Below are 57,671 nucleotides of genomic sequence, written 5' to 3'. Positions count from 1 at the left end.
TTTCATCCTCTCCCAATCTTTGAGCAATTTTAGACAGTAAGGCCTTAGTTCGTTCTGCTTTCAATGGAGAATCCCATAATAAATCTGCATTCAAAGTGTTCCTTAAATTCTTAGAAACTGATTTTTGATTTTCATTTATTTCCATAAATAATTTTATTTGGTCATTCTTCTTCAAATTTACAAAAGCTACAACAGGAATAGAATTTATTTTAGAATATTCAGTATCCGAGTATCCGTACAATCTATGTTGTCCATCTATTATATATATTGATTGATATAGCGGTGGCAAATGAAGAATTCCTATCTTACTAATAGAGTTTTCATCCTGGAGGCTCGACGTATCAAATCGTAAATCCTTCTTTCCTTTGTCAATGTTTACAACAATTGAATTTGGAAAAAAACCTCCATCTTTAACAAATTCTTGTATTTTATTCAGTCTACTTTTCTTTATGATCCTTTGATAAGATGGCAACTGATCTTTGTTAAAATTACTTTTATGCAATACATAGCTCATTTTCAATAACTTATCAGGTTCAATAGAAAAAGCATAATAATCTAGTCCACCCATCTGCCCCTGAATTGCTGGTATTTTATTTTCCATCCCTGTTATTCGTTGCTTTTCAAATAATTGCCCCAATAACTGAAATCTTGACGCTTTTCCAAGGTGTTTAGATAACTCTTCATAATATTGCAAAGCATCTTCATCAAAATAAGCTATATCACTTCCCTCAAGTCTTTCTTTATCAGTTGTTGATAAGTTGTAATTTTGAGTAGCCAAAATAAATTTTACTTTTTTAGGAGTATCAGAACGTTTATTAATTTCACTTATTAATCCCCCTTTAACACCATTTATAGCTTCAATATCTTTTTTAAAATTCGTTTTCTTATTAATCTCATTAGTATGCTTACATTCAATAAATAGAACTGTCTCATCATCTGCACAAAAAACATCAATCTGCTTAGTCAGTTTTCCGTTTTTATCATAGGGCATATGAAAATTTCGATCTTTGTTCATTATAGTAAACCCTAATTTGTAAAACATCATCCATACTTTATCTTCAAATTGTTCATCCAAAGGCTTATCTTTCTTAACCCAGATGTCATTTTTTAGCTCTCGTTCTATTTCCCATCCCTCGGCTTTATAAGACGCAAAATCTCGTTTACTAATTTTTTTTCGGTAAAACGGAACTTTCTTAATGTTCTTTACTGCATTTAGCTCTTTTCCTTGAACCATCTTATCTTTAATCATAAGAAACTCCTTATATGTATTATTAAATTAATTATAGCACAATGTTAACTATCATAATAATTCTTTATTGATATTTTAGTCATTAACTTATATAATTTAATTAAAACTTGAAAGTAGATACTATATTATGACATCCGTTATTTCTTCTCCTATTAGATGGACAGGCTCTAAACGAAAAATGTTAAATGAAATGTTAACATCATTTGATTCTGATAAAAAAATATACATTGAACCGTTTCTAGGTTCTGCAACTGTATTAATCAACTCATTAAATTTAAATTTATATGATGATTACTATGTAAATGATATTAATAATCACCTTATTGACTTCTTCGTAAATTTACGTGACTCTACTGATACACTGCTTTTTTCAATAAACGAGATTATTATCTACTACAATTCTTTAAATACATTGGATGACAAAAGTCTTTTTTTTTATAAGATGAGAAAAGCCTTTAACTCTAATACAACATTAGAAAATAAATCTTCTATTTTCTGGTTTTTAATGAAAACCTGTTTCAATGGTGTATATCGTATAAATAAGTCAGGTCAGTTCAATGTTCCTTTTGGAAAAAAAATTAGTATCTCATTTAATGTCGAACAAGCTCTAAATATATCAAAATTGATAAATAATGTTCGTTTTTTTAGTCATACATATAATGATTTTTTAACTAATATAAACTTACAAGACAATTTGAAAAATTCTTTTATATATTGTGATCCGCCATATATCCCACAAACCGTTAGCTCAAAAAATCAGAAAATGTACACTAGTAATCATTTCGATCATTTTAAATTTATACAATTTATTAATCAATTAAGTATAGAACGCAAACCATCGATAATGATTTCAATGTCTGAATCAAGAGCTTCTAATGAAATTTATAACTTAAACAACTTTGAAAAAATACCATTAACCGAAATAATTCGAGTTGTTAACCCAAAGAGATTATTAAAGGCCTCTGAGGTTGCTTATTTGAACTACTCTCCAAATAATTTTTCTGAGTCAATTATGGGTAAAACAGATTAGCATTTTTTTTAGTTTTATCTAATTACTAAACTGTGTAGTTAGACTTTTCTTTATTGTTACTTTCAAAATTATATTTGCTTGCTATCTGTAATTTTGGAAGTAAGGGTCTTATAAAGACTAAATTTATGAGCATTGAATTTGTCACCTAAAACTACATATATTCAGTTAATAAATTATTTTTAACAAAATCTGAATCTTGTAATCTTAATAAGTAAAAACTGACCGTAACATATCATTTAGAGATAAGTTACGGTCAGCTTTTATTTTAATAACAAGCTAATTACAAAGTGCAAATACTTTTAATCATAAATACCTGTTACTTAAGTTTAACTTTTTCTTTCTCACCCAACTTCTCAACTTTCTTTTCTAAAGTATCTATACTCATAACAAAGTTTGCATAGAATATATTAAATGCTCTGGCTTGTGCATGAAATTCCCTCATAATTTTTTTCTTATTTAAGGAATAGCCTGGTTATCAAAAAAGTCCTTCATCAAACACAATGATTCCTTCCACGAAGCCAATTGTTCCAAATAGTCCTTCACATCGTAAATATCATGATAAGTAACCTCCTTAATTGGTTGAGAATTTTTCAACAAAACATTATCACTAATTTTTATCTTTTAATTTTCAATTAAATATACCTCCCTTTTTTTAAAGATTATGTCTATGCGTTTTTTGCATGAAATGATATATGCGAAAAATGCATAATATAAAATTACCATGAGGTGATTTTATGTATTACAGAATTCGTGACCTACGCGAAGATTCAGATTTAACTCAAAAGCAGTCAGCCAAACTTTTAAATGTTAGTCAAACTACTTACTCCCGATATGAATCTGGTTTTTTAGATATCCCTAGTCAATCTCTTATCACACTTGCTAAATATTATTCGACCAGCGTTGACTACCTATTGAACTTAACAAATCATAAAGAACCCTATCCAAAAATTTCATCACATAAAAATAAATAATAACAGTAAAATAAAATACATTATACTTAATCAATTCTTAAAAAAATCAGGCTAAAAAACCGACTTTAGCCCGATGTTTTTTTCTCTATCTAGCAGTAAACTTAACTTCAATCTGGTTTTCAATAGGATAGGAGTGAGTGCTATTTGAAAAATTTCTTTGAAGAATCTGACTTTTTAAAGACAACGCTCCAAAAGAATGTAAGGATTCAAAGAAAACCGCAAGTCAATACGATTTGGCATTGGGTTTTACTCATTCTCTTTGGTTTGTTGGCTTACGGAACTATGACTCAGCAATTTCTTCTGATTGCTCTTTTTGTAGCTATTGCGGCAATTGTAAAAGGCCCGATGATGCTTTTATGGGGAGCTATTTATTCGGCGCTAATCGCCTTTTTCCCACCCATTGGGATTGTATTGTCTATTGCATTTTTCTTGATCAACCTTGGAACAGTGGTAAAGAGTTGGCGTATTTCATTAACCAGTGCCTATTTTTATTTGGTTCCTTTACTTGGTGGTATCTTTCGAGCTGTTATTAAAAATGAACCTAATTATGCTGTTTTAATTTTTGTCGCATTTAGTATATTAGGATTGCATTTTTTACTTAATTGGTTATATAAAAACAACAGTTTGAGTCGAACATTGGCTTGGTCGATCGTTAGCGTGCCTTATGCTATACTGATCATGCTTTTACCCACTCGTTTCCGTAGATTTAAATCAAATAAAAAATTAAAGTTTTAGTATTTTGATAAAAAAAGACAGCAACCTTTATTGTAGGTTGCTGTCTTTTTTAGGTTTAAACTGTTCCAGCTTTTAAAGCTTTATCTATTGCTTCGTTTAATTTATTCATTTGTTCTTCATTAAAGATATTTTTTACTTTTTCGCGAATTACATTTGCAGAATCATCTGTCACCATTTCAGGATTTTCTTCGATTTTTTTGATTAGTTCATTTACTTGCTCATCCATCATTTTTTGAAGTTCTGGATCGTCTTTTAAAGCACTATAATCAATTGAGTCATCTTCTAACTCTTTTTCCTCTGAGTTAGTTCCAGCAATGTTAGCAAAAATTTCATTTAATTCAGCTTCACTGATTACTTCTTTTTTACTTGGTATTTTAATTTTTTTATCGTTCTTTTGTGGTTTAATTGAAATAGTCATGACCATTCCCAGATTTGCTTTCTTATTATCCACAGCTTCTATAGAGATTTCAAAATCTGTTGCTTTCGTTTTTTTGTTGACGCTCACTTTGATGTCCATTTTTTTTATATCTTTTTTGACTGTTTTGATTACATCGTTCAGTTCTTTTTCATTCCCTGATTTCTTGTAATCTTTATCTTCTTTAGACACTTCATCGATTTTTTCCATCATTTTAATAATTTCAGCTTTTGTAAAGGTGTGGGTAACGATATCTTTTTCATTTTTAAATGACTTTTTGTCGAAGCTTTCGATTAGTTTTTTCATTTCTTTAGCCATTTTGGCATCTTCAGGATTTACAAATAGTTTATTCTTCAAGGGATTTTTCTTCTTGTCTAATTTGGCGGATGGCAAGGTATCCACAACATCAATATATTTTCCTTCTAACTTGTTTAAATCATCTTTACTTAATTCGCCTGGATAACCAAAAGATTTCACTAAATCAAGCACTCCTGAAACAAAACTAGTAGACGTATAGTACTTGTCTTTCTTACCGACAAATTGGAAGGGTAATTTTTTACCAAATACATTGGCTGTGATTTCCATTTCCATACTCTCTTCTTTTTTATCAACAGTATAGCTTCCATTGATGCCCATATCTTTTAATTGGTTGGCAAACATTTTTACATAAGCCCCACGCTCATCACCATCATATGTGAAATCATTGATTTTCATTTCAAAACTTGCGGCATTGTACTGCTCACTTTTTGAATTCAAGACTTCTTTTGTGAAGTCTTTTCGTGGATCAGCTCCACAAGCTGCTAAAAGAAGTACAGCAACTCCTACAACCATTCCCAACAGATACTTTTTCATTTTCATTCTACTATTCTCCTTATTCATTAGTTAAGTTTTTTAGAACTCTAAATAATCATACCGTAAAATTTAGTTTATGCCTACTCTTGTTTGAACTATTTTTTATTTATTCCATTTATACAGAATTAGTACTTAAAAATTGTTAAAAAAAAAACGATCACAACATCCAATTATCTTTCATAGATAATTGGACTTCTTGTGAATCGTTTTTTATACTATTAAATCAATTACGCAATGCTTGCTCCATTTGGCATTTCTTTTGGTGCCTCGATAAGTTGCAACTTACCTTCTGGAGATTCAGCTGAAAGGATCATTCCTTGACTAATCTCTCCACGCATTTTTCTTGGTGTTAAGTTTGCTACGATCACAACTTTTTTCCCAATCAAAGCGCTTGGATCTGGATAAAATTCAGCAATCCCTGAAAGAATTTGACGATCTTGTTCGTCTCCTGCATCCAGACGGAATTGTAATAGTTTATCGGCACCTTTGACTTTTTTACAATCCACGACCTCAGCTACTTTTAATTCTACTTTATCAAAATCATCGTATTTGATTTGTTTATCTTTCGTTGAAACAAGTTCTGTTTCTTCTGGGTTCCATTTGATTTCTTCCGTTGTTGTTTGTTCTTTTTGGGACATTTTCTTTTGAATATAAATCACTTCTGTTTCGATTTCTAATCGTGGGAAAATAGGTGTTCCTTTTGCAACAACTTTGATTCCAGTTGGAAACTCACCAAAATGGATTTTTTCCATATTCATTGTTTCAGGATCTAAGCCTAATTGTTCAAAGATTTTTTTCGGCGTCTCAGTCATTACTGGTTGCATAAGAATTGCTACAATACGCAGACTTTCTGCTAAATGAACCATTACGCTATCTAATTCATTTTTCTTTTCTTCATCTTTAGCTAAGACCCATGGTTGTGTTTCATCAATATATTTATTTGCACGAGAAATCAAGGTCCAAACCTCGGCGATGGCCGTGTTGAATTCCATTTTTTCCATTGCTTCATGGTATTTTCCAATTACATTTGCAGCAGTTGTTGATAGTTCACTGTCAAATGGTGTTACTTTTGACGCATATGTTGGTACAAATCCATCACAATATTTGTTGATCATGGCGATCGTACGATTTAGAAGGTTGCCTAAGTCATTAGCTAAATCATAATTTAACCGCGAAACAAAGTCTTCTGGTGTAAAGACGCCGTCACTGCCAAATGGAATTGCACGTAATAAGTAATAACGTAAGGCATCTAATCCATAACGTTCTACCAACATTTCTGGATAAACCACATTGCCTTTAGATTTTGACATTTTTCCATCTTTCATCAATAACCAGCCATGACCGAAAATCTTCTTAGGTAACGGTAAATCTAATGCCATCAACATAATTGGCCAATAAATCGTATGGAAACGTACGATTTCTTTTCCGACCATATGAACATCTGCCGGCCAATATTTTTTAAATAAGCTGTCATCTTCTGAACCGTAGCCTAAAGCTGTGATATAGTTTGATAACGCATCGATCCATACATAAACCACATGTTTTGGATCATTAGACAGCGGAACTCCCCATGAAAATGTTGTACGTGACACAGCTAAATCTTCTAGACCAGGTTTAATGAAGTTGTTGATCATTTCATTTTTGCGTGATTCAGGTTGAATAAATTCTGGATGTTCATTGTAATACTCCAACAAACGATCTGCATATTTACTCATACGGAAGAAATAAGATTCTTCTTTCACCAATTCAACTTCGTGGCCGCTTGGTGCTTTCCCGCCAATTACTTTGCCTTCATCATCACGATAAACTTCAGCTAATTGAGTTTCAGTAAAGTATTCTTCATCTGAAACAGAGTACCAACCTTCGTATTCACCAAGGTAAATGTCTCCTTGTTCCAATAATTGATCAAAGATTTGTTGTACTGCTTTTTTATGATAATCATCTGTTGTACGGATGAATTTATCATAGCTAATATCAAGTGTTTTCCATAGTTTTTGAACATCTGCCGCCATTTTATCGACATATTCTTTAGGAGTTACGCCTAATTCTGATGCTTTATTTTCGATTTTTTGTCCATGTTCATCCACACCCGTTAAGTAAAATACGTCAAAGCCCATCAAACGTTTATAACGGGCCATCGCATCACAGGCAATTGTTGTATAGGAATTGCCGATATGTAGTTGTCCGCTTGGATAATAAATAGGGGTGGTGATATAAAATGTTTCTTTTTCTGACATACAGAAACATCCTCCTTTAGCATTCTCTTGAATTTACTCCTAAATAGTATACCATACTTGGCTTTATTGAACTAGAAATCCTTGTATTTTCTCTATATAAAAAAGCTTCTGTTAGTTTGATTTTTGCTAAAACTAACAGAAGCTCTGATTAAATTTTTTATTTAGTCCCTAATAACGCCATCTTGAACAGCCGTTTCTGCAACTTCCCGAATAATAAGCTCAACTAACTCTTGATTAAAAGCAGAGGGAATAATATATTCACTTGTCAACTCAGATTCTGGAATGATTTCCGCAATGGCTTTGGCCGCTGCAAGTTTCATGTTTTCTGTGATTTTCGTTGCTCCAGCTACAAAAGCTCCTTTAAACAATCCGGGGAAAGCCAACACGTTATTGATTTGGTTTGGATGATCAGACCGCCCTGTTCCAACTACAGCTGCCCCTGCATCAATTGCATCTTGATAATCGATTTCTGATTCAGGATTAGCCATTGGAAACACAATAGCTCCTGAATTCATAGAGGCCACCATTTCCTTTGAAACTAATTTTGGGGCAGAAACGCCAATAAAAACATCCGCACCGACCATTGCTTCGCCTAACGTTCCTTGAAAATCATTTGCATTTGTAATCTCAGCAATCTCTTTTTCTAAAAAGTTCATAGGTCTTTCCATCTTTTTACTTAAGGCTCCATCAATGTTGAAGGCAATGATATTCTTCACGCCAAAATGATTCAGCATTTTGATAATCGCACTGCCAGCAGCTCCAGTTCCAGAAACCACGACTTTGATTTCATCGACTTTTTTATCTACAATTTTCAAAGCATTGATTAGAGCTGCAATCGTAACAATCGCTGTTCCGTGCTGATCATCATGGAAAACAGGAATATCTAATTCTTCAATCAATGCACGTTCAATTTCTACACAGCGAGGTGCAGAAATATCTTCTAAATTGATTCCGCCAAATGTCGGTGCCATTGCTTTGATAATACTGATGATTTCTTTTGGATCTTTTGTATCTAGACAAATCGGGATCGCATCAATATCAGCAAATTCTTTAAATAATAATGCTTTACCTTCCATTACAGGCAATGCCGCTTTAGGTCCAATATCACCTAAACCAAGGACAGCCGTTCCATCGGTCACTACTGCTACCGTATTTCCTTTCCATGTATAATCATATATTTTGTTTGGATCTTCATGAATTTTTCTACACGGTTCAGCTACACCTGGTGTATATGCTAAAGATAAATCCTCTTTTGTGTTCACTTCGACTTTTGAGTGAATATCAATTTTCCCACGCCACTTGGCATGTGCTTTTAAGGCTTCTTCATAAATATCTGTCATGGTCTCTTCCTTTCAAAAATGGTTTCGTTTATTTTCCCAACATCTGCTCTGGTTTGACCCATCTGTCATAGTCTACTTCTGTAACCAAGCCAGTAGCTAATGCCGCTTGTTTTAACGTAAGATTTTCTTCAAATGCTTTTTTTGCGATTTTTGCGCCATTATCATATCCGATGTGAGGATTCAATGCTGTAACAAGCATCAAAGATTGCTCCACATATTGACTCATTTTTTCTTGATCTGCCTTGATTCCAGTCAAACAATTCTGATCAAAAGAACGTAACCCATCTGCCAATAATTCAATACTTTGGATCAAGTTATATGCCAAAACCGGCATATAAACATTTAATTCAAAGTTTCCTTGTGAGGCGCCAATTCCGATTGTTGTATCATTTCCCATCACTTGAATAGCAATCATCGTTAATGCTTCGCATTGTGTTGGATTGATTTTCCCTGGCATGATTGAGCTGCCTGGTTCATTGGCAGGAATCGTAATTTCACCTAAACCGCTACGTGGACCACTAGCCATCCAACGAATATCATTGGCCATTTTCATTACATTAGCCGCAAGTGCTTTTAAAGCACCAGAAGTAAAAACAATCCCATCTTTACTTGCCAGTCCATGAAATTTATTTGGATCTTCTGAAAATTGAATAGTTGTCTCTTCATTCAAGCTTTTAAGGAATGCCTCAATATATTCTTTTGATGCGTTCAAACCCGTCCCTACTGCCGTTCCACCGATCGCTAGTTGTTTCAACTCAGTCAGCGATAATTCAAGCATACGATACGTATGTTCTATTCCAGAACGCCATCCGCTGATTTCCTGAGCAAAGGTAACTGGTGTGGCATCTTGTAAATGTGTTCTGCCGATTTTTATGATTTTTTCATTTTCTGATTCAAGTGTTTCTAGTGTTTGAATCACTTGTTTCATTACTGGAAATAGCTGCTCCTCAATCAACATCACAGCTGCAACATGTATTCCTGTTGGAAAAACATCGTTTGAACTTTGAGACATATTGACATGATCGTTTGGATGAACAAACGTCTCATTTTTTGCAGCCAGATGAGCGATAACCTCGTTGACGTTCATATTTGTTTGAGTTCCACTACCTGTTTGCCATAAAGATAAAGGGAAATCTTCATTTACCTCGCCCTTAATAACTTTATTTGCTGCTTGTTGAATAGCTTGACTGATCGTTGGTTCTAGTTTGCCTGTTCTTTCATTTGCTTTTGCAGCAGACTTTTTTACTAATGCTAAAGCGTGGATAAGAGCTAGCGGCATTTTTTCCGTGCCTATATTGAAATTTTGCCTACTCCGCTCCGTTTGCGCCCCCCAAAGAGCCGTTTCGGGTACTTGAATTTCTCCCATAGAATCTTTTTCGATTCGATATGACATTCTTTCGATCCACTCCTTTTCTTGACTATTTACTCTTACTATAACTATACTGCAAATAGGGCTTTTTTCATAATGAAAATTTAGCTCCTTTTGTTTAAATAAAAAAAGGCGGAACAAAACTAAAAGTCAGTTTTGTTCCGCTCTCTAAATCCAATTTAACGGTGAGACGAAAGTAACGCCTTAAGAAATAAGCTAAAATTCACAAAAATTTGAAAAACAATTTCCGTCAATCCCTTCTTAATTTCTCAGATCTAAACTCTTTCGTCCCCCTCCTCTATTTGGCTTATTTTTTAATTTGGGCTTCACTACTGTGCTTATATCCATAAGCAAAATAGATAACAAATCCTAAAACTAGTGCCACAACAAAAGCTTTCCACGTAGCCGCCTGTAATTGTAACATCAATCCAATACTAACAATCACTAGAAGTATGGGAACAAACGGAACAAATGGAATCTTAAATTCACCTGGTTTTGGATCACCGGCAATTTTTCTTAATCGAATAATACCAATCGCCATCACGATCAAATACATCAATGTAACAATGTTCGTCAACTCAGCCAAAAGCTCCATCGGTACTAAGCCTGCAAAAATCATTGAACACAGACCCGCTACATATGTTGCATTTCTAGGCGTCCGATGTTTTTCATCGATTTTGCTCATAAACTTAGGCAACAAACCATCTTTACTAATTGCATAAATAATCCGAGCAAGGCTATACATCATAGAAATTGTCACTGTTAAAAGAGTCAAAATCGCACCAACTGATATCACAGCAGCCACTCCATCACGTTGTACAAAACGCATCGCAAATGCCACTGGGTCTTTTACTCCAAGTGCGTCAAATGGAACAATTCCTGTTAAAATCAATGTCACAATCACATATAAAACAGTGGTTATGATGATTGAACCAATGATCCCTCTAGGAATATCTTTTTGCGGATTTTTAACTTCTTCTGCCGTCATACTAACTGCATCAAATCCTAAAAAGGCAAAGAAAACAACTGCAGCACCACTAACTACTCCTGAAAAGCCAAATGGCATAAATGGCTGCCAATTATCAGGTTTTACATAAAAAATCCCTACTAATAAAAAGAGTCCAATAATTCCGAATTTAACAAAAACCATTACATTATTCAAACGTAACGCAGTCTTCGCTTCCAACGAAACCCAAAACGTAACAGCTAAAAGAACCAATACCGCAATCAAATCAACGTAAGTACCATTAGCTGGATTATAGGCGCCGCTCAATGCTTTAGGTAAATCAACGCCTAGACTGTTTAAAAAACCATGAACATAACCAGACCAACCAGAAGCAACGGAAGATACTGCTAGAAAAAATTCACATATCACTAGCCAGCCAGTCATCCAAGCAACGATTTCGCCAAATACAACATACATATACGCATACGGTCCGCCAATTGCAGGAATCCTTGAGGCAAACTCGGCATAACACAAACCTGCTAAAATAATTGCACCTGCTGCTACTAAAAAGGAAAGTGATAATGCAGGCCCTGCATATTGTTCAGCCGCAACACCAGTCACCACAAAAATCCCTGTTCCAACAATTGCACCGATCCCTAACATAATCAAATCCATTGTTTTTAAATCTTTTTTCATTGAACTCGGCTCAGCTGATACGTCCGTTAGTCCCTTTTTTCTAAACATCGACATTTCTTTTCCTCCAATAAAATCAATACATTGTCTTATACAAATAATTGCAATAATTTTTTTCGTAAAAATAAGCGTAAATCATACATTTACGCTTTCATGTACCCTAAAAGAATACCACCAAAAATGACGAATAGGCAACCAATAATGACATATCTCATTTCTTTTTTGGTCTTTCTCTCACCTAAAATGTAAATTCCACCTAAAGTCGAAATAATAATCCCCATTTGAGACAAGGAGAAACTGATGGCTAAACCAAGTTGGCGCATCGTCAATAGCATACATATATTTCCTAAACCCCATAAAAGTCCACAACTCATATTCATCCAAACATAGCGATCCACTTTTACCTTTTTATAAGCAAAGAAGCTAGCACCAATCACCATCCCAATACTTTGAGGTAAAATAATCCCCATAGGATCAAGTTCGGCAGCTTTAATAATGATCGTATATGCACCATAACCAACAGTTGATACAAGTAACGCCCGCAACCCTTTATTAAAATCCAACATTGAATTGGTGGTTTTTACACCACTGTCATCATCTTGCCGAGCAGTCATATACGCACCGAAAACCAAAAGTCCTAACGCAATAAATCCTAAAAGATAATCTCTACTGCCGTTCCACTCATGAAAAAATACGGCCCCAGCAATCGTATTAATAATCAGCTGCATCCCAGTTGAAACAGGCAAACCAACGGAAACTCCCAGATACTTCATTCCGTGAAACTGCTGATTTTGCCCCACACTCCAGAATAAACCAGATAACGCTCCGATCACAATCATTTGAATACTGATTGCCGGTTGAACGATAAAAAAGAGAACGATCGAAAAGAATAATGCACCGATGGTCATTCCAAGTGTTTGCTGATTGGCACTTCCACCGATCTTACCACTTACCAATCCAATACTTCCCCAAGCAAACATTGGGATCAAAGCAACTAATATCTCCATACATATGCTCCTATCAAAACTTATTATACAGTAAGTCTAACAATAAAAACGCTCTCTACGCAACCATAGGATAGAAAAAAATTCAATAGAATTTCTCTCATTATATGATTGAATAGCATTTAATTTGGATCGATCGTGCCACTCCTTGCTCCCTCATATCAATAACTAACTGAATTTATTGTGTAGCGTATGACACAGCTTCTAATGTCTTGCTGTACTGTTACCCAAAGGCTTTGAATTGCTCTGTTTGGGCTTTTACTTCACCAATTACCATTTTAACCATCGGCATCTTCCTCGTCTCTGAGGGTGTGTAATTCTGCTTCAAACAAGGTTACTGTTTTTGAAATGGCTAATTTGTCGTTGGCTTGACCAATTTTGGCCACCTGATTTTGGATTTCTACTGCGTTAACATCAATCATCGTATAATACTCCTTTTTATTTTTCCACCCTAATATCAAGTATATCGGATAAAAAAATCCCAAGTAAACAACCCACTATTATTAGAGATTTGGTTCTTAAAAATTAATATACTCAAAGTAAATCAACTACTTTTATCCCCAATCTTTTCTATACACAAAAAAATAGCGCTAAGAAATTAAACAAACATTTCTCAACACTACTATTTATCTTCGTTCATTAAAATAACTTAAAAAAGGAAACAAAAGTTTCACCGTTGTTCCTTCACCTTCCACAGATTCCACTGTCAATTGATGACCTAATTTATCTGCTAAGCTTTTGGCTAAGTACAACCCTAATCCGGTTGAATGTTGCTCACTTGTCCGACCATTTTCCCCAGTAAAACCTTTATCGAAAATGCGCCTTTGATCAGCTTCTGGAATCCCAATCCCTGTATCTTTCAATGATAGCCAAGCGCCTTCTTTTGTCCGAGAAAAAGTAACTGTAATTTCTCCTCCAGAAGGTGTATATTTGATGGCATTACTAACTAATTGCTTAAAAATAAACGCAACCCACTTCGCATCAGTCAAAACCATCTGGTCATTTCCTTCAATCGAGAACCGCAAATTCTTTTGGATGAAATAACTTCCTTGTGTTCGGATTACAGACTGAACAATTTCTTTCAACGAATACTCCTGAATCAAATAATCTCTGGAAAAGCTGTCTAATCTAGCATAATAAAGGACTTGCTCTACATATTCGTCAATTTTATTTAACTCATTTTCAACTAAATAATATTTTTTTTCAGGAATGTCATCTTCTATAGACTGTAAAATCAAATTCACAGCCGCAAGAGGGACTTTGATTTCATGAACCCAAGAATCGATATAATCCTTTTGGTCTTGCTGATTATTGATTGCTTGTTGCATGACTTGCTGATGCTCTACCATTAAACCGTTGATATAATCTTGAACTAGTTTTTCTTCTGACTTTGATGCATCTCCTAAATAATGCTGCAAAGAAGGGGGATGTTCTGAAATATCCAAAGAACGCCACCAACGTTTTTTCAATGAATAATCAATCGTTAAAAATAGCAGTAAAAATAATCCTTGTAATAATACCAAATAACCAATGACTGATGGTTTTACAACCATATCTGGAGACAACCATAAAATAAAGCAAGTTACCCCAATGAAGAATAGCCAGCCAATTAGTAAAAGCCAGTGATCTTTCAAATATTTACAAACGGTCATTTTCTTCTCCTATCTATGGTACGATATATCCTTGTCCAACTTTTGTTTCAATATATCCTTCAATACCTGCTTGTTCGATTTTTTTTCTTAAGCGATTGATATTAACAGTCAATGTATTATCGTCAACAAAACGCTCATCTTCCCACAACGCCCGCAATAACTTCTCTCTCGTTAAAATTTTCCCGTGTTTCTTGATCAAAATATAGAGCAGACGGTATTCATTTTTGCTTAAATCAATCACTTCTCCATCGATCTCCATGCTACCATTGTCAACGTTTAAAGTAATCCCGTTATGAGACATGACTTCGCTGCCAACTTCTGAATAGTTGTAAGAACGACGCAACAATGCATTGATTTTTGCAATCAGCACATCCACCTGAAACGGTTTTGTGACAAAGTCATCAGCCCCCATGTTCATCGCCATAATCATATCCATATTCGTATTTCGGCTAGAAATAAAAATAATCGGAATTTTTGAAACCTCACGGATTTTCTGACACCAGTAATAACCGTCAAAAACAGGAAGATTAATATCTAATAAAATCAATTGAGGTTCTTCACGTTGAAAATCCTCTAATACATTATTAAAATCTGTCGTTCCAAATGTATCAAACTGCCATTTCTGTAATTCTTCGCTGATTAAATCACGAATGGTCGTTTCATCTTCTATAATCATGATCTTTGCCATCATTTACCCTCCAGTTGTTTCTTTCTATTGTACCTTATCAGAAATAACTCGTCATTCATATAGGTCTTTTAGCCGAATTTTCAAAAAAAATAAAGCAAACCTAAAAATCAGTTTTGCTTCATTTTACAGACAAACAGCACTTATTCCAAAACAGCAACGCCACTATCTGAGATCATTTTTCCAATAAACAAAAAGATGCCATTTAAGAGTAAAATCGTCATATTCACACCAAAAATGATCGACAATTTCTCAACACCTTGTATTTTTTCTTTCTGCTTAAGAAGCATAAATAAAATAAAGTTACTGCCGTAAGTGAAAATCGTCAGTATTATAACCATTTCCATTACCATTTATTTTCCCCTCACAAATGTGTTCCAATTTTGTATACACTTACATTTTACGCTATCATGGCTTTTTTTGAAAGGAGAAGAAATGACAGTTCTTCATAAAAAATCCTCCTTGCTCTTAAGCAACTTCTAGTATTTCTCCAAATATCTACACGTTTGTGTATTCGTCTTTTTTTCACTAAACAATTTCAGATAGTTTTTTCAATCTTATTGAAGAGATAATTTTTACTAAAAAAGCAATTATCTAGTTATTCAAGTAATTTTTTTCCAACACTTTATTGACCCTAAAAAGGTTTTCCTATAAAATGAATGGTAGATAGAAACGAATAGGATAAAAAAAAGCACTTCATAATTTAGCTACCAACTAAATCATGAAGCCCTGAACAGTCAGTGAACACCTGACCAATCAAGTTGCTTAAGCCAATATTTATACATTGACATCTTCCATTTTACTCAATTTTCACAAAAATTTCTAGAGGTTTATACTAGTTTTTTTCTGAGCAAAAGATGTTTATGCTTATTTATTGTACTTACAATGGCATTGGACGTGTTTCCAATGCCATTTTTTTATGTATTCGTTTCTATCCAGAGGCGTTGCTTACTTACTTTTTATTCATAACATATAATTTGTCAACCAACCATTGACTATATGAAATGCTGATCCCAACCAGCTTTTTACCCATTCTCCTGGATGTTTTAATCAGTAAGTAAGCAATCCTTTAAAAAAATAATAGTCAACTACTACTCCCAAGTATGCTTAAGAAAACACAATGAGCGAAACAAATACAACATTTTTTCGGTAACTTCCTTTTATATGAATATCATTGTTTGTATTTTCTTTATTGCTGACTATTAAAACTGGAAATAAGATTCGTTTCTTATTTCCAGTTTATTTTTTTCTATTCAAAATAATCGTAAAAATCCGAATACTTAGCTAAAATACAACTTTTTCAATAACTGAAGATCCCAATTATTTGTTAGGTCAATAAAGAATGGACTTTGCCATTTTTGAGTTGTGCTTGCTATTTTGTTTAACCCAGTTACCCAATCGGGATATACTCTAAGAGCCATTTTGCCTTTATTTTTTCCGTAGTTCAAAATATTTTTTTCTGCTAAAAGTTTTTTTGGAAAGATAAACTGACCGATTTTATTTTCATCGAATATTGTAACAATCAACTTGTCGGGAGCAGAATAAAAATCATAGGGCTTATTTTTAAGCTCTGCATCTTTTTCCCAAAAAACAACAAAATAACCCAATTTTTTTGTCGTTTTCTTCCCTCTTCTGCTTCGAAACGATCGATTAGCTAGGGAAAATGTTGTTGCTTCATACTCTTTGTTTTGTTCTTCTAATTTGATATCAGTTAATGGCCAGTCACTAATTTTCTGAATGATACTTGCTAGATAATCCATTGATTTCATAATGACACGCTCCGCTCAAAGGGTATTTTGCTCTTTCATTATTTTTTGTTTGAAACATTACATATAAAGGCTATATTTTATGATAACATACAGGCTTGATCTAAAAATATTACAGAAAAAGAGAGCGATCTGCCCTCTTTCAATCACACTATTTTATTTATGCTATATTATGTTACTTTCTATGAAAAACGCTACGTTCATACTCCAGACAGATTTTACAAAAAAAAGTATTCTTTCACACATGTTCAATGTATGATTATGTAATGATTTATATAGCATCAACTAATTCGTTGTGAAATCGACCAAGTTTCATATTCTGGCATATCAAAAATATATTTTTCTCTATGTGTTTTTTTATATTCATGTTCAATTAGCTGGATCGTATCTGCTACAGTTCCATTTTCCAATGCATAGCCGTTAAAAATATAAAAAATAACCAATGTACATTTTTCATCTATAGCCATCAACCTTGGTAAAATTGATGATAATGAGCTACCATCAATACTTTCCACCAATTGATTAGCTTCCAGTGCAAGATTTTTATAATAATTAATAAAATCTTGTTCAACTTTGATTGCTCGATCGACTGTTGCAACATATTCTTCTAGCTGAATGTTCCATAAAAATGCTTCCATTCTATTTCCTCCTATCTTACAACTCATCACAATACTCTTAATTATCGAAATAACTAAGATAATATATCCGTGCAGATTAAACTTTTATATCAATATTGTTGATAGTGTTCATTAATATCTCTTAATAAGATAGCACAAGACACCTATTTTTTTCCATTAAAACGTCCGCTATATTTCTTCATATTAAAAAATAATAATCTTTTTCTCAATTTTTTATTGGTAATAGTTATTGATATATAAATCGATTTTATCTAATTTAGGAGATTTGACCTGTTGTCGTTTAAGAAAATAAAAATTTCTTTGATAGGCTTGGTCTAAAGGGCGCCATTTTATTTTTTTCGTCAATGCTTTCTTCGAAATAATTGATTGTCCGATACCTTGCTCCAAACATCTTACAATCATTTCATTATTCTTGATGATCATTTTTTGAGGACTTAAATTATGTTCTAAAAAGTAACGTTCTGTATAATGAAAAACCCCTGAATTTTCTTCACGAACCAACCATAAGGTTTGTGAAAAATCACCAGCATGAACTAATTCATCGGATAAAATTTCTTGACGGATAATTGACTCTGTTATTAATGGTTTTTCGATGAATCCAAAATGTGCTTGGTGCTTGTCTATTTTATCCAAAACCTTCTCAGAATTATCCATATCTAAAATAAACGAAACTTCTGGAAACTCTCTGACTAACTGCTTCATCAATTCTGGTAAATAATACACAGCAAATGTATTTGATGCAACGATTTTACACGTTTCCTTGGGAATGTTTTGTATCTTTAATGCTTGTAATGTATCTTCCCAATCATCTGATAAGTTGAGTAAGTGACGGTATAATACATCCGCTTGCTTGGTGGTGATGATTTCTTGACGTCCATTTCGAACAAATAACTTAATGTTAAGCTCTTTTTCTAGCTGTTTTATTTGATTAGAGACTGCTGGTTGAGAAATAAACAACTGTTCAGCAGTTTTTGAAAAATTTTTTGTTTCATAAGCAACACGAAATGTTTGCAGTAATTTAAACATAGAGAACCCTTCCATTCGTTTTAGTTATAGATATTATTTTAACTATTTATTTCTCAAATGCAAATTATTCGGTTATACTTGGATTACAGACAAACAAGGAAAGAAGATGAAAGCTTTAGTGAAAAATAATGATATAACACACTCCTACGTAACAAAAGTAATGGTTATTTTACCTGGATTAATCACAGCGTTTATTGTAGCGGTTATTAGCAAAATCGCAGCAATTTGGCTTCCCACTTTAGGTGCTGCAACGATTGCAATTTTGCTTGGTATTGTATTAGGCAATACTTTTTTAAAAAATCCAGTTTTGCAAAAAGGAACAAAAGTAGCAGAAAGTTTATTATTAGAATTTTCGGTGGTACTACTGGGTGCAACAGTTACCTTTCAAACAATTGCTCAAATTGGACTCAAAGGCGGTATTTTTGTTATTTTACAAATGGGTTTGACAATCGTGGCTACTTATATGCTTGGGAAAAAAATGCTTTTTTCAGATAACATGTCCCTATTGATGGCTGGAGGAAATGCGGTTTGCGGTTCATCTGCTGTTGCATCGATTGCTCCTTCCATCCACGCAAAGGAAGAAGAAAAAGGTCAGATCATTACATTAGTTAATTTGCTCGGAACTATCTTAATGTTACTTTTGCCAATTATTGCTTCTATTATTTATGGGACTGATATTCTAACAAAAAGTGCCTTGATCGGCGGCACGCTACAATCCGTAGGTCAAGTCGTAGCAAGTGCTAGCATGGTCAACAGTCAAGTCGTAGAACTTTCTATGTTGTTTAAAATCATGCGGATCATGTTGCTCGTAGTTGTCGTTTATCTTTTTGGTAAATTTAAACAGAAAAAATCCGTTTTAACTACTATTGATGAAACACTTCCTCAAAAAAAGAAAGCTGCTTTACCTTGGTATATTGTTGGATTTGTTTTATTCTGTATTTTAAACAGTCTTGTCCATTTACCAGAAGAATTAAGTCAAACAGCTCATTTCTTTAGTGGCTGGTTTGAAATTACTGCTTTAGCCGCAATTGGTCTACGCTTAGATTTCCAAAAATTCTTCAAAGAAGGCAAACGATTTTTGATTTATGGACTGTCCGTTGGCTTCATTCAAGTTATTTTGGCTATTGGACTGATTCGTTTATTAAGTATTTAGTTTGAACCAAAAAAGGTCGCTCTCATTTTTATAGAGTGACCTTTTTCTTTATTTTGTTCCTGTATTTTCATCCTTCTTAGGAGTGAATCCAATATATGATTTATTGCCACTTAAATTAAGTACATATAACACAATGACTAAGGATAAAATCGCTACAGATAATAATAACGTTTGAACAGCTTCACCATGTAAAACCATCAACTGCCTTAAGATAGCTGTTATACAAATGAGGATTAGATATCTGATTGGTATGTGGTGTCCTTCTTGAATGTATCGTATTATCATCATGATAAACTCAAACAACATAAAAAATGCCACGACTTCCTGCATTACAAGAGATAAATTTTTGGCTGTCATTGGTTGAATAATAAACATACTGATATCCACCAATTGACGTATCATAAAAATTAAAATAAGTACGGCAAGTAAGCCTAAAACTAAATCTAAAACTAAATTGATATATTTTTGCATCTCACCAAATCTTTGTCCTTCTTTCATTATCTTCCTCCTTCATTTCAAAAGCAACGGTACGCGTTTGTTTAAAAACCATTGCTACTCTTTCATTATAGAATAATATAACATTTTTTTTGCGTGATGTAAAAATCTAAATCTGGAAAAAAAAACCTCTTCTTGAATTGAAAGAAGAGGTCATTGTATTAATTATTTTGCTAAAGCACCTTTAGCTTGGTCAGCTAATGCAGTAAATGCTGCTGCATCGTTAACTGCTAATTCAGCTAACATTTTGCGGTTGATATCAATCTCTGCCAATTTCAAACCGTGCATTAATTTAGAATAGCTCAAGCCATTCATACGAGCTGCTGCGTTGATACGAGCAATCCATAATTTACGGAAATCGCGTTTTTTCTGACGACGATCTCTGTATGCATAACTATATGATTTCATTACTTGTTCTTTTGCTGTTCTAAATAAAGTATGTTTTGATCCGTAATAGCCTTTCGCTAACTTAAGGATCTTTTTACGACGTTTACGGCTTACTACGCCACCTTTAACACGTGCCATGGTTAATTCCTCCTAATATATCTGTTATCTCTGTGAGTTATTTTAATTGCTAGGTTAGTACAAGAATTTTCAGCTTGCTTATTTCATTCTTGCTAATTGTTGACGAATACGTTTGAAATCGCCAGCTGATACCATTCCAGCTTTACGCAATTGACGGCGTTGTTTTTTTGTTTTACCGTGGAAACGGTGACTTGTAAACGCACGGAATCTTTTTAACCCGCCGTTACCAGTACGTTTGAAACGTTTTGCTGATCCGCGGTGTGTTTTTTGTTTTGGCATGACTAATTTTCCTCCTACATTTTCATTTCGTATACAGTTCAACTAAATTAGTTGAAAAAGTTGAACTAGCATCCTCAAAAAAATTCATTAACTAATTATCAGCTAGTTAGCTTAATTTTCATTCTTCGGTGCCAGCGTTAGAAACATGCTGCGTCCGTCCATTTTCGCTTTTTGTTCCACTGTAGCAATATCTGCAGTTTCTTCTGCTAAGCGATCAAGAACTTTCTGACCAATTTCTTTGTGGGTAATGGCACGGCCTTTGAAACGGATAGAAGCTTTCACTTTATCGCCTTTTTCTAAGAATTTACGTGCATTACGAAGTTTTGTATTGAAGTCATTTAAGTCAATTGTCGGACTTAAGCGAACTTCTTTTACGTTGATCACTTTTTGTTTCTTACGAGCTTCGCGTTCTTTCTTTTGCGTTTCGAAACGGAATTTTCCATAATCCATAATTCGCGCAACAGGAGGTTTCGCAGTAGGTGCTACTAGAACTAAGTCCAGATTGGCTGTTTCAGCAATTTGTAATGCTTCTACTTTTGTTTTTACACCTAATTGTTCGCCGTCTTGTCCGATCAAACGTAACTCGCGTGCACGAATGCCGTCGTTCACCATCATATCCTTTGCTATGGTCATTCACCTCCAAGTTTATTACGAGAAAATAATCACCGAAACTTGTTCCTAAACATCCGTTATCGTATAAAAATACAATAAAAAACAGGCTCTGTATACAGACCCCGCGATTTTCGGACTCATATCAATTGATATAAGGAATCCAATATCCAGCCCAGTGACAATGTCAGCTAAGGCGAGAAGCGGGTGCTTCTGCTTTCATTTCTCAACTTTATCAGTATATAATCTTTTTTCTTTTTTGTCAATGCTTTTTTATAATGAAAAAAAGCCCTCTCTTTTGAAAATGGCTTCTTTCTCTAGCATTATTTTTTTAGTTTTCAAGTAATTCTTCGATTTTCACAAGTACCCCATCTTCATCATTGGATAAAATAATTTCTTTAGCCGCAACTTTAACATTTGGCTGTCCATTACTCATCACATAACTGTGACCTGCATGTTTCAGCATTTCAAAATCATTCCCACTATCACCAAAAGCTGCTATTTCATGATTTTGTATTCCCCATAATTCTTGTAGCTTCATCAATCCATGAGCTTTATGAATACCAGGGACGATCAGATCAACATCTCCATGTCCACTTGAAACAGGTACTAATTTGTCGCCTAACACTTCTGCTAACCGTTCTAATACTTCATCTACTTGTTCAACAGGAAAACTCAAAGCAAACTTAAATAAGGTATCGTTTTTTACTTCGCTTAAATTAGAAACTTTTTTTAATCGATGATAATATTTACTGCCATGTTCGATAAACGAGTCTGGTTCATTTTCCCCAACATAAGCACTGTTTTTTCCACAAAGAATCGTATGTCCTTCTTCAAAATCAGCTAAGATAGTTAATACCTCTTGAATGAGGTCAGAAGGGATTTCACCAGAAAAAATTTCTTTTCCTTCACTAATAACATAAGCACCGTTTTCTGCTACAAAAGATAGCTCCTGTTCAATTTCTGGGAAAAAAGTTTTAAGTTGATAATATTGATTCCCACTTGCTACAACAAAACGAACGTCTTGTTGCTTCATCTGCTGATATAACTTAGAAAATTTTTCCCGATTATAGTCTTGGTGACTATTTAAAAATGTACCATCCATATCTACTGCTATCATTTTTACTGCCATTTTATCGCATCCTTTCAATTTATTAATTCAAAATGTCTTAATGCAAAAGTAATCCCGCCGTCCATATGGGACTTCGTAATAAAATCTGCATGGCTCTTCACTTGGTCTGAAGCATTTCCCATAGCAATCGCAGTATCTACAGCCTCAAACATTCCTAAATCATTATTTCCATCACCAAAAGCATAGGTTGGCAGGTGCTCTAAATTTAAATGTTTAATGACTTGTTGAATGCCTGATTTTTTTGATTGCCCCTTTAATACTACAGCCATCGAATAGGGACTATCTCTATAGAAAGCAACTGATCCTGAGAATTGTTCTTGATACAGCTGATCCTTCTCTTTATCTTCTGAGAAAAGGTAAACCATATAAATTTCATTATTTTCATAGAAATCTGAAGAAATTTTTGGTAACGAGGCATTATCTAGTTCATATAACTTTTTCATACTGTTAGTTGTATAACAAGTTGCATAGTCATTTTCAGTATAGCAAGCTAATGAATGACCCAATAACTTAGAAAACGACATTAATTCTCGAATTATTGCAACTGGTATTACATGTTTCGAAACAACTTCCTGTTCAACTACGTTAAATTGGCCATTTAAACTTACATAAGAATCAATTGACGTTCCCAATATAACTTCTTTAATTTCTTTAGGTGAACGTCCCGTTGCAATAATCGGTAAAATATTGTTCTGTTTTAATTCCAAAATTGCTTGATGATTTTCAGGGGAAATTTTTGACTTAACATCTAGCAGGGTTCCATCAAGATCAAAGAATACAAGTGCTTTATAGTTTTTCATCATTTTCCTCTCTTTTTTATACCTTTTCATTGTACTACATTTTTTTGTCACATGCAGAAAAAAACTTCGTTCCATTAGACAAGTAAAATGATACTTGAACAATTAGAACAAAGTTTAACTTTTCATTTTTTATCAACTAATAATTAGTGAACTATTTCTATGATCTAGAAATTTCCTAGAAAAAAACAAATGATCGAATAAACGCTATATCTGTCTTATATGCCCTAGGCTATCCCTGTAGTCCCTACAGTTCTTTAATTTATTTATATGACTACTTCTTTTAATCCTTGAGTTAATACTTGAACACTAGTAGCAGTCTCTGGATCAATCATTGCTCTTTTCTCATTAATATCTTGAAAAAATAGTCGACTGCTCATATCATTATCTGAATGTTCAGAAGATTTCCCGCAGATGGAAACCTTAATCAATCTTTTATTATACCATGACGCTTTGTATTCTAATTTAGACACAAATAATGCCCATGAAACATCTGAAACACCTCGATGTAATTTGTTATTTCTAAAAACATCTGCTTGGTGAATCTCTTCAATACAAATCAAATCATACTTTCTCACAATTTCCGTAGTAACTTTATTAAGAAAATCGATTCGTTGATTCATTAACTTTTCCCGCATTTTTGCTACTTTCAGTTTTTGTTTCTGATAATTTTTTTGCTGAGAAAGTTCTATTCCTTTTGACTTAGCAATTTCTTTACGCCGCATCAACTTTCGTTCTTCTCTGTTAATCCTAGTTTCAAATTCTTTCGTATATTTATCATTATCAATGCGTTTTCCATTTGATAACACAGCAAATTCAGAACTCCCTAAAGTTATCCCGATTGCAGCATATGTTTTCTCAACTGTAGGCACTTCTTCTTCACACAGAATAGAAACAAAGTACTTTTGACTAGGTGTTAAAGAAATTGTTGCCGACTTTATTTTCCCTACCATTTGACGATGCATTTTCATTTTGATCAACGATTTTAGTTTAGGTACTTTTAAATATCTTCCGTCAATAATTTTAATTGTACCATTCTGATTATTCGTTGTATAAGAGCGTACAGCGTTTTTCTTTTGTTTCAACTTAGGAAAACCGACTGATTTTTCTCTATGAAATTTTTTAAATGCTCGATCTAAGTATACCTGTGCGTTAGATAATGCGAGACTGTCGATTTCTTTTAAACAAGGATGCTCTTTTTTATATTGAGCTGGTGTCGGTAGCTTCACTTTTAAATCAGGATTTTCTTTCAACGTCTTGTAAAGCTGGATCCTGTCTTGCAATAAAAGATTATGCACAAGTCGAACACAAGAAAAAGTTTTTTTGATAAATTCTTCCTGTGCTGAAGTAGGGTAAAGTCTGTACTTATACGCTTTTAATACCTTCATTAAATTACCACCCTACCAATAAAAAGCTGAATGAGCTTGATTAGTACTGACTGAAAAATAGAAAATAATGACGATGATGCTCTTTATCAGCTTCATTATTTATCTTTTTTCCGAAGTACTAGCTCATGAAGCTAGATTGAATAAAAAGCTGAATGAGACGCCTAGCTCTTGAGCAAGTTAGGAAATATATTTAAAGATGCTTTTTATCTTTCAATATATTTATCTACTTGCCGATAGAGCTGTCTCATATTGCTAGATTAAATAAAAAGCTGAATGAGCTCGTTTAGTACTGACTGAAAAATAGAAAATAATGACGATGATGCTCTTTATCATCATTTATCTTTTTTCCAAAAGGCTAGCTCGTGAAGCTAATCAAAAATGATTATGTCACAATGCAAACTGATTCATTCATCAATCATTTTAAAAATTCTAGCTAAGAAAAAATCATTCTTTTTTCCTAGCTAGCATTTAATTTGCAAAGCAACTACTCGTGATTCGCTCTGGCTTTTTTCTCTTCAATTTTCTTACGATACACTTCAACTTCATCCTCAGAACAATACACATAATGTTCTGGAGTGATTTCTCTTAGTTTACGTTCTTTATTATCCTCAGGTTGAGGTTTATAAACAATACGTGTACGTGTACGTTCGTAATCTGGGTCAGGCAATGGAATCGCTGATAATAAACTTTCAGTATAAGGATGTACACCAAAGTTATACACATCATCACTTGAACCCATTTCCAACAATCTACCGCTATGCATAACACCGATACGGTCACTAATATGTTTAACCATTGACAAGTCATGGGCAATAAATAGATATGTTAGACCCGCATCTTTTTGTAAATCTTGCAATAAGTTAACCACTTGAGCTTGGATTGACACATCTAACGCTGAAATCGGCTCATCACAAATGATAAAACGCGGATCAACTGCCAAGGCTCTGGCAATCCCGATACGTTGACGTTGACCACCTGAAAACTCATGTGGATAACGCGTTCCATGACTTGGATCAAGACCAACAACTTTTAATAACTCGTTGACTTTTTGCTCACGTTCAGCAGCGTCCTTAGCTAAATGATTGATATCAATTCCTTCAGCAATAATGTCATTTACTTTCATTCTTGGGTTCAACGATGCATAAGGATCTTGGAAAATCATTTGAACTTCACGACGGAATGCCTGCATTCCTGATTTAGAACGAATTTTACTAATATCTTCTCCATCAAAAATGATTTCTCCATCTGTTGGATCATATAAACGGATAACACTACGACCCGTTGTTGATTTACCACTACCAGATTCCCCAACTAATCCGAAGGTTTCACCTTCATAAATATGGAAACTAATATCGTCAACCGCTTTGACTTCATCAGGGCGACCTACGTTAAAATATTGTTTTAGTCCTTTAACATCTAAAAGTACTTTTCTTTTATCACTCATTATTTAACGCCTCCTGTTGTTACTTTATGGCGTTCAGCGTAAATCGCCCAACGTCTTACAATTTCAGCTGGAGGGGTGATTTTTGGTGCTTGCGGTGCTAATAACCACGTTGCAGCTTTATGAGTTGGTGATACTTCAAAATATGGTGGTGCTTCTTCTGCATCTATTTTTAGCGCAAACTCGTTACGAGGATAGAAAGCATCTCCTTTTGGCGGATCTAATAAATCAGGAGGAGAACCAGGAATAGCATATAATTTATCTTCGGTTCCTTCCATTGTCGGCATGGAGCCTAATAACCCCCACGTATATGGATGTTGCGGATTGTAGAAAATTTCTTCCGATGTTCCCACTTCCACTAAACGTCCACCATACATAACCGCTACGCGATCAGCCACATTAGCTACTACACCTAAATCATGTGTGATAAAGATAATCGATGTGCTGATTTTTTGTTGTAAGTCTTTTAGTAATTCTAAAATTTGTGCTTGGATTGTTACATCCAAAGCCGTTGTTGGCTCATCAGCAATCAGAACTTCTGGATAACAAATCAATGCAATCGCAATAACGATACGTTGACGTTGTCCGCCGGAAAATTGGTGAGGGTAATTTTTCAAGCGTTTTTCAGCGTTTGGAATCCCTACTAATTTCAATAGTTCTAAGGCTTGATCTAGCCCTTCTTTTTTAGATACTTTATTGTGTTTAATCAATGATTCAGCAACTTGTTTGCCGATTGGCATAGTTGGATCCAATGACGTCATGGGATCTTGGAAAATCATTGCAATTTCTTTCCCACGAATGGTTTGCATTTGTTTTTCTGTTTTGTGTACGATATCTTCACCTTTAAACAGAATTTCTCCATTATCAATGTTTGCATTACTACTTAATAATCGCATAATGCTTCTAGTTGTTACTGATTTCCCACTACCAGATTCTCCTACGATTGCAAGCGTCTCACCTTTAAATAGGTCAAAGCTAACACCACGAATAGCATTTACTTTTCCAGCAAACGTATCAAAAGAAATCTGTAAGTCTTTTACTTCTAATACTTTTTCCATAGTCATTCACTCTACTCTTTCATCTTAGGATCGAAGGCATCACGTAGTCCGTCAGCTAATAAGTTGAAACAAATCATTACGACTGACAGTGTTACGGCAGGAATCCACATCAAATATGGAAGGAAACGGAACGTTTTATATCCTTCATTCAATAATGTTCCAAGCGAAGCGGTCGGCGGTCTTAATCCTAAACCGATGAAACTTAGAAACGCTTCAAAGAAAATTGCCGATGGAATACTGAACATCATTTGAACGATGATCACACTAGAAATATTCGGCAAGATATGTTTGACAGCAATCTTCAAACGAGATTCACCTAATGTTTGGGCAGCTAAGACAAATTCTTGATCTTTTAGTTTCAAGGTCTGAGCCCGAACAATTCTGGCCATTGAAATCCAGTTAGTGATTACCATCGCCAAAACGATTGATAAAATACCTGGATCAAACACAGTTAGCATCAAAATCATAACAACTAAGTTAGGAATCCCAGAAAGAACTTCCAAAACACGCTGCATTACTGTATCGACACGTCCGCCTAATAATCCTGAAATCAATCCGTAAGTTACTCCGATTGTAATATCAAGTAACGCAGCGATAAAAGCAATCAATAAGGAGATACGAGTTCCCATAAATAAACGGCTCAATACATCACGACCCAAACCATCTGTTCCTAAATAGAAATTAACGCTATCTGGAACCTTTGCTTGAGCATATTTATCAACAACTTTACCAGCAACAGTAGCTGTACCGTTAAACCCATTAATACTATCTAAAAAGGGAATACGAGGCGGCAAGTTAATATAAGCAACGTTTTGCTGCGTTGGATCATGTGGTGAAACCCAAATTGTAATAATAGAAATAAAGATAATAATTCCTAATAAGATTAAAGAAATTACAGCAGCTTTATTCTTTTTCAAACGACGCCAAGAATCTTGTAAAAAACTCAGTGATGGCGTTGCAATTCGTTCTCTTTCCTTTGTTGTAGATGTATCCAAAGGTTGGAATTCACCTACTGGAATTGTTTTGATTTTTTCTGGTACATTGTTTAAGTCAACTGTTTCCATTAACCTTTGGCACCTCCTGAAACACGAATTCTTGGATCAATCAATCCATAAAGTAAATCAACAATTAAGATAACGAAGACTAACAAAGCAGAATATAAAATCGTTACTGCCATAATTGTTGGATAGTCATTGGTCATAATTGATTTTACGAATTGTTCCCCGATCCCTGGTATAGCGAAAATATTTTCAACAACTAATGATCCTGTCATCAATCCGACCGCTAGAGGTCCTAATAAAGTGATTAGAGGAATCAAACTGTTTCTAAGTCCGTGTCTTACGGCAACTTGCCAACGGCTTAAGCCTTTCGCACGTGCCAACTCTACATAATCACTATGTAAAACTTCAACCATTTCGGTTCGTATAAACCTGGCGGAATCGGCCATCGGACTCATTGCCAAAGCAATCGTCGGCAAAATCGTATAAGCAAAACCGTTCCACATCGCAATTGGTAAAACTTTCAATTTCATAGCAAATATATACTGCAATAGCACAGCAAAAACAAAGTTAGGAATAGATCGTCCTAAAATAGCCATTAACGTAGCCAATGTATCTACCCATGTATTTTGGCGCATCGCTGCAATGATTCCTAGTAAGATACCCACTAGTGTACCAAAGATGATCGCTTGTGCTCCTAGTTGTACGGATGGTCCGATACGACCAGCTAAAAGTTTTGCTACGGGTTGATTTTTAAATTGGAATGAAATTCCAAAATCGCCCACAACAAGATTTTTTAAGTAAATTCCATATTGAACGATTACTGGCTTATCTAAGCCTGACTGTTTATTCAACATAGCGATTGTTTCTGGACTAAGTTTTTCTTGGTTGGTATAAGGAGTACCTGGTAATAATTGCATTAGGAAAAACGTAATCGTTGCGATCAACCACAATGTGATGATCATAAAGAAGACCCGTTTAAGAAAATATTTTCCAAAACTGTTCAAGAATGACACCTCCGAGATTATTTTGACTTCATCAGTTATTTTCGATAAAGTAAGGATAGAAAATTTAAGTAAGGATGAGCACATGAAAAATTTTAAATGGCCCTTAATTACCTCAGCGGTCTCAAGCATAGGTATTTTCACTTACCTACTATTAATAAAACAGTCACTGACTATCCGTTCTGTATCTGATACCTTTTTCATTGTTTCATTATTCTTTCTAATTATCGGCTTAGCCTTATGGATTATGTCCTCAGGATTTTTTGATAATTTCCAACGTTTTATGAAAATGCATTTCCGTTTTAAAAAGAAAAATGAACCGAAAGAATTCATTCCATTCTCAGAAATCGGCAAAGCACATCAGCTTTACTGGATTGAAACTGGAGGTATTTTACTGATCGTCTCTATTGTTTCTTTATTATTTTACTTTTTCTAAGCAAAGATAGCAAGAGGACCGTTGCCTTTTTATTCAAAGAGGGCAAAGGTCCTTTTACTATTGACAGCTATTTCAGACTATTCTGAAATATATGCCCATTTGTAATCATATTTCGGTCCAGCTGGATGGAATACAACATCCTTCACTTTCTCTGAACGCATACGTGCTTGTGCTCTTTGGAAAAGAGGGATAACGCCCATATCATCCATGATGATCTTTTCAGCATCTACCATGTCATCCCAACGTTTCTCTGGATTATTAGCATTTGTCGTTGCAGCGTCTTTAAGCTTCTTGTCATATTCAGGATTGCTGTAATGTCCACGGTTATAAGCATTTCCAGTTTCAAACAGGTTTAGGAAACTACTTGGATCAGCATAATCTGCACCCCAACCGCCAATAACTGTCGTAAAGTCACCTTTATTCGAACGATCTAAACGCACAGCAAATGGTACCGGACTAACCGTAACTTTTACTCCATCTAGTGTATCTTGAATAGCACCTTGCAGATACTCTACTGTCTTCTTAGAAGAATCAGTATCTGATGAAAGGATATCCATATTTAGTTTAGTAATACCCAGTTCTTTTTTCGCTTTTTCCCAATATTCTTTTGCTTTTTTCTCATCGTGAGCAATCGCATTACCTGCTTCATTAGCAAAATCTTTATCATCTTTAGGGCTTGTCGCCATGTCAGATGGTACCAGTCCTTTAGGCTCTACTGAACCATCACCTAATATTGAGTCAACTAAAGATTTGCGATCTATTGAATAAGAGATTGCTTTTCTAAGGTTTTCATTTTTGAATGGCGAATTACCTTCACGTTGATTCAATTCGATATATTGAGTTGATGCTTCTTTTTCGATAACAAATTCTGGATCATTAGCCATTTGTTGTGCCAATTCACCGCTCAATACCACTTCATCTACTTGTTTGTCTTGGAACAAGTTCAATGATGTAGGAGCCTCTTTAACCACGCTTACTTTAACTTCATCTAGTTTAACTGTTTTATTGTCCCAGTATTCTTTATTCTTTTTGAAAGACCATTCAGTATCTGTTCCTGGTCCATCAAAATTAGCTAAAGTAAACGGACCGTTATAAACAGCATTGTCACTATTGGCAGCAAACTTGTCTCCATATTTTTCCACAATATCTTTTCTTTGTGGGAAGAATGAAGGAAACGCAAACAAGTAATCCATATAAGGTGTAACTTGCTCTAAAGTAACTTCTAACTCATAGTCACCTACAGCTTTAATACCTAATTCTGATTTGTCTTTCTTGCCATCCATGATTGCTTGTCCATTTTTAATTGCACTATAAAGGGAAGCATATTCTGAAGCCGTTGCTGGATCAACTGTACGTTGCCATCCGTAAACATAGTCTTCTGCTTTTACAGGTTTCCCATCAGTCCATTTAGCATCTTCATTTAATTTGATTTTGTAAACAAGACCATCTTCACTCATCTCTGCCTTTTCAGCAGCACCTGCTGGTTGTGGTTTGTTTTTGTTATCTAGGCGGTAAATTCCTTCATAAACATTATTCAATGCTGTAAAGCTCACCTCATCTGTAGCTAATGATGGATCAGCACTCGGCATTTCTTGTTGTTCATTCACACGGAAAATTTGCTCTCCGCTTGGTTTTCCATCAGACCCTTTTGCACTGTCTGAATCAGCTGTTTTACTACCGCTATTGCCGCATGCAGCTAATGTTAAACTAAATAAAGTGATGAACCCAAAAGTAAATGACTTTTTTAACTTCATTCTTTTTTCCTCCCTAAAAGACCCTGAGTATTTTCTGAAAAATCAGAATTTAATAATTATTTATTGCTATGAGGTATAGTTTACAATTTTTAGATTAAAAAATCAAGAATAATCTTATTTTTTCTTAATGATGGCATCATTAAAATATGTTTTGACTAGAATCTATTTTTAAGAAATAGATTCTAAAGAGCAATTGTCTTCTTATAAAAAAATATGTTAAATTAGTAGTGGTAAAAAATAGTCTGCGACAAATTACCGCAGAAGCACAGGAGTGATTAGATGCATCGTTCATCTTTTTTTAAAGAATTAATTGTATTTCAAAAACCCGAAAAAGCCCCCTTTCGCTTAATCGGTGCCGGAATTTGTATGGCCATGCCTTTATTCATTGGTTATTTTTCAAATAATTTGCTGATTGGAAGTTTTGGTTCTCTTGGAATTTTTACTTTTCTTTATTATCAAACTCTTCCATTAAAAGAACTACTGATTCGTTTAGGCTCAGTTGGAGCCTTTTTACTTTTCGGAAACCTCATTGGTGTCCTCAGTTCACACATCCCTTGGCTTATTCCATTTGCAATTGCTATAATTGCTTTTTCTGCTCGAATTATTTTTAGATTATACAGAATAGCTAAGCCAGGAGCTTTTTTTATTGTCATGGTTACTGCGATGGGAACTGGGACTAAAATCCCCTTAGAAAAAGTTCCCATTATGATGAGTTATGTTCTGCTAGGAATTTTAACATCACTTGTTTTAGCTGTCATCTTATATTTTATAGAAGGTAAATCTGGTACACCACAAAAGAAAATTTCTTTACAAGAGCGTTTGTACACAGATCCTGCAGCACTTCTTGATGCCTTACATTACGCAACTATCTTGTTTTTAGCAACGTATATCAGTCAGTCCTTGCATTTGACAAACGCTTATTGGATGGTTGTTTCAAGTGCTGCTGTTTTACAAGGTGATAATTTGCGAGCAATTATGCATCGAAATGTCCAGAGGATTCTCGGTTCAATGATCGGGTTATTGATTGCTGCTCTTTTACTAAGTATTTCTTTTACTTCTCTAGAAATGATTTTACTCATTTGCTTTTTCTTTGTAACAGTAGAATATTTTATTCGGAGAAATTATACGATTGCGAACTTTTTTACCACGCCAATGGCTTTACTCTTGGCGAATTTAGCTCGTCATCAATATTTAGTGAGTTTATTGAGTTATCGCTTGATTGGTATTGTTCTCGGCAGCCTTTTAGGATTGCTTGGTGCCTTTGTGTTAACCACCTGTTTAAAGTTTTACAATCGTGCTTACCAATTGGATGAACATCTAGACAAAGAAACAGAATAGTTTTTTATTTATTAATTGGAGGTTTAATATGAAGACGAAAAAACCATTGGCTCCTGTATTACCAAAACTTACCCAAACAGATTTCATCTCTATAGATGATGAAACAATTATTGAAGGTATGTTATTGCAAGATCAGGACCTCAGTTATCAAGATGTACGCAACTTAGTATTTAGAGAATGCCGTTTCGAAAAAATTACAATGAACCGAAATCATCTAGAACGATTCGAGTGCAGCAATGTGATTTTTGATCATTGTGACCTTTCCAATACAGAGTGGATTGGTGCTAGTTTTCATCAAGTTCATTTTCGACAATGCAAATTGACTGGGACAAATTTTGCTGAGAGTTATTTGCGGGATTGCCTTTTTGAAGATTGTTTGGCAGACTATGCTTCCTTTAGCTCTACAAATCAAAAAGTAGTGGAGTTTAAGGATACAAGCTTAACAGATACAGAGTTTGTTGAAGTCACTTGGAATAATCTTTTGTCTGATCATTGCTCGTTAACTGGGAGTAACTGGTTCCATACAAAATTAGAGAACCTTGATTTAACCAAGAGTACCTTTGAAAAGATTGCTTTTTCACAAGAATTACTCAAAGGATTAAAAGTAACTCAAGAACAAGCAATCACAATCGCTGCAGGTTTAGGCTTAGTAATTGAAGATTGATATGAAGAGAGGTTGGATCTGGATGTTTTGTTCCAACCTCTCTTCTTTTTTTGTCTATACATATTAATGATAAGTTAATTCTTTTCTAAAACAGAAACTAAACATTTTACTTCATATTCTTTTTTGGTAAACTAGTATAGATTGAGAACACTTGTCAATTAGTTTTTAGCTTAATAGCTATCTAATTGAGTAAGAAAAAATAATGTAACAAAGAGTGGCAGAATTAAGAAAAGACATCATCGTTTTATTTTAGTGATTGCTTCTACCATCACTAATTTTATTGCAATGAAATCTGCTCATCGGATGACAACGTTCGCACTGAAGAAAAAGCCTTCATAATGTTGTACTAGTTTTATTTATTGACTTCATTTCTATCTATTTGCTTATTTAGATAATCATTTGATAAATATTTTTGCATTTTGCTGGTTAGAATCATTTGTGGTACTCTTAATTGCGACGTATCTGATATTTTAAATAAAGGACTGTTTATTAAAATGAATAAAGAAAAAATCGGTCATGGGCTTGCAACTGGAAAGATTATTTTGATGGGTGAGCATTCTGTGGTCTATGGTGAACCTGCTATCGCGTTCCCTTTCAAAGAGACTTATATATCGACAAAAGTTGAGCCTGAGACTGTAATGACATTAGATTGTCATTACTATTCTGGAGATTTTTCAAACATTCCACAACAGTTAAAAAGTGTTAAAGAAGTTATCACACAAACGTTGATCGCACTTCATAAAGAAACTACGACACTGAAAATCACCATTACCAGCACCATTCCAGCAGAACGCGGCATGGGTTCAAGTGCTGCTGCTGCAGTCTCTATCGTTCGTGGACTGTTTGATTATTTCGATGTTCCATGTCCACCAGAAGCCTTGCTTCCTTTGGTCACTCGAGCAGAAAAAATTGCTCACGGTAACCCCAGCGGCATCGATACAGCAGCAACTAGCGGAAATAAGCCCTTATTTTTTATAAAAGGTCATCCATTAGAAACATTCCCCATGAATGTCTCTAATGCTTATTTGATTGTTGCAGATACAGGTATCAAAGGTCAAACAAGAGCTGCCGTTAGTGATGTGGCTCATCTTTTCGAGGAAAATAAACAAAAAATTTCCAAACATATCACTGAATTAGGCCGATTAACTAGAGTAGCCAAGCAGGCAATCTTAGCAGATGATGCTCATACTCTAGGTAATGCCATGAATCAGGCGCAAGAACAGCTTCAAGCCTTGACAGTCAGTAATCACCGACTAGACGAACTAGTAAAAACTGCCAGAGAAAATGGCGCTTTGGGTGCCAAATTAACAGGTGGCGGTCGTGGCGGATGTATGATCGCATTAACCGATTCAAATGAACATGCAAGAAAAATCGCCACAGCTTTAGAGAAGTCTGGAGCTGTAGCCACTTGGATACAACCATTAGGAGTGAAAAATTAATGTACATTGGAAAAGCACGCGCGTATACAAATATCGCTTTGATAAAATACTGGGGAAAAAAAGATGAACACTTAATACTACCAATGAACAGCAGTCTTTCTTTAACATTAGATGCTTTTTATACAGAAACTAGTGTACATTTCGATGAAACATTGACTGAAGATCTTTTCTTTTTAGATGGGGAAAAACAAAATGCTAAACAAACAGCAAAAATTTCAAAATTCTTAGATCTTGTTCGACAAAAACAAAATCTATCGTTATTTGCTAAAGTTGACAGTAAAAACTTTGTCCCAACAGCTGCTGGGCTAGCATCTTCGGCTAGCGGACTAGCGGCCCTTGCTGGTGCCTGCAGTGAAGCGTTAGATTTACAGCTAAGCGAACCAGAACTATCCCGCTTAGCTCGTCGTGGTTCCGGCTCTGCCTGCCGTAGTATTTTCGGCGGATTTTCTCAATGGCAAAAAGGGGATTCTGATCAAACATCTTTTGCCCAAGAAATTCCCTCAGATAACTGGGAAAATGAACTAGCTATGCTCTTTGTTTTAGTCGATGACGGTGTGAAAGATATTTCTAGTCGTGACGGCATGAAACGAACGGTGGAGACATCCAGCTTTTATTCTGGCTGGTTAGAAACTGTTGAAGCTGATTTAGCTACTGCCAAACAAGCAATAGCAGAAAAAGACTTCCACAAATTAGGTGAAGTCACTGAAGCAAATGGCTTGAGAATGCATGGTACTACATTAGCTGCAGTGCCACCATTTACTTACTGGTCACCAGAAAGTTTGAAAGTCATGCAACTAGTGCGTTCTGCTCGTCAACAAGGTTTACCTTGTTACTTTACGATGGATGCCGGACCAAACGTTAAAATTTTAGTGGAAAAGAAAAATCTAACCATGTTAAAGCGTTTATTAGCAGATCACTTTTCTGAACAACAGCTGATCACAGCTAACGCTGGACCTGGGATTTCTTTGATTCCAGTAGAAAGGTCGGAAGAAGTATGATAGAAGTTTCTACACCGGGTAAATTGTTCATTGCTGGTGAATACGCCGTTGTCGAACCAGGACATCCAGCAATCATCGTTGCTGTAGATCAATTTGTGACAGTCACACTTGAAACAGCAGAAAACGTGGGCAGTATTCAGTCTGCTCAATTCAGTTCGCTGCCTGTTCGTTGGACACGAAGAAACAATGAGTTAGTTTTGGATATTCGGGAAAATCCTTTCCATTACGTGTTAGCAGCTATTCGTTTAACAGAAAAGTATGCTCATGAACAAAATAAAAAACTAGATTTTTACCACTTGAAAGTCACTAGCGAGCTAGATAATTCCAACGGACGAAAATACGGACTTGGTTCTAGCGGAGCTGTAACAGTCGCAACAGTTAGAGCTTTAAGCTTATTTTATAAATTAGATTTAACAGAAAAAGAAATTTTTAAGTTATCCTCGTTGGCTCACCTTGACGTTCAGGGAAATGGATCTTGCGGAGATATTGCAGCAAGTTGTTACGGTGGCTGGATTGCATTTTCAACATTTGATCACGACTGGGTCAATGAACAATCTCAAAAACAAACGCTGACGGAATTACTCCAAGCAACTTGGCCGAAATTAATGATTCAGCCTTTGACTGTTCCTAAAAAATTGCGTTTGCTAATCGGTTGGACTGGCAGCCCTGCTTCCACCTCTGATTTAGTGGATCAAGTTAACCAATCCAAAGAAGTGCAAGAAACAGCATACCAAGAATTTCTTCAAGAAAGTAAAATTTGCGTTGAAACAATGATTTCAGGTTTTCAATCAGAGAATATTTCCTTGATCCAAAATCAAATAAGAAAAAATAGGCACTTACTGCAACGATTAACCTCTATTACAGGAGTTGCAATTGAAACTCCTGCACTTAAAAAATTATGTGATTTAGCCGAAAACTACGGTGGTTCATCTAAATCATCAGGTGCTGGCGGCGGCGATTGCGGAATCGTCTTATTTAAACAAAAATCAGGTATTTTACCCTTAATGAGTTCTTGGGAAAAAGAAGGAATCACTCCTTTACCATTACATGTATATTTTTACGGAAAGCAGGAAAAAGATGAATCGAAAAGATGAACATATCTCTTTAGCAAAAGCATTTCACAAAGAAAAAAACAACGACTTCGACCAAATTCGTTTTGTTCATCATTCATTTTCTGAAATTGCTCTAGATGAGGTTGATCTTTCAACCACTTTTCTTGATTTTACCTTTAGACAACCCTTTTACATCAATGCCATGACCGGAGGCAGCGCCCGAGCAAAAGAAATCAATCAGCAATTAGGAATCCTCGCTAGAGAAACTGGTATGATGACAGCTACCGGATCGGTCAATGCTGCTTTAAAGAATCCAGAGTTGGCTGATACTTATCAAATCATGCGTAAGGAAAATCCTGATGGTATAATTTTTGCGAATATCGGAGCTGGTCTTTCTTTGGATGAAGCCAAGAGAGCTGTAGATCTTTTTCAAGCTGACGGATTGCAAATTCACGTGAATGTTCCACAAGAATTGGTGATGCCAGAAGGAGATCGTGATTTCCAGGGATGGTTGGAAAATATAGAAAATATCGTTTCTCACTTGTCTGTTCCAGTTATCGTTAAAGAAGTTGGTTTTGGCATGAGCAACGAAACGATTGAACAGTTGGTCTTGCGCGGCGTTAAAGCTGTAGACGTTAGTGGTCAAGGCGGAACAAGTTTTACTCAGATCGAAAATGCCCGCCGCAAAAAAAGAGAGCTAAGCTTTCTAAATGACTGGGGGCAATCAACAGTTCTTTCTTTATTGGAGTCTGTAAACTGGCAACGAGACGTAGCTATTTTAGCTTCTGGAGGCGTTCGGCAATCATTGGATATTGTCAAAAGCCTTAGCTTAGGTGCAAAAAGCGTTGGTGTTGCGGGAACTATTTTGAATCAACTGATGACAAACGGTTTGGATGAAACGATCGATCTTGTTCAACAATGGGAAGATGAGCTTAAAATGTTGTATACTTTACTTGGAAAGAAGACAACTGAAGAGCTTACATCAACAGATATTATTTTTTCTGGTGAAATTATTCATTGGTGTGAAAGTCGCGGCATTGCCTATCAACCGTATGCTAAGAGAAGTAAATAGTAAAGAAGCTTGAGCCTAAACGCTCAAGCTTCTTCTATTTTTACTCTTCGTATGCTTTTCTCAAAGCAGCTAAATCGATTTTTTTCATTTTATACAATTCCTGCATCACACGATACGCTCTTTCAGGATCTGAATTATTGAACAATGCCTCCATATCACTTGTAACTGTTTGCCAGCAAACACCATATTCATCTTCCATCCACCCACATGGCCATTCTTTTCCTTTCGCAGTCACAGCATCCCACAAATGATCGATTTCTTCTTGGTTTTTACAGTATACATAAAATGATGTGGCCATCGAAAACGTAAATCCGTGATCAATTCCACTATCCATCACCCGAAACGGTTGTCCATGCATGGTAAATAAGGCTTGTAACACGGTACCATCTGGATTTTTTTGTACATATTCAACTTTCCCCTCACCAAAAATCTCAATCCACTGATTCATTGCTTCTTCTGCTTTTCCAAACTGATCTCCAGTAAATAAAAAGCTTGGTGCGATAGATTGAGGTGTTCTTGATAAGATCAGTTGCCACGAAACCCCATATTGATCTTCCAACCATCCATACTTTTCACCGAATGGATAAGACCCAAATTCCATCAGTACTTTTCCATTATGGCTTAAGGTTTCCCATAACTTGTTGATTTGTGTCTCTGTTTCGCACTCTACAAAAAGAGAAATTGCCGGTGTAAAGTTAAATTCTGGTCCACCATTCAGTAAAATTACCTCTTGGCCTGCAAGTGTTGTCGTTATAGTCAATACAGATCCCTTAGGTTGATGTTCACTATCGACATAATAGTCGATCGCATTTATTTTACTCTGTTCAAAAGCATCCACATAAAATTCAGCTGCTTCTTCTACTTTTCCGTCAAACCATAAACATGGTGAAAATTTGGTCATGACCCGTCATCCTTTCTTAGATAAGAATTCCTATATAATACATTTATTATATAGGTCTAACGAGTTATTTGAAAAGACAACGCTCCTAGACTATTAGAAACCTGGACATAACTCTGAGAATCATATCCTAGTCTCATGAACTCAGATAGAGGATGAAATTAGAAGCATAAAAAAGAAGAACAACTTTTAAGCTGCTCTTCTTCATTTATCTAATTAACCATTATAAGCATCAATAATAATTTGTTTCAATTCACTAATCAATGGTTCTTTTGGATTTGCTGTTGTACATTGGTCTTCGTATGCTAGTTCAGCCATATGATCCACCGTAGAATCAAGAATTTCTTTTGTTACTCCTTGTTCTTTTAAGTTCATGTCGATTCCAACTGACACACCTAAATCGTAAACAGCTGTTGCTAATGCACCCACTAATTCTGCTGTATTTTTACCTTTAAGACCTAAGAATTTCGCAATATCAGCGTAATCTGTGTCTGCACGGAAGTAGTCATATTTAGGGAACATTGCATGTTTTGAAGGATCTTTGGCATTGTAACGGATGATATGCGGTAATAAAATCGCATTAGTACGTCCGTGAGGAATGCCATATTCTCCACCAATTTTATGTGCTACTGAGTGACAAATCCCTAAAAATGCATTAGCAAACGCCATTCCCGCCATTGTTGATGCATTATGCATTTTTTCACGACTTTCTGCATCTGGACGTTTCACTGAGTTTTCTAAATGTTCAAAGACTAATTTGATTGCTTGTAAACTTAATCCTCGAGTATAATCAGAAGCCATTACTGAAACATAAGACTCGATCGCATGTGTCAATACATCCATACCGGTATCAGCTGTTACAGAAGCTGGAACTGACATGACAAATTGAGGATCGATGATCGCAACATCTGGTGTTAATGCATAATCAGCTAATGGATATTTCACATGTGTATCACTATCTGTAATAACCGCAAATGGGGTTACTTCTGAACCAGTACCAGATGTTGTTGGAATACATACAAATTGTGTTTTCACTGCTTTGTCGATTTTATACGTACGTTTACGGATATCTAAGAATTTTTGTTTTGCTCCAAAGAATTCTGTATCTGGGTGTTCATAAAACATCCACATACCTTTAGCTGCATCCATTGCTGAACCACCACCTAAAGCGATGATTGTATCTGGTTCAAAATCAACCATAACTTTTGTTCCAGCGTAAACTGTGTTTGTAGAAGGATTAGGTTCTACAGCTGAGAACACTTCGATTTGAACGTCATTTTTACGTTTTTGTAATTCTTTACGAACTGTATCCGCATAGCCAAATTGAACCATCCCAGGATCACAAACGATCATCACACGTTCAACATTTTCCATTTTTTGTAGATATTGTAATGAATTTTTTTCAAAGAAAATTTTTGGCGGTAATTTAAACCATTGCATATTATTTCTCCGTTTCGCTACAGTTTTGACATTGATCAAGTTGACAGCAGATACGTTTTTAGAAACTGAATTTTTACCGTAAGATCCGCACCCTAAGGTTAATGAAGGAATCATTTCGTTATAGATATTACCGATTCCACCTTCAGCAGATGGAGAGTTTACTAAGATACGGCAAGCTTTCATACGTAGTCCGAATTTAACTTGCAAATCTTCGTCTTCTGTATGAATTACTGCAGTATGTCCTAAACCGCCTAATTCAAGCATTGCTTCACATAAATCAAAAGCGTGCTCTGTGTTTTTCGCTTTCATCATGGCTAAAACTGGTGATAATTTTTCACGTGAAAGTGGATATTCTGTACCTGCACCTTCGATTTCAGCAACTAAGATTTTTGTTCCTTTTGGTACTTTAATGCCAGCGAGTTCTGCAATATGTTCTGCAGAGAAGCCTACGATTGCAGGATTTACAGCATACTTACCTTCGTTCATCACAGCTTCTTCTAGTTTTTGTAATTCGTTTGGTTTAACGAAATACACTTGGTGTGCTTCAAATTCAGCTTTTACGGCTGCATAAACTTCTTTATCTACGATCACTGCTTGTTCAGAAGCACAGATCATCCCGTTATCAAATGATTTAGACACAATTAAATCATTGACTGCACGTTTGATTTTTGCTGTTTTTTCAATATAAGAGGGAACATTTCCTGGTCCTACGCCTAAAGCTGGTTTACCAGTTGAGTAAGCTGATTTCACCATGCCAGCACCACCAGTGGCTAAAACAATGGCGATTCCTGGGTGATTCATCAAACCAGAAGTTGCTTCTAATGAAGGTTCTTCGATCCATTGAACACAGTTTTCAGGAGCACCTGCTTTGATTGCTGCATCACGAACAATACGAGCAGCCTCTGCAGAACATTTTTGTGCACTTGGATGGAATGCAAATACAATCGGGTTACGTGTTTTGATTGCGATTAAGGCTTTGAAAATTGTTGTTGATGTTGGATTTGTTGTTGGTGTAACACCGCAAACCACTCCTACTGGTTCAGCGATTTCAATCAATCCTGTCTGCTCATCTTGATTGATTACCCCAACTGTTTTATCGTGTTTAATACTATTCCAAATATATTCTGAAGCATACATGTTCTTGATTGCTTTATCTTCATAAATTCCACGGCCAGTTTCTTCTACAGCCATTTTTGCTAAAGGCATATGCTGATCTAAAGCAGCCATTGCCATTTGATGCACAATATGGTCAACTTTTTTTTGATCAAAATCTTCCATTTCTTTTAAAGCAGCAGTTGCTTTTTTTGCTAACTCGTCGATCATAGCTGTTACATCAGTCGTTTTAGTATCTTCTTTCTTCATTGTTTTAGCCATTGTGATCCTCCTAGAAAAATAAATTATTTATTTTTTGCTTGTTAACTTTTTCACATACACATCATACAACATTATTTTTTTCTTGTAAATAGTTTTTGTGATATTTTTCACATTAAAAAATAAAGTTATTTTCCTTATGAAAAAGCGAGCGTTTTCATATATAAGAAAAGAAAAAAGATTTATCCTATCTCAGAATAAATCTTTTAAGTCTTGCCAATCACTGATCTTTAAATTGCTCGTTTGGGCAATTAACTGTTGATAATCAAAAAAATCATTTGGCTCAATATGTAAAATGTCTTCGCGACAAGCTTTGACGGATGATGGAGCGTTCTTTTTCCAACGATATGAAACAAGATAGTTCATCAGTTCCGTTTCATTGACTGATGAATAACCAAGTTGTCGAAAAGAGTGGCATTTAATTTTTAATTCTTTTTTCAACAAGAGTTTTTGATGCCAAGATAACTTTTCGATGGTCTTCCCCTTCTTTCTAAAGAATAATCTATGTATGTTTTTTCTGATGTAAGTTAGAAAGAAAAAATTCCAGCAAGCTGGAATTATTCTTTCGTTTCGTCGTTTTCAGAAGTTGCTTCTGTTGTTGGTTCTTCAACAACTGTTTCTTCTTTTGTCTCAACCGTAGTTACGTCGCTGTCATTTGTAACAACTGTACCTGGTTTAACTGTTTTGATTGCTGCACGATCAAATTCAAGGATAATTCCTTCACAATCGATCAATACAGTTCTCTTGTCGTTGTCGATTTCAGAAATTACGCCATGTAATCCGCCAATCGTTACAATCTCATCTCCCACTTTCATTGCATCTAAAAGTGTTTGACGTTCATTTTGTTGTTTCTTTTGCGAACGAGTCATAAAAAACATCATTCCTGCTAAAAGAATTAATGGTAAAATAAACGAAAGTCCTCCGCCCATTATCTATTCACCTCTCTATCCTATAATCACTAGTTTACTGTACCAAAATTTCTGGTACAACACTAGTCTTTTGATCGTTTTTTTAGAAACTTTTCGCATTCTCTTTGTTAAAGCCATATTCTTCAAAAAAAGCTTGTCTAAATTCCAATAAATTATCATCCATAATTGCCTGACGAACTTGCTTCATCAAATTCAATAGGAAATACAAATTATGATACGATGTTAAACGAATTCCGAAAGTTTCATCGGCTTTTATCAAGTGACGAATATAAGCACGAGTATAGTTTTTACAAGTATAGCAATCACATTTTTCATCCAATGGACGGAAATCTCTTGCATACTGGGCATTTTTAACAACAAGACGCCCTTTTGAAGTCATACATGTTCCATTTCGAGCAATTCGAGTCGGCAACACGCAATCAAACATATCAATACCACGAATCACACCATCAATGAGTGAATCAGCTGTTCCTACACCCATTAAATATCTTGGTTTATTATCAGGAATCAACGGTGTAGTAAAATCTAGCACACGATTCATTTCGGCTTTAGGTTCACCAACAGATAAACCACCGATCGAATAACCTGGGAAGTCCATACTAATCAAATCTTTTGCACTTTGGCGACGCAAATCTTCAAATCCAGCACCTTGGATGATTCCAAATAATCCTTGACGGTCTGGGTTAGCATGAGCTTTCAAGCCTCGCTCTGCCCAACGTGACGTACGTTCGATTGATTTCTTCACGTAATCGTAACTTTCATCAAATGGCGGACATTCATCAAAACTCATCATAATGTCAGAGCCTAAATTATTTTGAATGTTGATTGCTTTTTCTGGTGAAAGAAATAATTTCGACCCATTCAAATGATGTCTAAAATGAACGCCTTCTTCCGTGATTTTACGCATGTCACTTAATGAGAACACCTGAAAACCACCTGAATCTGTCAAAATTGGTTGGTCCCAATTCATAAATTTATGTAAGCCGCCAGCTTCTGCAATCAAATCATCTCCAGGACGAAGCCATAAATGATAGGTATTGCTTAAAATCACTCCTGCCCCCATCTCTTTCAAATCTTCTGGTGACATTGTTTTTACTGTCGCTAACGTTCCTACAGGCATAAACATTGGAGTTGGAAATGTACCGTGAGGCGTGATTATTTCTCCTAAACGGGCACCTGTGTGTTTTTCTTTCTTTATTAAACGATAACGAATGGCTGGTTCCGTCATTCATTTCCCTACTTTCTTTTTGTAAATTTACGCTTCAATCATCATACTTTTTTTTACTTGACTTTGCAAGGTTTAACGGCGTTTCTTTATCATATCCTTAGACGATAGAAAACTGGAAACAATCTAAAAACTATTTGTTCCCAGCTCTTTTATTCTATTATACTTGATTTATTTATCACTCATTGCTGCTTCTAAAGTAATCATCGCATTTTTTACTACTTCTGTTGTAATCTCTTCTTTCATAAAGTGAATCGTTTCATGCGCTTCAGTCGCCCGCTCGGCTACACGTCTATAATCAGCAGCTGATAACTCCATATTCATATCTTTTAATGAGGTAGGCAGATTTAAGCTACGATAAAATGGAAGTAGTTTTTGGATTTCTGTCCATTTATCTTCGATCACCAACTGAACTAAAACACCATATGCTACTTTATTGCCATGAAGTTGATGATGACTCTCTGGTAAAATAGTCAATGCATCGTGAATCGAATGTGCGCCAGATGTTCGACCGTAATCGTCACCAAATCCGCCAACCATTCCGCCCAATAGAATATTCGTTTCCACAACGTTCAAAAAGGCTTGATTAATAGATTTGTTCTCCATTGCACTAAGAGCTGCTTGGCTATCTTTTAATAGAACATCTCTACATTTTTTTGCAGCGAAAGCGGACACTTCGACTTCTATCGGCTGTATATCCAATTGAGAAATCATCGCATCTGCTTCATACCATTTGGCTATAGTATCCCCAATCCCCGCAATCATTAACTCAATCGGCGAGTCTAAAATCACTTTTGGTTCAATCAAAACCAATGCATTACTACGAGGAAATACATCATAGCGATCCATCGCACCATCTATCTTATTATACATCACACTAAGCGGTGTATAGGCGGCACAAGTCGCAGCTAACGTGGGTAAAATTAAAATTGGAACACCACACTGATTCGCTACCGCCTTGCCTAAATCCGCAATTTTACCACCCCCAACCGCAATGATTCCATCTAGTTGCTCTTGTTCAACCAACTGCTTCAATTCTGCTGTTCTCTCATCTGTACATTGGCCTCCATAATCAACAAAATGTGTATCAATATTCATTAATGAAGGAAAATATGGTTTAGCCGCTTCCCACGAAACTTTGCCGTGTAAAACCAGAACATGTTGAATATTTCTTCTATTTAAGTGATCTTCTAAATCATTCCATGCACCTTCTCGGCATTCATATTCTTGCGGTGCACCTCTAACTATCAGTGATTGATTCATCCCATTCAACCTTTCATTTTTTCTTATTTTTATGCAAAAGTGAATATTTACAAATTCTTTGATAAAATTCACTTTTCCTTTCCCTAAATCTATGATATGATAAAACACATCCAAAAACAATAAATTTTTATACATTTATTCATCATTTTTAGAATATTTATTGAAAAAGAACTAAGATAAACGGTAAGATCAGAAATAAGCTTCTGTCTTAACCTCTAACAATCTATTAAAAAGGAGAAAAACAAATGAAACTTTGCAAAAAAACATTAGCACTTATCATCCCCTTATTGCTGGTATTGCTCACTTTTCTTCCAGTAACTACAGCACTTGCTGAAGAAAAAGATCCTGTGTATGACACTATCATGAAACGTGGAGAATTGATCGTTGGCTTATCCGCTGATTATGCACCTTATGAATTTCATGCAGATGTTGATGGTAAGGACCAGGTCGTTGGTTTTGACATCTCTATTGCTCAAAAAATTGCTGATGACTTAGGCGTTGATTTAAAAATCGAGGAATTGGGTTTTGATGCATTATTAGGTGCTTTGAAGACTGGGAAAATTGATTTGATTATTTCCGGAATGGCCCCCACACCAGAACGGTTGCAGGAAGTTAATTTTTCCCATCCATACATGACTGTTAAACAAAAAGTAGTCGTTCGAAAAGACGATAAAGATAAATTTCAATCAACCAAAGATTTTGATGGTGTAAAAGTCGGCGTTCAAAAACAAACTACACAAGAAGAATTAGCAAAGACTGAACTAGTCGGGTCTGTCCCAACATCATTACAAAAAGTCCCTGACATCATCATGAACCTGAAAAACAAAAAAGTTGATGCCGCTGTGCTAGAAGGACCTGTAGCAGAAGCTTACGTTGAGCGTGATAACGGGCTGACATTCGCCGATGTTACATTTGAACAGGGCGAAAAAGACGCTGCTGTAGCGATCCCTAAAAACGCACCTATTTTAGAAGAGAAAGTCAACGGATCAATCCAAACAATCAATGATAATCATTTATTAGATGGTTATAAAAAAGAAGCCGGTAAATTAATGTTTACTGATGATGAAAGCTTCCTTGGAAAATATGGAAAATTTTATATTAGCGGTGCTGGTTATACCATTTTCTTAGCTTTTATGGGCGTTTTATTCGGAGCTATTTTAGGCGGTCTATTAGCCTTGATGAAATTATCAAAATCAAAAATATTACGTGGTATTGCTATCTGTTACATTGAATACGTTCGTGGTACGCCTTTATTAGTACAAATTTTCATCGTTTACTTTGGTACAGGAGTTTTAGGTTTAGATCTTTCAAAAATTGCTGCTGGTTGTATCGCTTTAGCTTTAAATAGTGGTGCTTATGTCGCTGAAATTGTCCGTGCTGGAATCAATGCAGTCAACAAAGGACAACTAGAAGCTGCTCGCTCACTTGGAATGAACCAGCCTCAAGCAATGCGTTATATCATCTTACCTCAAGCAATCAAAAACATCTTACCTGCTTTAGGAAATGAGTTTGTAACTGTAATCAAAGAATCTTCTGTCGTTTCTGTTATCGGTGTTTCCGAATTGATTTTCCAAGCCGGAAATGTTCAAGGCGCAAGCTTTAAACCATTCTTACCGTATTTAGTTGTATCATTGATTTATTTTGTTTTAACCTTTACTATTTCTCGCCTATTAGGTGTTGCTGAAAGGAGAATGAGCACTAGTGATTAATATTAAAAACTTACACAAAACTTTTGGAAAAAACGAAGTCTTAAAAGGCATTGACCTTGATGTAAACGCTGGCGAAGTGGTTGTAATCATCGGTCCTTCTGGAAGCGGCAAAAGTACCTTTCTTCGTTGCTTAAACTTATTAGAACAACCAACTGATGGAGCGATTGAATTTGAAGGAAAAAATCTATTAGATAAAGATACAAATATTGATGCTCTGCGCCAAAAAATGGGCATGGTATTCCAAAATTTCAATCTATTTCCTCACAAAACGGTTTTAGATAATCTAACGATCAGTCCGATCAAAGTTAAAAATGAAACAGCAGAAGTAGCAAAAGAAAAAGCTCTCTCTTTATTGGAACAAGTAGGCTTAAAAGATAAAGCCTCTAGCTATCCTTCAAGTCTTTCCGGAGGACAACAACAACGCGTAGCCATCGCTCGTGCTTTAGCTATGAATCCAGATGTTATGTTATTCGATGAGCCAACATCTGCTCTTGATCCAGAAATGGTTGGCGAGGTTCTATCCGTTATGAAGGCCTTAGCGATTGAAGGAATGACCATGGTCGTTGTCACTCATGAAATGGGCTTTGCCCGCGAAGTTGCGGATCGAGTGATTTTCATGGATGCTGGTATCATACAAGAAGAAGGCACGCCGGAAGAAATTTTTGGTCAGCCTAAAAACCCACGAACACAAGATTTCTTGAGAAAAGTATTGTAAAACCAAAAGAGGGCAAAGCACGTAGAACGAAGTTGCTTTGTCCTCTTTAAATAGTATAAAATAATTAAAAGTACCAAGTATTGGAGGAAAGAATATGGATAATTCAACTATAGCAAAGCGTCATCAGCATCCTGATGAAAATATCTTAATGGATATCGCTACTTTAGCTAAACAAGTCCCTGATTTACTAGATTTATCGATCGGTGATCCAGATTTGATCACTGACGAAAGAATTATTGAAGCTGCTTTTACAGATGTAAAAAATGGCCATACAAAATATACTGCATCTGGCGGCAGTCAGGAATTTATTGACACGATTATTGCATTTTATCAAAGACAATACAGTTTAGCCTTTAAACCAAGTCAAATCCGAGCAACAGTAGGCGCACTACACGGTATGTATTTAACCTTGCAGGTGATTTTAGATCCTGATGATGAAGTAATCATTCATGAACCTTATTTTTCTCCTTATAAAGATCAGGTCGTTCTTGCTGGTGGTAAACCGATATTTATTCCAACATACGAAAAAGATGGCTTTCAAATCAATATTGATGTTTTAAAATCAGCAATTACAGATAGAACAAAAGCAATTATTATCAATTCACCAAACAACCCAACAGGTGCAGTTTTTTCTGCTGAAACATTTAAAGCAATTGCTGAGCTTGCCATTGAACATAATTTTTATATTCTTTCTGATGAGGTTTATGAAGCGTTTAGTTTCTACGATGATTTTGTCCCAATGGCTACTTTTGCTCCTCAAAATACGATTACTTTCAGCAGCTTTTCAAAAGCATTTGCAATGACTGGCTGGCGGATTGGCTACATGATTGCCCCTGATTATATCAATGATGCTGCAAAATTGATCAATGAGAGTATTACTTATTCTGCTCCAAGCCCTTCCCAACAAGCAGGAATTTATGCCTTAAACCATGCAGAAAATTTAGTACCAATAGTTGTCTCTGTCTTTAAAGAACGACTAGAATATTTGGAACAAAGAATAGAGCGTATTCCATTTCTTTCATTACATCCAGTCAAAGGCAGCATGTACGCTTTTATCAATATTTCTAAAACAGGACTCACTTCTGTTCCTTTCGTTGAGAAAGTCTTAAAAGAAACGAAAGTATTAATGATTCCTGGAAAAGCTTTCGGAGAAACAACTGGCGATAATTATGTCCGCTTGGCCGCAACTCAAGATATTGAGATTTTAAAAGAAGCTTTTGATCGCATCGAAAAAATGAGTTTTTAAATAAAAATAGTTTTGCTTATTCCCTTGATTTAACAGGAAAAGCAAAACTATTTTTATGCACTTATCTTTATTTTTTATATCAAGCTGATTTTGTCATGTCTGCTCGTTATCTGCTAGGGTATTATAAAGAATAGCTAGTGTTGTAATAACACAAACAGCAACTTGAATCCATAGATTATCCGAAAAATTCTCAGATATTTTGATTGTAGTAATCGCTAAAATGAAACACATCGCTAAAATCAACGCTAATTTCAGCCGTTTAAACTCTTGTTGAATCCGATAAATCGTCTCAATTGGCACACCTTTTTGCTCAGAAATTTTCCGTAACTTCTGTTTTCCAATCAACTGCCACATAACTTCACGATACAAATACCTAGATTCAGAATCACCACTAAATACAGAATACGCCTGCTTATTCTGATTTTTTTCTTGCTTCAATTTCATCTTAATTAGGCGAGGGTGTAACAACCGATCATTTTTACTTACCCAAAAAAATACTTCTCGCCAGTCCATCAATGTCAGATTCGGCGACGTTAAAACAACTATATCAAGCTCCAACTCGTCCAGTTCATCTAAAAAACTAAGTAGTTTTTGATAATCTCTTGAAATAACTTCCAGAGAAGTAATCACTAGACAATCTCCTGGCTCTGCATAATCCAATAAGCGTTGATAATTACTTTCTGGATCTTGAAATACTTCATAATCCCGAGTACCATCAGAGAAAATTTCTTCTACTTCATAAGCTTCTAAATAATCAAATTGTTGATTCACTCTCTTTCCACGAGCATAACCTAAATTCATCGTTACCTACTTCCTCGTTTCATGGGTTTATTCTTTCATCCATGGGCTATTTATTTGTCACGTTTTTTCATGTTTCTTGAAATAGCATGTCCTACGTTAGTTTTTGAAGACAATTTTCTCTTTCCAATTTGATCCAGTTTATTCGTTATCTCTGTATTTTTTTTAATGACGAAAACAAGCAATATACTATGAATAGAAATAATAATCCCTAAAACAATTAATAGTAAATACAATACACGTCATCCTTATCTATTAGATTTAGAGTTTTCGTTCTTATAGGAACTCCCTATGAATCAATACTACTTAGAAAATATCTGTCAATTATAATAATTCGTTTCTTTTGACCATCTACTTCACATTGATTGTACCTAGATTATTTTCTTTATACTCCCAGTGATAAAAAGTCGGTTTTTCTGTGCCTGGCTTAATATAAGTCGTCAGCCAAAATTCCGAATTAGACGTCACATCAACTTGGATCGGATTTAGCGAGCTAGCATTAGGTGAATGTAATTGATTATTCATTGTTAATACATAGCCAACCAATTCATAATTCATTGGTATTTGTGGAGTAAATGTATACATTGGTTCACTACTTTGATAACGGATAATATAAGTATTAAACGCCACTGCATTATCAGCCGAAGAAACCATCGTTAATGAAAATTTATCTTTTTCTTGACCTAATACTGTTTTACTACCTAAAAAACCAAATCCATTCTTAGGTAAAACAACTTGATCATTCTTATTTAGAACAACTTGTCGTACATGAACAGTTAGCTTACGTTGACTATATATCAAATGCCCTACTTGAAGCGCATTAGTAATAGTCCATTCTAACGGAGAAATTTGACTACCGTTCGTACTCACCAATCGAATAAAGTCATAAAAGTCAATATCTAGCGGTTTAATCATTTCCTTTTTACCAATAGTTAACTTCTGGTCTAATAATAAGTCTCCAGAAGGTAAACGATTGCCCGATTCATCATATGCTTTTAATGAGACTTTTTGTGGTATTTGTGCTGTCCAGCACACGTTAGTTACCTCATTTGGTACAGACGCATCTGGGACTTTCTCATAAAATATCATCTGAACTTCTCCTTCTTGATCAGTTGGAGAATGAATCGAAAACCTCAAAGTATTAATAAAATTAGTAATCGTTACTAAATCATTTTTATTTTTAATTACAAACGTAAACGTTTTATACTCGGCAGTTTCTTTATTTTCACGAGAAGACCAACCTGCTGGGAGTTTCAATGAACTAAAATCTTTAATGACTGTATTTGTAGCAACACGTATTTCCAATTCTTCTATTTTATTATTTAACGAACTATCTAAGTGTAAATCAATCAATTTGACTTCATTTTTTGTACGCTCAGTTTTAAAATCAACATTTTGCGGTAAGTCCTTGATTTGTTGACTGCTTACTTGAGAAACATTGTTAGAACGATCTACTGCTAAAACATGAAGGTACTTTCCAGAATTCCTATTTTCATTAATAGTAAAAGCACTTCTAGTCTCATATTTGACAGAATCATCATCTGGGGCTACATACAAATTATATTTCCCTGGATCTATTCTGCCATACGAATCTTTATAGCTTTCCACTGTTTTTTTCAAGTCTGATTTAGGTGAATCTGTTAATTCATAAAAATATCCCGCAATATTACTTATAATCGGTTCTTTTACAACATCTGATTTTTTTACACCACCTGATTTTGTGTTTGCTTCTATGTACCACTGATATTCTTTTCCATTATCAGAAGCATCTAGCTTAACACTAAGCTGTTTCTCTTTATCACAACGGATACTGGCGATAGGTTTATTAGGCGCTTGGTCATCTTTCACTGTCTGATCACTAGCAAAATTCTCTGAAGAGACTTGCGCTAGATTATATAACGTGTTCGCTATTATTTTTCTTTCATCCATAGTTGATTGACCATTGGAATGCCCCGTTTGAATCATTCCAACATTATTGTTGGTTTTTAAATACCAACCGCCTCTCCATACACCATCATCAAAAATCGGATTTGGCCATGAGCCTGATGGATTAACAAATTCAAGCCAAGTTATTCCAGTATCTTTCTTTTGCAACTCAATGTTATGTGTATAAGGAATTGTTAAAACAACATCATTTTGCATTTCAAAAGGATATTTCATTAAATAACCATTATTGATTAACTTAACTTGAACAGCTCCCGTCCTTTGCGTCACGCTTTTGTTATTCCCTACACTTAGTCTATCTCCAAAATGCGAATACAATACCGGTCTTTGTTGGATAACTGTATCATGCCCAAAAAGGCTTCCTCTTCCTGTATCCAGAAATAATTTCGTTGCGTTAGCAGCGCCTTGACTAAAGTCTCTACCGTTGTTTGCATCCCAAGATCCAACCATTAAGACATCATACTGATACTCACCTGCGCTATTTTTTAAATAAGCATTTGGATTTGCATTGTACTGATTAAACGTCACAGGGGTAACTTGAATTAGATTCTCCCCTTTATCCGTTTTTAAATTTAAGCCATCCATCCAACCTTTTAGCGTATTTGACTGAGCTTCATCAGGATATATATTCAAAACTTTGATCGCTTTCCCATAATTCAAAGATCGATTACTCCAAGAAGTCCCGTCTTCTGATTGGTATAAACGATAACCTAACTGGCTTAGATCAGCTATCTTATCCCATTCCAAAGCTGCGTAATTTTTTTTATCCTCATTACTCCATTTATTTTCGGCTGTTAATCTAAAGTCTCCACTACTTATTACTGTTGAGGCTTTCATCTTGTCTCTACTCATAAAAAAATAACCAACAATAACAAAAATAACCACTAGTAAAAACAACAATTTGCCATTTTTTTTAAAATTATTTTTACGTCCTCTTTTTTTCATTTTATCTCCTTTTTTCCAATACCCACCAAATCAATGACTTTCTCGTTAAAAACACTCATTTCATGAGTGTTGAATTGAAAAAGGCAAGAGGTTGGGACAGAAACGTTTAACAACGAAAACCAACGTGTATACTTCTTAATGTCACTCGTTTCTGCTCCCAATCACGCCTATATTTTTAATCTATTTGTTTAGCTAACTGGCTATCAATTACTTTCAACTCACCACTATTAGGTGTAACCCCTTGCCACCAAACATCACGATAAGCGAATTTTGCACAATTAATAGCTTCCACTTTTATTAAAAAGCTAAAAGTTGCTCCATGATATTTTTTCCCTAATTCATTTTTCAATTTAACTTGTGTAAACAAATTCTCTGTCCTATTAGATTCACCTGTCCGTAAAGCTTTGAGATAGTAATAATAACCATCTTCACCTAACTTCCAATCTATATTATTCAAATCTAACAGGATTTCTTCACCAATTTTTGAAGGCAATAACTGGATACTGCTATTGCTCTCCAAACGAATTTCAGGATGAAGCATAACTCGAACAAATTGATTAACAGTACCTATATTTGCGATCGTTACTTTTTTTTCAACTGGTTTATTTGGTAACATTGTTACAGGTTCGGTAAAAACTTCTTCAACTTTCGTTTGGAGATTTCCAATTTGAAAAAGATTAGCTTTCTCTTCTCTCACCATCATCGCGGCGTATGCAACTGTACTTCCGATGACTAAACAGATGATAAATACAGGTACACCCCACAAAAAATGGATGATTTTTTTCTTTTGTTTCATCGTTAATCCCCCTTAATGAACTTTCTCACGATACATCGATTCTACAAATGAATTAGAACTAATCTTCCAATCCTCCATTAGAGACTTTGTCCTATCGTGAGCATCCATGATTGGAATTAATTGATAGAAGGAACCCTTATACTTATTTGGTAAACTCTTGTCCAACGTCACGCTTTGAAGCAACTCTTTTGTTTTCTCTTTTGGCTGTAATATCTCTGAATAATAAAAGTACCCCTCTGAATAGTACCAATAATTCTGAGTTCCTAGTTTGGGTTTATTATTTACATCATAAATATCTCTAGCATTAAATTGAATTGTTAAATATTTAAGCCCTTCAACCGTTCGATTCCCTTTATAGACATAAGCTGTATTCGGATTCGTTTTATCACCTTTATAAACTTCTGAGACTGTGTAATACTTTCCAGAAGCTACCTTGTACGTACTGCCTTTAAACCATGTAGCGACATCATCCATTGTCAGCTCAGGTCTACTTGATGTATTGACGATTTTCTGACTGCCATTACCACCACCGTCTGTCATATCAAGTTCAAAATGAACGAGAAACTCATACAAAGATACTCGAACAATAGCTGGTACTTGCCCATTATTTTTTACTAATAAGCTCTTTTCAGTCGTTTTTCCCGGTATCCACTGTAGATTAGGTGTGAAGTTTTCATCAATTACCGCAGAAAGCTTTTTAGTATTGGGCTTACTTTGATTAATTTGCTCATCACTATAGGTAATCCACGAGTAAGTGCTTCCTACTACAAGCAACAGGCTTAAAAATAAAGAAAATACTACTAAAAAAGGTTTATTTTGATTGATTATTTTCAATAATTTTTTCCCTCTACTCATTTATCTCCCCCTTCCTCTAATCTACATTTCTCTGCTCTTCTTGGCGTTTTTTCCATAACAAAATGGCGATTAATAGTAATAACAACCCTGCTAATATCTTGTAAATCATATTTTTAATTTCTTCCCCTGTCATGGGAAACATGCCTTTAGATTTGGATTTATCTGTAGAAGTTGAACTACTGTCTGTACTATCTGACGGTTTCTTCTGATTTTTAGTGGCAATAAAGGTCCAATGATATAACAATTGACTTTCTTCTTTAAAATCTTCAACTGTGGGTGCTTTATCAACTTCAAATACTGCTGTTAAAATTTTATCTTTGCCGTATTCGCAGGTTCCTATTATCAATGGTTCAACAGACCAATCAAATTCCCCATTGCCTAATAAAGGTCCTTGATATATTTGTTCCCCGTCTACTGATAAAGTCAATGTAATCAACTTGTCAAAATTCATTACTCCTTTGGCTGAGTTTTGGCTAACTAATAACCCCAACTCAAATGGTTCTTTTATATCCATGCTACGAATCGTAATAGTTTTTTCATATCTTTCTCCAGGTAAGACATTTGGCAAATCAACATAATATTCTCCTTCTGACGAAGCTGATATACCAGTTTCATCGCCAATGACAACTCCTGAAGGAAGGGTTTGACTGGCAACAGCTAAAAGCGTGCCACTGGTAAAAGTGACAAAAACACTTACTAAACTGTATAAAATCAAAAATGGCAGACGTTTTCGCATTGATTCTTGCTGCATCGTACTTCCCCTTCCTCTTACTCCTTAGCTAAAAATTAGCTAGCTGCTTGTCCATCCAAATAAGTTATAATTTTTTTAGTTTCGGAATCATCTGCTCCACTTAAATTCCAACCAGTACTATCAGTCAAAGCTTCTTTTGTCGCTTGAATAGCTTCCATTTTTACAATTAAGTCATAGGTAGCATTTGTAAACTCTGTCCCGATAGCATTCGTAAATACTAGTTTTTTCAATAAATCTGGAGTTGTTGCTCCTGATTTAACTGGACTCGTAAAATAAAAGTATCCATCTTCTTTGTTGTAAGCCCATTTGTCATTAACTAATGTTGAAGTTGTAGCCATATCAGCACCGTATTCAATATTGATTCCACTAATACCTAAAATATTTTTATCTGTTTGAACACCTTTTTTCTCTGAATTTGCCATTGGAATTTGATCCGCTGAAATTGCTGGAGATGCAGCTGGTAATGTTGTTAATCCTAAAGCTGCAACTGTATAATCATAATCAACATCATATTTTTTGCCTGCACTTCCCAATAGAGAAGCTTTTGCTGCTGTTGCTTCTGCTGATGCACCCTCTAAAGAAGAAGCTGCCCAGTTTGCTACAGTATTACTATAACCGCCTTTATAGACTAAATAACTCGCTTTGGTCATTACAAAATCCCAATTTTCAACAGACGCTCCTACCGTATTCCCACTAGTTACAGATACTTCTGTTTCCATCGCTTGATACTTACCTGAAGCATGCTCAAAAAAGGCTGAATAACTGAATGTAGTGCTTTCACCTCCAGTGACTGGATCTTTAGTCACAGAACCTTTGGCATAAACTTTTACACCAGCTGGCAACGCTGCTGCTGCACCGTCCTTCACTTTACTTGTCACATCTGTATAACCGCTTCCAGCATCAAGATACTTTTCGCCATCATATTCAACAGGTATATCATCTGTTAAAGTAGGGCTATCGCTAACTTTCCAACCTGTGCTTCGTCCTGTTACAGCACCTTTTTCTGTCAAATATTTGAAGACTTCTTCGTATGATACACGAACAAAGACAGGCGTATTCCCCGAATTTGTTACTGCTACTTCTTTTGTTGCCTCAGTCCCTGGAATGATCGGTTTAGGGTTCCAGTTCTCTTCTACACTAACACTACCATCTTTGATTGCTGCAGATTTCACACGGTTAATTCGTTGATCTTGAGAATTAATCCAAGCGAAAGTCCCTGCTGCAATAGCTAATAATGCTAAACACGCAATTGCTACCAACTTTGTCTTTTTGTTCTTTTTCATTTTTCTTCCTCCTAAAAAAATAATATATATATATTCTCATTTATCCTTCTCTATCAAGAGAAAGAATAAATGCTAATATCATCGTTCATAAAGTGGATACCTTGTATTTCTTCTTCTAATTGTTTCCTCTTTTGGTGTAAAAAGATAGGATTTTAGTACTAAGAAAAAACCATATAAAGAGAGAATACAAACGAAACAAGCCCAAAATTCTGCCCGAACAAATTCTAAAACATCTCCCACTTTAGGCACAATGAATACCACTTTTCCCAATACCCGATCTGCTTTTATCGGCGGATCATTGGTTTTATTGGCATCTCCTTTAGTAATAAGATAATCTCCTTTTTCTCCATTTAACTCATCTTTGCGTTCGACCATTCTGTGAGTCAGATAACGAGACCCGTCACCAACTGCGAAAGTTATAACATCATCCTTTTTAACCTTATTACCATCTGTTAATTTAACGATTACAATATCCCCCGCATAAAAACCACCCTTTGGCCCATCCTCTTGCGGAACCATAGAGTTTGTTAGAACCGTATAGAAACGATAACCGAAAATTGAGGCACTTGACTTCGAACTAAAAGAAAACATCACAGCCATCACGATTATTCCTATCGTAACTCCATAAAATATCAAATTACTTAGAAAGGAAAAAATTAAAATACCTGGAGACTTAGGGACAGAATTATCTTGACGTCTTTGGTAATTATTCCTATGTCTCTGTTCTTCAATTTGACGTCTCGGATACGCTTCTTGGTAGGCCATACGCCTAGACCTCTCGTAAGAATCATCACGAGAGGAACGGGTTACTTTTTTTCGTCTCGGTTTTGAAGTACGCGGTCGGTATCCTTCATCTTCTATGTAAGATTTTTTATTGTCTGAATAACCACGAAGTCGCTTTTTTGGATTACTTTGCTTACCACTTTCAACTCTGGAGCGATCACCATCTCGCACAGAGGGTTTTCTTGACATATCTGATCTCCTTCCACTGATTACTCATAAACATTTTTTTCTTCATAATTGCTAGCTGCAATAGTTCTTACCTTCCTTAAAAAGAGATAATAAAGATAAATACAGCAAACAAAATAAGAATTATATCTAAATGTAATTATTTTATTCTACATAGAAAACTATATCACGTGTTATTTCATTGTCAATATCTTTTTAACAAAACGATATGTATAAAAAATATATCAAGTATATTTATTTAATACTCAGTACCTCGCACTACCTCAAAAAAACTGATGTTAAAAAGATAAACCA

The 57,671-nt window shown here is 35.2% G+C and carries 53 protein-coding genes (1 of these 53 only partly in view); 14 read left to right on the top strand and 39 right to left on the bottom strand.

What is annotated here, in order from left to right:
* Nucleotides 1-1,249, bottom strand: the 5' portion of a protein-coding gene (locus BCR23_RS04945) for a DGQHR domain-containing protein (RefSeq protein WP_083241887.1). Its footprint begins 1,019 nt before the window's first position; only the first 1,249 of its 2,268 coding nucleotides appear in the window; its start codon is at nt 1,247-1,249; its stop codon lies beyond the left edge, outside the window.
* Nucleotides 1,250-1,376: 127 nt separating this feature from the next.
* Between BCR23_RS04945 and BCR23_RS04940 the strand changes: the two genes are divergently transcribed.
* From BCR23_RS04940 to BCR23_RS04925, 3 genes are all read left to right on the top strand, one after another.
* Entirely contained in the window at nt 1,377-2,279 is a 903-nt protein-coding gene (locus tag BCR23_RS04940) for a DNA adenine methylase (RefSeq protein WP_069634373.1), read from the top strand.
* 734 nt (nt 2,280-3,013) lie between these two features.
* Nucleotides 3,014-3,250: a helix-turn-helix domain-containing protein gene (locus tag BCR23_RS04930; RefSeq protein WP_069634372.1), complete on the top strand. Its 237-nt coding sequence runs from the start codon at nt 3,014-3,016 to the stop codon at nt 3,248-3,250.
* Nucleotides 3,251-3,394: 144 nt separating this feature from the next.
* Entirely contained in the window at nt 3,395-3,985 is a 591-nt protein-coding gene (locus BCR23_RS04925; RefSeq protein WP_069634371.1) for a hypothetical protein, read from the top strand.
* A 55-nt stretch (nt 3,986-4,040) separates the two neighbouring features.
* On the opposite strand, the gene BCR23_RS04920 is transcribed toward BCR23_RS04925, so the two are convergent.
* From BCR23_RS04920 to BCR23_RS04865, 13 genes are all read right to left on the bottom strand, one after another.
* On the bottom strand, nt 4,041-5,258 hold the full coding sequence (locus tag BCR23_RS04920; protein ID WP_069634370.1) for a hypothetical protein: 1,218 nt from the start codon (nt 5,256-5,258) through the stop codon (nt 4,041-4,043).
* Between the two features lie 221 nt (nt 5,259-5,479).
* Nucleotides 5,480-7,489, bottom strand: a complete 2,010-nt coding sequence (metG, locus tag BCR23_RS04915; protein WP_069634369.1) for a methionine--tRNA ligase — start codon at nt 7,487-7,489, stop codon at nt 5,480-5,482.
* A gap of 161 nt (nt 7,490-7,650) precedes the next feature.
* Complete coding sequence (locus BCR23_RS04910; RefSeq protein WP_069634368.1) at nt 7,651-8,829, bottom strand: NAD(P)-dependent malic enzyme; 1,179 nt, start codon at nt 8,827-8,829, stop codon at nt 7,651-7,653.
* Nucleotides 8,830-8,857: 28 nt separating this feature from the next.
* On the bottom strand, nt 8,858-10,222 hold the full coding sequence (gene fumC / locus BCR23_RS04905; RefSeq protein ID WP_069634367.1) for a class II fumarate hydratase: 1,365 nt from the start codon (nt 10,220-10,222) through the stop codon (nt 8,858-8,860).
* A gap of 283 nt (nt 10,223-10,505) precedes the next feature.
* Entirely contained in the window at nt 10,506-11,894 is a 1,389-nt protein-coding gene (locus BCR23_RS04900; RefSeq protein WP_069634366.1) for an amino acid permease, read from the bottom strand.
* A gap of 86 nt (nt 11,895-11,980) precedes the next feature.
* Entirely contained in the window at nt 11,981-12,844 is an 864-nt protein-coding gene (locus BCR23_RS04895) for a GRP family sugar transporter (RefSeq protein ID WP_069634365.1), read from the bottom strand.
* A gap of 275 nt (nt 12,845-13,119) precedes the next feature.
* Entirely contained in the window at nt 13,120-13,263 is a 144-nt protein-coding gene (locus tag BCR23_RS14705; RefSeq protein WP_167352150.1) for a hypothetical protein, read from the bottom strand.
* Nucleotides 13,264-13,467: 204 nt separating this feature from the next.
* Nucleotides 13,468-14,493 (bottom strand): two-component system sensor histidine kinase SapS, encoded by a 1,026-nt coding sequence (sapS, locus tag BCR23_RS04890; protein ID WP_069634364.1) that lies wholly within the window; start codon nt 14,491-14,493, stop codon nt 13,468-13,470.
* 13 nt (nt 14,494-14,506) lie between these two features.
* A complete protein-coding gene (gene sapR, locus BCR23_RS04885) occupies nt 14,507-15,181 on the bottom strand; it encodes a two-component system response regulator SapR (protein ID WP_069634363.1) in 675 nt (224 codons plus the stop codon).
* 140 nt (nt 15,182-15,321) lie between these two features.
* Nucleotides 15,322-15,531 (bottom strand): hypothetical protein, encoded by a 210-nt coding sequence (locus tag BCR23_RS04880; protein ID WP_069634362.1) that lies wholly within the window; start codon nt 15,529-15,531, stop codon nt 15,322-15,324.
* A 927-nt stretch (nt 15,532-16,458) separates the two neighbouring features.
* Complete coding sequence (locus tag BCR23_RS04875; protein WP_069634361.1) at nt 16,459-16,947, bottom strand: MepB family protein; 489 nt, start codon at nt 16,945-16,947, stop codon at nt 16,459-16,461.
* A gap of 278 nt (nt 16,948-17,225) precedes the next feature.
* Entirely contained in the window at nt 17,226-17,582 is a 357-nt protein-coding gene (locus BCR23_RS04870) for a DUF7006 family protein (protein ID WP_069634360.1), read from the bottom strand.
* A gap of 213 nt (nt 17,583-17,795) precedes the next feature.
* Nucleotides 17,796-18,608: a LysR family transcriptional regulator gene (locus BCR23_RS04865; protein WP_069634359.1), complete on the bottom strand. Its 813-nt coding sequence runs from the start codon at nt 18,606-18,608 to the stop codon at nt 17,796-17,798.
* Between the two features lie 106 nt (nt 18,609-18,714).
* Here BCR23_RS04865 and BCR23_RS04860 point away from each other — a divergent pair, with 106 nt between their 5' ends.
* Nucleotides 18,715-19,761 (top strand): YeiH family protein, encoded by a 1,047-nt coding sequence (locus BCR23_RS04860; protein WP_141706697.1) that lies wholly within the window; start codon nt 18,715-18,717, stop codon nt 19,759-19,761.
* Nucleotides 19,762-19,809: 48 nt separating this feature from the next.
* Here BCR23_RS04860 and psiE read toward each other — a convergent pair whose 3' ends face one another.
* The 11 genes from psiE to opp1B all read right to left on the bottom strand — a co-directional run bounded on the left by psiE (nt 19,810) and on the right by opp1B (nt 29,490).
* Nucleotides 19,810-20,259 (bottom strand): phosphate-starvation-inducible protein PsiE, encoded by a 450-nt coding sequence (gene psiE / locus BCR23_RS04855; protein ID WP_069634358.1) that lies wholly within the window; start codon nt 20,257-20,259, stop codon nt 19,810-19,812.
* Nucleotides 20,260-20,421: 162 nt separating this feature from the next.
* Nucleotides 20,422-20,781, bottom strand: a complete 360-nt coding sequence (gene rplT, locus BCR23_RS04850) for a 50S ribosomal protein L20 (RefSeq protein WP_010763962.1) — start codon at nt 20,779-20,781, stop codon at nt 20,422-20,424.
* Between the two features lie 78 nt (nt 20,782-20,859).
* Entirely contained in the window at nt 20,860-21,060 is a 201-nt protein-coding gene (gene rpmI / locus BCR23_RS04845) for a 50S ribosomal protein L35 (RefSeq protein WP_010771140.1), read from the bottom strand.
* Nucleotides 21,061-21,171: 111 nt separating this feature from the next.
* Nucleotides 21,172-21,693, bottom strand: a complete 522-nt coding sequence (gene infC / locus BCR23_RS04840; RefSeq protein WP_010762696.1) for a translation initiation factor IF-3 — start codon at nt 21,691-21,693, stop codon at nt 21,172-21,174.
* 307 nt (nt 21,694-22,000) lie between these two features.
* Nucleotides 22,001-22,801 (bottom strand): Cof-type HAD-IIB family hydrolase, encoded by an 801-nt coding sequence (locus BCR23_RS04835; RefSeq protein WP_069634357.1) that lies wholly within the window; start codon nt 22,799-22,801, stop codon nt 22,001-22,003.
* Between the two features lie 14 nt (nt 22,802-22,815).
* Complete coding sequence (locus tag BCR23_RS04830) at nt 22,816-23,601, bottom strand: Cof-type HAD-IIB family hydrolase (protein ID WP_069634356.1); 786 nt, start codon at nt 23,599-23,601, stop codon at nt 22,816-22,818.
* Between the two features lie 263 nt (nt 23,602-23,864).
* Complete coding sequence (locus BCR23_RS04825; RefSeq protein ID WP_069634355.1) at nt 23,865-24,986, bottom strand: RNA-guided endonuclease TnpB family protein; 1,122 nt, start codon at nt 24,984-24,986, stop codon at nt 23,865-23,867.
* A 484-nt stretch (nt 24,987-25,470) separates the two neighbouring features.
* The gene (locus BCR23_RS04820; protein ID WP_069634354.1) at nt 25,471-26,430 is read right to left on the bottom strand and encodes an ABC transporter ATP-binding protein; all 960 of its coding nucleotides are present in this window, start codon (nt 26,428-26,430) and stop codon (nt 25,471-25,473) included.
* Nucleotides 26,430-27,491, bottom strand: a complete 1,062-nt coding sequence (opp1D, locus tag BCR23_RS04815; RefSeq protein WP_141706696.1) for an oligopeptide ABC transporter ATP-binding protein Opp1D — start codon at nt 27,489-27,491, stop codon at nt 26,430-26,432. Before opp1D ends, BCR23_RS04820 begins: the two co-directional genes overlap by 1 nt.
* A 5-nt stretch (nt 27,492-27,496) precedes the next feature.
* On the bottom strand, nt 27,497-28,549 hold the full coding sequence (opp3C, locus tag BCR23_RS04810; RefSeq protein ID WP_069634353.1) for an oligopeptide ABC transporter permease: 1,053 nt from the start codon (nt 28,547-28,549) through the stop codon (nt 27,497-27,499).
* A complete protein-coding gene (gene opp1B / locus BCR23_RS04805; RefSeq protein ID WP_069634352.1) occupies nt 28,549-29,490 on the bottom strand; it encodes an oligopeptide ABC transporter permease Opp1B in 942 nt (313 codons plus the stop codon). The genes opp3C and opp1B overlap by 1 nt, the downstream gene beginning before the upstream one ends.
* Before the next feature lie 82 nt (nt 29,491-29,572).
* Between opp1B and BCR23_RS04800 the strand changes: the two genes are divergently transcribed.
* On the top strand, nt 29,573-29,923 hold the full coding sequence (locus BCR23_RS04800; RefSeq protein ID WP_069634351.1) for a DUF3899 domain-containing protein: 351 nt from the start codon (nt 29,573-29,575) through the stop codon (nt 29,921-29,923).
* Between the two features lie 77 nt (nt 29,924-30,000).
* On the opposite strand, the gene BCR23_RS04795 is transcribed toward BCR23_RS04800, so the two are convergent.
* Nucleotides 30,001-31,677 carry a peptide ABC transporter substrate-binding protein gene (locus BCR23_RS04795; protein WP_069634350.1) on the bottom strand — a complete coding sequence of 559 codons (1,677 nt, stop codon included), beginning with the start codon at nt 31,675-31,677 and terminating at the stop codon, nt 30,001-30,003.
* Nucleotides 31,678-31,956: 279 nt separating this feature from the next.
* Here BCR23_RS04795 and BCR23_RS04790 point away from each other — a divergent pair, with 279 nt between their 5' ends.
* From BCR23_RS04790 to fni, 6 genes are all read left to right on the top strand, one after another.
* Nucleotides 31,957-33,015, top strand: coding sequence for an FUSC family protein (locus tag BCR23_RS04790; RefSeq protein WP_069634349.1), 1,059 nt, complete (start codon nt 31,957-31,959; stop codon nt 33,013-33,015).
* 28 nt (nt 33,016-33,043) lie between these two features.
* The gene (locus BCR23_RS04785) at nt 33,044-33,679 is read left to right on the top strand and encodes a pentapeptide repeat-containing protein (RefSeq protein WP_069634348.1); all 636 of its coding nucleotides are present in this window, start codon (nt 33,044-33,046) and stop codon (nt 33,677-33,679) included.
* Between the two features lie 494 nt (nt 33,680-34,173).
* On the top strand, nt 34,174-35,118 hold the full coding sequence (mvk, locus tag BCR23_RS04780; protein WP_069634347.1) for a mevalonate kinase: 945 nt from the start codon (nt 34,174-34,176) through the stop codon (nt 35,116-35,118).
* The gene (gene mvaD / locus BCR23_RS04775; protein ID WP_069634346.1) at nt 35,118-36,116 is read left to right on the top strand and encodes a diphosphomevalonate decarboxylase; all 999 of its coding nucleotides are present in this window, start codon (nt 35,118-35,120) and stop codon (nt 36,114-36,116) included. The genes mvk and mvaD overlap by 1 nt, the downstream gene beginning before the upstream one ends.
* Complete coding sequence (locus BCR23_RS04770) at nt 36,113-37,210, top strand: phosphomevalonate kinase (RefSeq protein WP_069634345.1); 1,098 nt, start codon at nt 36,113-36,115, stop codon at nt 37,208-37,210. Before mvaD ends, BCR23_RS04770 begins: the two co-directional genes overlap by 4 nt.
* Nucleotides 37,194-38,240, top strand: coding sequence for a type 2 isopentenyl-diphosphate Delta-isomerase (gene fni, locus BCR23_RS04765; protein ID WP_069634344.1), 1,047 nt, complete (start codon nt 37,194-37,196; stop codon nt 38,238-38,240). Before BCR23_RS04770 ends, fni begins: the two co-directional genes overlap by 17 nt.
* Before the next feature lie 40 nt (nt 38,241-38,280).
* Here fni and BCR23_RS04760 read toward each other — a convergent pair whose 3' ends face one another.
* The 6 genes from BCR23_RS04760 to BCR23_RS04735 all read right to left on the bottom strand — a co-directional run bounded on the left by BCR23_RS04760 (nt 38,281) and on the right by BCR23_RS04735 (nt 45,366).
* The gene (locus BCR23_RS04760) at nt 38,281-39,141 is read right to left on the bottom strand and encodes a VOC family protein (protein WP_069634343.1); all 861 of its coding nucleotides are present in this window, start codon (nt 39,139-39,141) and stop codon (nt 38,281-38,283) included.
* Between the two features lie 213 nt (nt 39,142-39,354).
* Nucleotides 39,355-41,952: a bifunctional acetaldehyde-CoA/alcohol dehydrogenase gene (gene adhE / locus BCR23_RS04755; protein WP_069634342.1), complete on the bottom strand. Its 2,598-nt coding sequence runs from the start codon at nt 41,950-41,952 to the stop codon at nt 39,355-39,357.
* 189 nt (nt 41,953-42,141) lie between these two features.
* Nucleotides 42,142-42,459 carry a post-transcriptional regulator gene (locus BCR23_RS04750; protein ID WP_069634341.1) on the bottom strand — a complete coding sequence of 106 codons (318 nt, stop codon included), beginning with the start codon at nt 42,457-42,459 and terminating at the stop codon, nt 42,142-42,144.
* A gap of 47 nt (nt 42,460-42,506) precedes the next feature.
* On the bottom strand, nt 42,507-42,878 hold the full coding sequence (yajC, locus tag BCR23_RS04745; RefSeq protein WP_069634340.1) for a preprotein translocase subunit YajC: 372 nt from the start codon (nt 42,876-42,878) through the stop codon (nt 42,507-42,509).
* A gap of 82 nt (nt 42,879-42,960) precedes the next feature.
* Complete coding sequence (tgt, locus tag BCR23_RS04740; protein ID WP_010771116.1) at nt 42,961-44,106, bottom strand: tRNA guanosine(34) transglycosylase Tgt; 1,146 nt, start codon at nt 44,104-44,106, stop codon at nt 42,961-42,963.
* A 168-nt stretch (nt 44,107-44,274) separates the two neighbouring features.
* On the bottom strand, nt 44,275-45,366 hold the full coding sequence (locus BCR23_RS04735) for an iron-containing alcohol dehydrogenase family protein (protein WP_069634634.1): 1,092 nt from the start codon (nt 45,364-45,366) through the stop codon (nt 44,275-44,277).
* A gap of 245 nt (nt 45,367-45,611) precedes the next feature.
* On the opposite strand from BCR23_RS04735, the gene BCR23_RS04730 reads away from it, so the two are divergent.
* From BCR23_RS04730 to BCR23_RS04720, 3 genes are all read left to right on the top strand, one after another.
* Entirely contained in the window at nt 45,612-47,075 is a 1,464-nt protein-coding gene (locus BCR23_RS04730; protein WP_069634339.1) for an ABC transporter substrate-binding protein/permease, read from the top strand.
* On the top strand, nt 47,068-47,790 hold the full coding sequence (locus BCR23_RS04725; RefSeq protein ID WP_069634338.1) for an amino acid ABC transporter ATP-binding protein: 723 nt from the start codon (nt 47,068-47,070) through the stop codon (nt 47,788-47,790). Before BCR23_RS04730 ends, BCR23_RS04725 begins: the two co-directional genes overlap by 8 nt.
* Before the next feature lie 94 nt (nt 47,791-47,884).
* Nucleotides 47,885-49,036, top strand: coding sequence for a pyridoxal phosphate-dependent aminotransferase (locus BCR23_RS04720; RefSeq protein WP_069634337.1), 1,152 nt, complete (start codon nt 47,885-47,887; stop codon nt 49,034-49,036).
* Between the two features lie 93 nt (nt 49,037-49,129).
* Here the strand turns inward: BCR23_RS04720 and BCR23_RS04715 are convergent, their stop codons facing one another.
* The 7 genes from BCR23_RS04715 to BCR23_RS04680 all read right to left on the bottom strand — a co-directional run bounded on the left by BCR23_RS04715 (nt 49,130) and on the right by BCR23_RS04680 (nt 57,380).
* A complete protein-coding gene (locus BCR23_RS04715; protein ID WP_069634336.1) occupies nt 49,130-49,837 on the bottom strand; it encodes a recombinase family protein in 708 nt (235 codons plus the stop codon).
* Between the two features lie 348 nt (nt 49,838-50,185).
* On the bottom strand, nt 50,186-52,723 hold the full coding sequence (locus BCR23_RS04705) for a hypothetical protein (RefSeq protein ID WP_069634334.1): 2,538 nt from the start codon (nt 52,721-52,723) through the stop codon (nt 50,186-50,188).
* Nucleotides 52,724-52,898: 175 nt separating this feature from the next.
* Nucleotides 52,899-53,519: a hypothetical protein gene (locus BCR23_RS04700; RefSeq protein ID WP_069634333.1), complete on the bottom strand. Its 621-nt coding sequence runs from the start codon at nt 53,517-53,519 to the stop codon at nt 52,899-52,901.
* A gap of 12 nt (nt 53,520-53,531) precedes the next feature.
* On the bottom strand, nt 53,532-54,374 hold the full coding sequence (locus BCR23_RS04695) for a BsaA family SipW-dependent biofilm matrix protein (protein ID WP_069634332.1): 843 nt from the start codon (nt 54,372-54,374) through the stop codon (nt 53,532-53,534).
* 16 nt (nt 54,375-54,390) lie between these two features.
* Complete coding sequence (locus tag BCR23_RS04690) at nt 54,391-55,125, bottom strand: LPXTG cell wall anchor domain-containing protein (RefSeq protein ID WP_083241886.1); 735 nt, start codon at nt 55,123-55,125, stop codon at nt 54,391-54,393.
* Nucleotides 55,126-55,160: 35 nt separating this feature from the next.
* On the bottom strand, nt 55,161-56,408 hold the full coding sequence (locus tag BCR23_RS04685) for a hypothetical protein (protein ID WP_069634331.1): 1,248 nt from the start codon (nt 56,406-56,408) through the stop codon (nt 55,161-55,163).
* Nucleotides 56,409-56,486: 78 nt separating this feature from the next.
* Nucleotides 56,487-57,380: a signal peptidase I gene (locus tag BCR23_RS04680; RefSeq protein WP_069634330.1), complete on the bottom strand. Its 894-nt coding sequence runs from the start codon at nt 57,378-57,380 to the stop codon at nt 56,487-56,489.
* Between the last annotated feature and the right edge of the window lie 291 nt (nt 57,381-57,671).

This window comes from Enterococcus quebecensis, assembly GCF_001730365.1.
Taxonomy (GTDB): domain Bacteria; phylum Bacillota; class Bacilli; order Lactobacillales; family Enterococcaceae; genus Enterococcus_L; species Enterococcus_L quebecensis.
This window is presented reverse-complemented; position numbering and strand designations above follow the sequence as displayed.

What these genes read in the sequence shown, in the direction of transcription:
- BCR23_RS04940 (WP_069634373.1), top strand. Translation starts at nt 1,377, where the DNA reads ATGACATCCGTTATTTCTTCTCCTATTAGATGGACAGGCTCTAAACGA.
- BCR23_RS04930 (WP_069634372.1), top strand. Translation starts at nt 3,014, where the DNA reads ATGTATTACAGAATTCGTGACCTACGCGAAGATTCAGATTTAACTCAA.
- BCR23_RS04920 (WP_069634370.1), bottom strand. Translation starts at nt 5,258, where the DNA reads ATGAAAATGAAAAAGTATCTGTTGGGAATGGTTGTAGGAGTTGCTGTA.
- metG (WP_069634369.1), bottom strand. Translation starts at nt 7,489, where the DNA reads ATGTCAGAAAAAGAAACATTTTATATCACCACCCCTATTTATTATCCA.
- BCR23_RS04910 (WP_069634368.1), bottom strand. Translation starts at nt 8,829, where the DNA reads ATGACAGATATTTATGAAGAAGCCTTAAAAGCACATGCCAAGTGGCGT.
- fumC (WP_069634367.1), bottom strand. Translation starts at nt 10,222, where the DNA reads ATGTCATATCGAATCGAAAAAGATTCTATGGGAGAAATTCAAGTACCC.
- BCR23_RS04900 (WP_069634366.1), bottom strand. Translation starts at nt 11,894, where the DNA reads ATGTCGATGTTTAGAAAAAAGGGACTAACGGACGTATCAGCTGAGCCG.
- BCR23_RS04895 (WP_069634365.1), bottom strand. Translation starts at nt 12,844, where the DNA reads ATGGAGATATTAGTTGCTTTGATCCCAATGTTTGCTTGGGGAAGTATT.
- BCR23_RS14705 (WP_167352150.1), bottom strand. Translation starts at nt 13,263, where the DNA reads ATGATTGATGTTAACGCAGTAGAAATCCAAAATCAGGTGGCCAAAATT.
- sapS (WP_069634364.1), bottom strand. Translation starts at nt 14,493, where the DNA reads ATGACCGTTTGTAAATATTTGAAAGATCACTGGCTTTTACTAATTGGC.
- sapR (WP_069634363.1), bottom strand. Translation starts at nt 15,181, where the DNA reads ATGGCAAAGATCATGATTATAGAAGATGAAACGACCATTCGTGATTTA.
- BCR23_RS04880 (WP_069634362.1), bottom strand. Translation starts at nt 15,531, where the DNA reads ATGGTAATGGAAATGGTTATAATACTGACGATTTTCACTTACGGCAGT.
- BCR23_RS04875 (WP_069634361.1), bottom strand. Translation starts at nt 16,947, where the DNA reads ATGAAATCAATGGATTATCTAGCAAGTATCATTCAGAAAATTAGTGAC.
- BCR23_RS04870 (WP_069634360.1), bottom strand. Translation starts at nt 17,582, where the DNA reads ATGGAAGCATTTTTATGGAACATTCAGCTAGAAGAATATGTTGCAACA.
- BCR23_RS04865 (WP_069634359.1), bottom strand. Translation starts at nt 18,608, where the DNA reads ATGTTTAAATTACTGCAAACATTTCGTGTTGCTTATGAAACAAAAAAT.
- BCR23_RS04860 (WP_141706697.1), top strand. Translation starts at nt 18,715, where the DNA reads ATGAAAGCTTTAGTGAAAAATAATGATATAACACACTCCTACGTAACA.
- psiE (WP_069634358.1), bottom strand. Translation starts at nt 20,259, where the DNA reads ATGAAAGAAGGACAAAGATTTGGTGAGATGCAAAAATATATCAATTTA.
- rplT (WP_010763962.1), bottom strand. Translation starts at nt 20,781, where the DNA reads ATGGCACGTGTTAAAGGTGGCGTAGTAAGCCGTAAACGTCGTAAAAAG.
- rpmI (WP_010771140.1), bottom strand. Translation starts at nt 21,060, where the DNA reads ATGCCAAAACAAAAAACACACCGCGGATCAGCAAAACGTTTCAAACGT.
- infC (WP_010762696.1), bottom strand. Translation starts at nt 21,693, where the DNA reads ATGACCATAGCAAAGGATATGATGGTGAACGACGGCATTCGTGCACGC.
- BCR23_RS04835 (WP_069634357.1), bottom strand. Translation starts at nt 22,801, where the DNA reads ATGGCAGTAAAAATGATAGCAGTAGATATGGATGGTACATTTTTAAAT.
- BCR23_RS04830 (WP_069634356.1), bottom strand. Translation starts at nt 23,601, where the DNA reads ATGAAAAACTATAAAGCACTTGTATTCTTTGATCTTGATGGAACCCTG.
- BCR23_RS04825 (WP_069634355.1), bottom strand. Translation starts at nt 24,986, where the DNA reads ATGAAGGTATTAAAAGCGTATAAGTACAGACTTTACCCTACTTCAGCA.
- BCR23_RS04820 (WP_069634354.1), bottom strand. Translation starts at nt 26,430, where the DNA reads ATGAGTGATAAAAGAAAAGTACTTTTAGATGTTAAAGGACTAAAACAA.
- opp1D (WP_141706696.1), bottom strand. Translation starts at nt 27,491, where the DNA reads ATGACTATGGAAAAAGTATTAGAAGTAAAAGACTTACAGATTTCTTTT.
- opp3C (WP_069634353.1), bottom strand. Translation starts at nt 28,549, where the DNA reads ATGGAAACAGTTGACTTAAACAATGTACCAGAAAAAATCAAAACAATT.
- BCR23_RS04800 (WP_069634351.1), top strand. Translation starts at nt 29,573, where the DNA reads ATGAAAAATTTTAAATGGCCCTTAATTACCTCAGCGGTCTCAAGCATA.
- BCR23_RS04795 (WP_069634350.1), bottom strand. Translation starts at nt 31,677, where the DNA reads ATGAAGTTAAAAAAGTCATTTACTTTTGGGTTCATCACTTTATTTAGT.
- BCR23_RS04790 (WP_069634349.1), top strand. Translation starts at nt 31,957, where the DNA reads ATGCATCGTTCATCTTTTTTTAAAGAATTAATTGTATTTCAAAAACCC.
- BCR23_RS04785 (WP_069634348.1), top strand. Translation starts at nt 33,044, where the DNA reads ATGAAGACGAAAAAACCATTGGCTCCTGTATTACCAAAACTTACCCAA.
- mvk (WP_069634347.1), top strand. Translation starts at nt 34,174, where the DNA reads ATGAATAAAGAAAAAATCGGTCATGGGCTTGCAACTGGAAAGATTATT.
- mvaD (WP_069634346.1), top strand. Translation starts at nt 35,118, where the DNA reads ATGTACATTGGAAAAGCACGCGCGTATACAAATATCGCTTTGATAAAA.
- BCR23_RS04770 (WP_069634345.1), top strand. Translation starts at nt 36,113, where the DNA reads ATGATAGAAGTTTCTACACCGGGTAAATTGTTCATTGCTGGTGAATAC.
- fni (WP_069634344.1), top strand. Translation starts at nt 37,194, where the DNA reads ATGAATCGAAAAGATGAACATATCTCTTTAGCAAAAGCATTTCACAAA.
- BCR23_RS04760 (WP_069634343.1), bottom strand. Translation starts at nt 39,141, where the DNA reads ATGACCAAATTTTCACCATGTTTATGGTTTGACGGAAAAGTAGAAGAA.
- adhE (WP_069634342.1), bottom strand. Translation starts at nt 41,952, where the DNA reads ATGGCTAAAACAATGAAGAAAGAAGATACTAAAACGACTGATGTAACA.
- yajC (WP_069634340.1), bottom strand. Translation starts at nt 42,878, where the DNA reads ATGGGCGGAGGACTTTCGTTTATTTTACCATTAATTCTTTTAGCAGGA.
- tgt (WP_010771116.1), bottom strand. Translation starts at nt 44,106, where the DNA reads ATGACGGAACCAGCCATTCGTTATCGTTTAATAAAGAAAGAAAAACAC.
- BCR23_RS04735 (WP_069634634.1), bottom strand. Translation starts at nt 45,366, where the DNA reads ATGAATCAATCACTGATAGTTAGAGGTGCACCGCAAGAATATGAATGC.
- BCR23_RS04730 (WP_069634339.1), top strand. Translation starts at nt 45,612, where the DNA reads ATGAAACTTTGCAAAAAAACATTAGCACTTATCATCCCCTTATTGCTG.
- BCR23_RS04720 (WP_069634337.1), top strand. Translation starts at nt 47,885, where the DNA reads ATGGATAATTCAACTATAGCAAAGCGTCATCAGCATCCTGATGAAAAT.
- BCR23_RS04715 (WP_069634336.1), bottom strand. Translation starts at nt 49,837, where the DNA reads ATGAATTTAGGTTATGCTCGTGGAAAGAGAGTGAATCAACAATTTGAT.
- BCR23_RS04705 (WP_069634334.1), bottom strand. Translation starts at nt 52,723, where the DNA reads ATGAAAAAAAGAGGACGTAAAAATAATTTTAAAAAAAATGGCAAATTG.
- BCR23_RS04700 (WP_069634333.1), bottom strand. Translation starts at nt 53,519, where the DNA reads ATGAAACAAAAGAAAAAAATCATCCATTTTTTGTGGGGTGTACCTGTA.
- BCR23_RS04695 (WP_069634332.1), bottom strand. Translation starts at nt 54,374, where the DNA reads ATGAGTAGAGGGAAAAAATTATTGAAAATAATCAATCAAAATAAACCT.
- BCR23_RS04690 (WP_083241886.1), bottom strand. Translation starts at nt 55,125, where the DNA reads ATGCAGCAAGAATCAATGCGAAAACGTCTGCCATTTTTGATTTTATAC.
- BCR23_RS04685 (WP_069634331.1), bottom strand. Translation starts at nt 56,408, where the DNA reads ATGAAAAAGAACAAAAAGACAAAGTTGGTAGCAATTGCGTGTTTAGCA.
- BCR23_RS04680 (WP_069634330.1), bottom strand. Translation starts at nt 57,380, where the DNA reads ATGTCAAGAAAACCCTCTGTGCGAGATGGTGATCGCTCCAGAGTTGAA.